Annotated in this window: 50 protein-coding genes (1 of these 50 only partly in view); 33 read left to right on the top strand and 17 right to left on the bottom strand. The window is 67.4% G+C overall.

Features of this window, described 5'->3' with window-relative positions:
• The 4 genes from ACJASC_RS08420 to ACJASC_RS08405 all read right to left on the bottom strand — a co-directional run.
• Positions 1-26, bottom strand: partial view of a GbsR/MarR family transcriptional regulator gene (locus ACJASC_RS08420; protein WP_021694427.1) — the 5' portion only. Its footprint begins 439 nt before the window's first position; 26 of the gene's 465 nt are visible here — the first part of the coding sequence; the start codon lies at positions 24-26; its stop codon lies off the left edge, out of view.
• Positions 27-101: 75 nt separating this feature from the next.
• On the bottom strand, positions 102-434 hold the full coding sequence (locus ACJASC_RS08415; protein ID WP_021694428.1) for a DnaJ family domain-containing protein: 333 nt from the start codon (positions 432-434) through the stop codon (positions 102-104).
• Positions 435-511: 77 nt separating this feature from the next.
• On the bottom strand, positions 512-1189 hold the full coding sequence (locus ACJASC_RS08410) for a TetR/AcrR family transcriptional regulator (protein ID WP_021694429.1): 678 nt from the start codon (positions 1187-1189) through the stop codon (positions 512-514).
• A gap of 174 nt (positions 1190-1363) precedes the next feature.
• Positions 1364-1879, bottom strand: coding sequence for a glyoxalase superfamily protein (locus ACJASC_RS08405; protein WP_415145154.1), 516 nt, complete (start codon positions 1877-1879; stop codon positions 1364-1366).
• Between the two features lie 232 nt (positions 1880-2111).
• Here ACJASC_RS08405 and ACJASC_RS08400 point away from each other — a divergent pair, with 232 nt between their 5' ends.
• From ACJASC_RS08400 to ACJASC_RS08390, 3 genes are all read left to right on the top strand, one after another.
• Positions 2112-2579, top strand: coding sequence for a GbsR/MarR family transcriptional regulator (locus ACJASC_RS08400; protein WP_021694431.1), 468 nt, complete (start codon positions 2112-2114; stop codon positions 2577-2579).
• Between the two features lie 68 nt (positions 2580-2647).
• Entirely contained in the window at positions 2648-3856 is a 1209-nt protein-coding gene (locus ACJASC_RS08395) for an efflux RND transporter periplasmic adaptor subunit (RefSeq protein ID WP_415145151.1), read from the top strand.
• Positions 3853-7008, top strand: a complete 3156-nt coding sequence (locus tag ACJASC_RS08390) for an efflux RND transporter permease subunit (protein ID WP_415145149.1) — start codon at positions 3853-3855, stop codon at positions 7006-7008. The genes ACJASC_RS08395 and ACJASC_RS08390 overlap by 4 nt, the downstream gene beginning before the upstream one ends.
• 86 nt (positions 7009-7094) lie before the next feature.
• On the opposite strand, the gene ACJASC_RS08385 is transcribed toward ACJASC_RS08390, so the two are convergent.
• The 3 genes from ACJASC_RS08385 to ACJASC_RS08375 all read right to left on the bottom strand — a co-directional run bounded on the left by ACJASC_RS08385 (position 7095) and on the right by ACJASC_RS08375 (position 10016).
• Complete coding sequence (locus ACJASC_RS08385) at positions 7095-7874, bottom strand: ATP-binding cassette domain-containing protein (RefSeq protein ID WP_415145147.1); 780 nt, start codon at positions 7872-7874, stop codon at positions 7095-7097.
• Between the two features lies 1 nt (position 7875).
• The gene (locus ACJASC_RS08380; RefSeq protein WP_415145145.1) at positions 7876-8994 is read right to left on the bottom strand and encodes an ABC transporter permease; all 1119 of its coding nucleotides are present in this window, start codon (positions 8992-8994) and stop codon (positions 7876-7878) included.
• 74 nt (positions 8995-9068) lie between these two features.
• Positions 9069-10016 (bottom strand): sugar ABC transporter substrate-binding protein, encoded by a 948-nt coding sequence (locus tag ACJASC_RS08375; RefSeq protein ID WP_415145143.1) that lies wholly within the window; start codon positions 10014-10016, stop codon positions 9069-9071.
• A 186-nt stretch (positions 10017-10202) separates the two neighbouring features.
• Here ACJASC_RS08375 and ACJASC_RS08370 point away from each other — a divergent pair, with 186 nt between their 5' ends.
• Positions 10203-11210: a LacI family DNA-binding transcriptional regulator gene (locus ACJASC_RS08370; protein ID WP_415145141.1), complete on the top strand. Its 1008-nt coding sequence runs from the start codon at positions 10203-10205 to the stop codon at positions 11208-11210.
• Positions 11211-11242: 32 nt separating this feature from the next.
• Here the strand turns inward: ACJASC_RS08370 and ACJASC_RS08365 are convergent, their stop codons facing one another.
• From ACJASC_RS08365 to ACJASC_RS08355, 3 genes are read right to left on the bottom strand one after another with little or no spacing between them, the layout of a single operon-like run.
• On the bottom strand, positions 11243-12400 hold the full coding sequence (locus ACJASC_RS08365; RefSeq protein WP_415145139.1) for a Gfo/Idh/MocA family protein: 1158 nt from the start codon (positions 12398-12400) through the stop codon (positions 11243-11245).
• Positions 12401-12412: 12 nt separating this feature from the next.
• The gene (locus ACJASC_RS08360) at positions 12413-13306 is read right to left on the bottom strand and encodes a sugar phosphate isomerase/epimerase family protein (RefSeq protein WP_415145137.1); all 894 of its coding nucleotides are present in this window, start codon (positions 13304-13306) and stop codon (positions 12413-12415) included.
• A 16-nt stretch (positions 13307-13322) separates the two neighbouring features.
• Positions 13323-14426: a Gfo/Idh/MocA family protein gene (locus tag ACJASC_RS08355; RefSeq protein WP_415145135.1), complete on the bottom strand. Its 1104-nt coding sequence runs from the start codon at positions 14424-14426 to the stop codon at positions 13323-13325.
• A gap of 122 nt (positions 14427-14548) precedes the next feature.
• Here ACJASC_RS08355 and iolD point away from each other — a divergent pair, with 122 nt between their 5' ends.
• From iolD to ACJASC_RS08335, 4 genes are read left to right on the top strand one after another with little or no spacing between them, the layout of a single operon-like run.
• The gene (gene iolD, locus ACJASC_RS08350) at positions 14549-16417 is read left to right on the top strand and encodes a 3D-(3,5/4)-trihydroxycyclohexane-1,2-dione acylhydrolase (decyclizing) (protein ID WP_415145133.1); all 1869 of its coding nucleotides are present in this window, start codon (positions 14549-14551) and stop codon (positions 16415-16417) included.
• Positions 16417-17388, top strand: a complete 972-nt coding sequence (iolC, locus tag ACJASC_RS08345; RefSeq protein WP_415145131.1) for a 5-dehydro-2-deoxygluconokinase — start codon at positions 16417-16419, stop codon at positions 17386-17388. Before iolD ends, iolC begins: the two co-directional genes overlap by 1 nt.
• Before the next feature lie 11 nt (positions 17389-17399).
• On the top strand, positions 17400-18257 hold the full coding sequence (locus ACJASC_RS08340) for a 5-deoxy-glucuronate isomerase (protein WP_021694443.1): 858 nt from the start codon (positions 17400-17402) through the stop codon (positions 18255-18257).
• Positions 18254-19087 (top strand): class II fructose-bisphosphate aldolase, encoded by an 834-nt coding sequence (locus ACJASC_RS08335; RefSeq protein WP_415145128.1) that lies wholly within the window; start codon positions 18254-18256, stop codon positions 19085-19087. Before ACJASC_RS08340 ends, ACJASC_RS08335 begins: the two co-directional genes overlap by 4 nt.
• A 169-nt stretch (positions 19088-19256) precedes the next feature.
• Here ACJASC_RS08335 and ACJASC_RS08330 read toward each other — a convergent pair whose 3' ends face one another.
• Positions 19257-22316 (bottom strand): CheR family methyltransferase, encoded by a 3060-nt coding sequence (locus tag ACJASC_RS08330; protein WP_415145126.1) that lies wholly within the window; start codon positions 22314-22316, stop codon positions 19257-19259.
• A 446-nt stretch (positions 22317-22762) separates the two neighbouring features.
• Between ACJASC_RS08330 and ACJASC_RS08325 the strand changes: the two genes are divergently transcribed.
• The 7 genes from ACJASC_RS08325 (at position 22763) to ACJASC_RS08295 (ending at position 28750) form a co-directional block, all read left to right on the top strand.
• A complete protein-coding gene (locus ACJASC_RS08325) occupies positions 22763-23488 on the top strand; it encodes a Crp/Fnr family transcriptional regulator (RefSeq protein WP_415145124.1) in 726 nt (241 codons plus the stop codon).
• Between the two features lie 469 nt (positions 23489-23957).
• The gene (locus ACJASC_RS08320) at positions 23958-24683 is read left to right on the top strand and encodes a Crp/Fnr family transcriptional regulator (protein WP_415145122.1); all 726 of its coding nucleotides are present in this window, start codon (positions 23958-23960) and stop codon (positions 24681-24683) included.
• Between the two features lie 201 nt (positions 24684-24884).
• The gene (locus tag ACJASC_RS08315) at positions 24885-25043 is read left to right on the top strand and encodes a YqaE/Pmp3 family membrane protein (RefSeq protein ID WP_021694449.1); all 159 of its coding nucleotides are present in this window, start codon (positions 24885-24887) and stop codon (positions 25041-25043) included.
• Positions 25044-25334: 291 nt separating this feature from the next.
• A complete protein-coding gene (locus ACJASC_RS08310; RefSeq protein ID WP_415145119.1) occupies positions 25335-26003 on the top strand; it encodes an SRPBCC family protein in 669 nt (222 codons plus the stop codon).
• A 10-nt stretch (positions 26004-26013) separates the two neighbouring features.
• The gene (locus ACJASC_RS08305) at positions 26014-27198 is read left to right on the top strand and encodes a zinc-dependent alcohol dehydrogenase (RefSeq protein WP_415145117.1); all 1185 of its coding nucleotides are present in this window, start codon (positions 26014-26016) and stop codon (positions 27196-27198) included.
• A complete protein-coding gene (locus tag ACJASC_RS08300; RefSeq protein ID WP_415145115.1) occupies positions 27195-27980 on the top strand; it encodes an SDR family NAD(P)-dependent oxidoreductase in 786 nt (261 codons plus the stop codon). Before ACJASC_RS08305 ends, ACJASC_RS08300 begins: the two co-directional genes overlap by 4 nt.
• A complete protein-coding gene (locus ACJASC_RS08295; RefSeq protein WP_415145113.1) occupies positions 27980-28750 on the top strand; it encodes an SDR family NAD(P)-dependent oxidoreductase in 771 nt (256 codons plus the stop codon). The genes ACJASC_RS08300 and ACJASC_RS08295 overlap by 1 nt, the downstream gene beginning before the upstream one ends.
• 87 nt (positions 28751-28837) lie before the next feature.
• Here the strand turns inward: ACJASC_RS08295 and ACJASC_RS08290 are convergent, their stop codons facing one another.
• The 5 genes from ACJASC_RS08290 to ACJASC_RS08270 all read right to left on the bottom strand — a co-directional run bounded on the left by ACJASC_RS08290 (position 28838) and on the right by ACJASC_RS08270 (position 32905).
• Positions 28838-29227 carry a hypothetical protein gene (locus tag ACJASC_RS08290; RefSeq protein WP_415145111.1) on the bottom strand — a complete coding sequence of 130 codons (390 nt, stop codon included), beginning with the start codon at positions 29225-29227 and terminating at the stop codon, positions 28838-28840.
• A gap of 140 nt (positions 29228-29367) precedes the next feature.
• Entirely contained in the window at positions 29368-30129 is a 762-nt protein-coding gene (locus tag ACJASC_RS08285; protein ID WP_415145109.1) for an ATP-binding cassette domain-containing protein, read from the bottom strand.
• On the bottom strand, positions 30126-31070 hold the full coding sequence (locus ACJASC_RS08280; protein WP_415145107.1) for an iron chelate uptake ABC transporter family permease subunit: 945 nt from the start codon (positions 31068-31070) through the stop codon (positions 30126-30128). Before ACJASC_RS08280 ends, ACJASC_RS08285 begins: the two co-directional genes overlap by 4 nt.
• Positions 31063-32007, bottom strand: coding sequence for an iron chelate uptake ABC transporter family permease subunit (locus ACJASC_RS08275; RefSeq protein ID WP_415145105.1), 945 nt, complete (start codon positions 32005-32007; stop codon positions 31063-31065). The genes ACJASC_RS08280 and ACJASC_RS08275 overlap by 8 nt, the downstream gene beginning before the upstream one ends.
• Positions 32008-32011: 4 nt before the next feature.
• Positions 32012-32905: a siderophore ABC transporter substrate-binding protein gene (locus tag ACJASC_RS08270; RefSeq protein ID WP_415145103.1), complete on the bottom strand. Its 894-nt coding sequence runs from the start codon at positions 32903-32905 to the stop codon at positions 32012-32014.
• Between the two features lie 101 nt (positions 32906-33006).
• Between ACJASC_RS08270 and ACJASC_RS08265 the strand changes: the two genes are divergently transcribed.
• From ACJASC_RS08265 to ACJASC_RS08215, 11 genes are all read left to right on the top strand, one after another.
• Positions 33007-33300: a DUF2218 domain-containing protein gene (locus tag ACJASC_RS08265; protein WP_415145101.1), complete on the top strand. Its 294-nt coding sequence runs from the start codon at positions 33007-33009 to the stop codon at positions 33298-33300.
• Between the two features lie 423 nt (positions 33301-33723).
• Positions 33724-34710 carry an ABC transporter ATP-binding protein gene (locus ACJASC_RS08260; RefSeq protein WP_415145099.1) on the top strand — a complete coding sequence of 329 codons (987 nt, stop codon included), beginning with the start codon at positions 33724-33726 and terminating at the stop codon, positions 34708-34710.
• Positions 34707-35810, top strand: a complete 1104-nt coding sequence (locus ACJASC_RS08255) for an ABC transporter ATP-binding protein (RefSeq protein WP_415145097.1) — start codon at positions 34707-34709, stop codon at positions 35808-35810. The genes ACJASC_RS08260 and ACJASC_RS08255 overlap by 4 nt, the downstream gene beginning before the upstream one ends.
• 28 nt (positions 35811-35838) lie before the next feature.
• Positions 35839-37350 (top strand): ABC transporter substrate-binding protein, encoded by a 1512-nt coding sequence (locus ACJASC_RS08250; RefSeq protein ID WP_415145095.1) that lies wholly within the window; start codon positions 35839-35841, stop codon positions 37348-37350.
• A gap of 60 nt (positions 37351-37410) precedes the next feature.
• The gene (locus ACJASC_RS08245) at positions 37411-38355 is read left to right on the top strand and encodes an ABC transporter permease (protein WP_415145093.1); all 945 of its coding nucleotides are present in this window, start codon (positions 37411-37413) and stop codon (positions 38353-38355) included.
• Positions 38355-39254 (top strand): ABC transporter permease, encoded by a 900-nt coding sequence (locus tag ACJASC_RS08240; RefSeq protein ID WP_415145091.1) that lies wholly within the window; start codon positions 38355-38357, stop codon positions 39252-39254. Before ACJASC_RS08245 ends, ACJASC_RS08240 begins: the two co-directional genes overlap by 1 nt.
• Positions 39255-39277: 23 nt before the next feature.
• Positions 39278-41062 (top strand): gamma-glutamyltransferase family protein, encoded by a 1785-nt coding sequence (locus ACJASC_RS08235; protein ID WP_415145089.1) that lies wholly within the window; start codon positions 39278-39280, stop codon positions 41060-41062.
• 2 nt (positions 41063-41064) lie between these two features.
• Positions 41065-41814 carry a DUF1028 domain-containing protein gene (locus tag ACJASC_RS08230; protein WP_021695739.1) on the top strand — a complete coding sequence of 250 codons (750 nt, stop codon included), beginning with the start codon at positions 41065-41067 and terminating at the stop codon, positions 41812-41814.
• Between the two features lies 1 nt (position 41815).
• Positions 41816-42649, top strand: a complete 834-nt coding sequence (locus ACJASC_RS08225) for a sulfite exporter TauE/SafE family protein (RefSeq protein ID WP_021695738.1) — start codon at positions 41816-41818, stop codon at positions 42647-42649.
• Positions 42646-43341, top strand: a complete 696-nt coding sequence (locus ACJASC_RS08220; RefSeq protein ID WP_415145086.1) for a FadR/GntR family transcriptional regulator — start codon at positions 42646-42648, stop codon at positions 43339-43341. The genes ACJASC_RS08225 and ACJASC_RS08220 overlap by 4 nt, the downstream gene beginning before the upstream one ends.
• An 85-nt stretch (positions 43342-43426) precedes the next feature.
• Complete coding sequence (locus ACJASC_RS08215; RefSeq protein ID WP_415145084.1) at positions 43427-44746, top strand: mechanosensitive ion channel family protein; 1320 nt, start codon at positions 43427-43429, stop codon at positions 44744-44746.
• Between the two features lie 17 nt (positions 44747-44763).
• On the opposite strand, the gene ACJASC_RS08210 is transcribed toward ACJASC_RS08215, so the two are convergent.
• Positions 44764-47076, bottom strand: a complete 2313-nt coding sequence (locus ACJASC_RS08210) for a PAS domain S-box protein (protein WP_415145082.1) — start codon at positions 47074-47076, stop codon at positions 44764-44766.
• Positions 47077-47542: 466 nt separating this feature from the next.
• On the opposite strand from ACJASC_RS08210, the gene acs reads away from it, so the two are divergent.
• The 7 genes from acs to ACJASC_RS08175 all read left to right on the top strand — a co-directional run bounded on the left by acs (position 47543) and on the right by ACJASC_RS08175 (position 56223).
• The gene (gene acs, locus ACJASC_RS08205; protein WP_415145080.1) at positions 47543-49510 is read left to right on the top strand and encodes an acetate--CoA ligase; all 1968 of its coding nucleotides are present in this window, start codon (positions 47543-47545) and stop codon (positions 49508-49510) included.
• A gap of 5 nt (positions 49511-49515) precedes the next feature.
• On the top strand, positions 49516-50205 hold the full coding sequence (locus ACJASC_RS08200; protein ID WP_415145078.1) for an adenylate kinase: 690 nt from the start codon (positions 49516-49518) through the stop codon (positions 50203-50205).
• 71 nt (positions 50206-50276) lie between these two features.
• Positions 50277-50564 carry a DUF4212 domain-containing protein gene (locus ACJASC_RS08195; protein WP_415145330.1) on the top strand — a complete coding sequence of 96 codons (288 nt, stop codon included), beginning with the start codon at positions 50277-50279 and terminating at the stop codon, positions 50562-50564.
• A gap of 5 nt (positions 50565-50569) precedes the next feature.
• Positions 50570-52354, top strand: coding sequence for a sodium:solute symporter family protein (locus ACJASC_RS08190; protein ID WP_415145076.1), 1785 nt, complete (start codon positions 50570-50572; stop codon positions 52352-52354).
• Between the two features lie 89 nt (positions 52355-52443).
• Positions 52444-54267 carry a putative nucleotidyltransferase substrate binding domain-containing protein gene (locus tag ACJASC_RS08185; RefSeq protein WP_415145074.1) on the top strand — a complete coding sequence of 608 codons (1824 nt, stop codon included), beginning with the start codon at positions 52444-52446 and terminating at the stop codon, positions 54265-54267.
• A 38-nt stretch (positions 54268-54305) separates the two neighbouring features.
• Positions 54306-54827 carry a hypothetical protein gene (locus tag ACJASC_RS08180; protein ID WP_415145072.1) on the top strand — a complete coding sequence of 174 codons (522 nt, stop codon included), beginning with the start codon at positions 54306-54308 and terminating at the stop codon, positions 54825-54827.
• A 1-nt stretch (position 54828) separates the two neighbouring features.
• Positions 54829-56223, top strand: coding sequence for a 3'-5' exonuclease (locus ACJASC_RS08175; RefSeq protein WP_415145070.1), 1395 nt, complete (start codon positions 54829-54831; stop codon positions 56221-56223).
• Positions 56224-56592: the final 369 nt, after the last annotated feature.

Here is a 56592-nt window from a genome sequence, read left to right as displayed (position 1 = left end):
AAGCTGCCGGTTGTCGTGTCGGTCATGTAGGCGCTCCTTTGCATGTAACCTATGCGCCAAGGGATTGATCGTCCAGTTTGTTCACTACGATTTGTGACACGTTAACGGTGCAGAAAGCGGCGTCGCGCCTCCTCGGCGATTGCCTGCCGCATCTCGAGATCCGACAGCTGTGCCATCGCCGCCTTGCGTTCCTTCGCATCGGTCAGATCCAGCAGGACGGCCCTTTGCGCCGCGACCTGCTTTTTAAGAACGATTTTTTCGGGCAGCACGCCCGCTTCCGCCATGATCCGAAAGCCCGCCGCTTCTCCGGCATCGACACAGGCCTCGCCGCTGCGGTCGGGCAGGGGCCTGCCTTCGCCTTCGAGCCCTTGCAAACCGCCTTCGGCAAGGGTCTTGAGAATGCGGCGCTCGGTCAGGCGTGACAACCGGGACATGCGACATCTCCTCTGATGGTGCCATGATGATGCTGTCGCCTGCCGGATGCGAGTTGGCCTTCGAGCATGCGGCAAGGTTAGCCGGTCGCGAGATCCCATAGGGTGCGTCGCAGGGCGTGGGCGGTCGGGAGTTCGATCCGCCCCGGCGCGATCGCCAGCAGCCGCTCGATGATCATGGCTTCGGATCGCAGTCGCTCGGACAGAAGCTCGACTCCCAGGTCGGGATCGCCCGCTTCGGTCGCTTCGAGGGCCTGTCGAAAAACGGTGCGCCGGGTCTGGGCCAGCGAGAGGAGAAGCTCCGTGGCGAGTTCGGGCGAGGGGGTCTCGAACACGCCTTCCTGCACGCCGTCGCGGATCAGCATGATCATCGCAGGGGCGATGGCCTCGGCTGTCGTAGCCGCGATCTGGTGAAACAGCTGGTCGTTGCCATGGCGCAGCATGGCGCGCGCGACCGGTCGCAGCTCCGGCACGATATGTGTGGATCCGAGCCCCGAGCGCTCCAGAAGTACATTGAGCCGAGCCATCACACCATCCGGCGTGAGCATGGCGAGCGTTCCGGTTCTGCGCGCGGCGTCTCTGGCAATCGCATCGAGGATGTCTTCCTTCCAAATGAAATGCTGCCGGAACGCCCCGACGGAGATCCCGGCCTCCTGAAGCACGTCCTGAACGGATGCCGCCGCGAAGCCACGCCGCTCGAAGACCTTCAGCGCCGCTTGCATGACGGCAGCGCGCGCATCGAGCGCTGGTAGCGCCATCCGGGAGCGGGACTCCGCAATACTGTTTGTCATCTCAAGAATCCCCGGACTGAACCACTATTCACGGTAATATAATATTCAGTACCTTCTGAACATACAGGCTTTGGGTGACGTTCCGTCGCAGGCAGCCCAAGCCGCTGTCTTGATCGGGATCGAGCACTGCAAGTGCGGTGATCAGGACGCGGCGGGGTTGTCTGGAAAGATCCGCAAATGCGGCGTGCCATCGGAGGTGCGGTCCGCGCTTGTCTCGTCCGGGCCGATGATAGCCGAGACCTGCCTGCGCCAATTGCTCATGCCGGCGAAGGCGATGACATCCACGGCAGCATCGAAGCGCAGCGTGACCCGGCAGCGCCCGCCTGCTTCGAGCATCTCGGCGCCAAGGATCACGCCTTCGAAGGCGTGCCCCAGATAGGCGCCGTGGACCCGTTGCCCGGCGCGGAAGGCTTCGGGCTCCGGTGCATCGGGAAGACCGGCGCGCAGGGTGTTCCAGTCACGGTGACCATGATGGCGGGCGACGGCTTCGAGCGCCTGCCCATGAGATATCTCCCGGCCCTTGGCGGCAATGGCCGCGCGCAGCTCCCGAGCCTGGGCCTTCGCGCTGCGCAGGGAGAGCGGGTTGATCGACATGATGAAATCCTTTCCAGTATCATGTGTCTCTAAATGCCGGGGCTCGCATTGCCGGCGGATCACATGCGGTCAGGAAAAACGGCGACCTCTCTTCATGGCTTCACCTCGGCAGAGCCAGCGAGCGGCGGGGGCCATGATCTCTGTGCCAGATCTAAGCTATGGCGCGACGACCGTCAAAACCTTCCGAACCGAAATGACGCCCTGTCATAGTGTTCAGTATTTTCTGAAATGTCTGGACAATATTCGGGGTTGGGACTACATGTACACCATGCCGAGACCGACGGAGAGACGGAACATGACCAGCCATGCTGCCGAACTGACGGATCTACGCGCCGATTTCGTCGAGCGCCTTGGGGTGCTGGCCCAGGCCGAGGGCGGCTCGCGCAATGCCGGGCGGCTGTTCGGGCTGCTCGCCTTTGAGGGGCGTGCCATGACCGCCGCCGAGATCGCCGAGGCGCTGCGGATCGGTCGCAGCAGCGTGGTAGAAGGTGCGAAGTATCTCGAGACCCATGGCATGAGCCGCCGCCTTGGCCGGAAAGGTCAACGGCAAGACGAATTCGAACTGACGCCTTCCGTGCTTCCGGCCTTGCAGAACTGGATCCGTGCGCGCCGCGCCGCCGTGTGCCGGGAGTTCGACGAGATCATATCGGCCCTGCCGGACGAGGCGGGCGACACGCGTGAGCGGCTCGAGAGCTTTGCGCGATTTCACCGCCGCATCGAGGCGGCGATCGCTTCGGCGCAGGATGAGACATCCCGCCAATGACACGCGGCGACGGGCCGCTATTTCCATTCCGACCGGGCGTTTGGTCGCCCGGCATCAGGAGATCGATCATGACCACCCATGCAGAGACGACGGGCCCCGATACGGGCCGCACGCCCCTGAGCTTCGAGAGCGACAAAGGGTCCTCGAAGTCGAAATTCGTGGCCGGCGGGCTGGTGCTGGCGCTGTTGGGCTGGATGGGCAGTGGTTTCGTGCTGCCGTCGGAGCCCGAAGTGACCGAGGCGTCGGTCGAGCAGGCGCCGCGCCGCGTGGCCGTCGCGGTGCAGAACTCGGTTGCCCAGACCGTGGCGCAGGTCTTTGCCGCCGAGGGGCAGGCGCTGGCCGAGCGCGACACGCAGATCCTTGCCGAGACCGGCGGGCAGATCGCCGAGGTGCCGGTCCGGCGCGGCGCCGAGGTCGAGGCAGGCGACGTGATCGCGCGGTTCGAAACGGCCCAGGGCGACGCCGAACTGACGCAGGCGCAGGAAGAGCGTAACCGTGCCCAGAGGGAATTCGACAACGCGCAGACGCTTCTGGAGCGCGGCACCTCGACCGTCGATCGCGTGGCACAGGCCCGTTCGACGCTGGCCGCCGCCGAAGCCGCCGTGACGGCGGCCGAGGTGGCGCTTGGCGACACCATCGTGCGCGCGCCCTTCGATGGGCGGATCGAGACGCTCGAGGTCGAGGAGGGTGAGTTCGTCAATTCCGGCGCGCAGGTGGCGCGCATCGTCGACAACACGCCCCTCAAGATCGCGATCCAGATCCCGCAGCAGCAGCTCGCCGATATCGAGGCGGGGCAAGCGGCGCAGGTCGCCTTCATCACCGGCGAGACGGCGGAGGGCGAGGTCCGCTTTGTCGGGCGCAGCGCCGACGCGCAGACCCGCACCTTCACCGCCGAGATCGAGGTGCCCAACGCCGATGGCGCGATCCCGGCGGGGATCAGCGCGCAGGTCCGCATCTCCACCGGCGAGCAGGTGGCGCATTTTGTCTCGCCCGCGATCCTGTCGCTCGGCACCGACGGCACGCTCGGCATCAAGACCGTCGACGCCGAGGAGCGGGTCACGTTTCAGGAGGTCGAGATCATCCGGGCGCAGACCGATGGCATCTGGATTAGCGGCCTGCCCGAGACGGCGCGGATCATCAGCGTCGGGCAGGGCTTCGTGAACGACGGCGAGCTGGTCGACGCCCGCGCCGACGAGGCGCAGGAGGAGGCGCCGACTGACCCCGAGCCGGTGATCCTCGGCGCCTCCGGCAACGCGAACGAGGAGACGATCCAATGAACGGCCTGATCGACGCCGCCTTCAGCCGCACCCGTGTCGTCATCCTCGCGCTGATCGCGATCCTGAGCGTCGGCGCGCTGTCCTATGTCTCGATCCCCAAGGAAAGCTCGCCCGAGATCCCGATCCCGGTGGTCTATGTCTTCACCACGCTCGAAGGCATCTCGCCGCAGGATGCCGAGCGGCTGCTGATCGAGCCGATGGAGACCGAGTTCGGCGCGCTCACCGGCCTCAAGAAAATGGAGGCCTCGGCCAGCGAGGGCCACGCTTCGATCATGCTGGAGTTCGAGCCGGGCTTCGATGCCGACGAGGCGCTCGATAGCGTGCGCGAGGCCGCCGATCGCGCCTCTGGCGAGCTGCCCGATGACGCCAGCGACATCACGGTGACCGAGACCAACACCGCGCTGTTCCCGATCCTCACCGCGATCCTGTCGGGCCCGGTGCCCGAGCGCACGCTGAACCAGCTGGCCGAGGATCTTCAGGACCGGATCGAGGGCTTGGGCGGCGTGCTGGAGGTCGATGTCGCGGGCTCGCGCAACGAGCTTCTGGAGGTGCTGATCGATCCCACGATCTTCGAGACCTACAACCTGTCCTTCGAGGAGCTGATCGGCCAGATCAGCCGCAACAACCGCCTGATCGCCGCCGGCGCCATCGAGAACGGCGCCGGGCGCATCGTGCTCAAGGTGCCGGGACTGATCTCGGACATCGAAGATGTGATGGCGCTTCCCGTCAAGGTCCGCGGCGATACGGTCGTAACCTTCGGCGATGTCGCCACCATCCGCCGCACCTTTGCCGACCCGTCGGGCTTTGCCCGCATCGACGGCCAGCCGGCGCTGGCGCTCGAGGTCAAGAAGCGGATCGGCTCGAACGTCATTGAGACGGTGGCCGAAGTGAAGGCGGTCGTGGCCGAGGCGCAGGCCGGTTGGCCCGACAGCGTCGACATCAACTACATGCAGGACGAGAGCAAGCAGGTGAAGACCATGCTCTCGGATCTCGAAGCCAACGTCATCGCCGCCGTAATCCTGGTGATGATCGTCATCGTCTGGGCGCTCGGCATCCGCTCGGCGCTGCTGGTCGGGCTCTCGATCCCGGGCGCCTTCCTCGCCGGCGTGACGCTGCTTCTGGCGATGGGCTTCACGATGAACCTCGTGGTGCTGTTCTCGCTCATCCTCGTGGTCGGCATGCTGGTCGACGGCGCGATCGTCACCACCGAGCTGGCCGACCGTCAGTTGCAGGAGGGGGCCGCGCCGAAAGAGGCCTACGCCTATGCCGCCAAGCGCATGGCCTGGCCGATCATCGCCTCGACCGCGACGACATTGTCGGTGTTCTTCCCGCTGCTGTTCTGGTCGGGCACGGTGGGCGAGTTCATGAAGTTCCTGCCGATCACGGTGATCCTGACCCTCTCGGCCTCGCTCTTCATGGCGCTGATCTTCATCCCCGTGGTGGGCGGGATCATCGGCAATCGGCCGCCGCAGTCGGCCGGAGACAAGGCCAAACTGCATGCCGCCGAAGCGGGCGACCCGCGCGCAATCAAGGGCTTCACCGGCGCCTATGTGCGCCTCTTGGAAAAGGCGATCCTGCGCCCCTGGGCCACGCTGATGTTCGCCTTCGCCTTCCTGCTCGCGGGGTTCGGCGCCTATGGCCAGTTCGGCAACGGCGTCAGCTTCTTTCCCTCGGTCGAGCCGGACTTCATGCAGGTGCAGGTCCGCGCCCGCGACAACTTCTCGATCTTCGAACGTGATCAGCTGGTGCGTCAGGTCGAGGAGCGTCTGGTGGACGAGCCCGAGATCGCCAGCGTCTATGCCCGCTCCACCGCCGGGTCGGGGCAGGGCGACGAAGAGATCATCGGCACCATCCAGCTCGAGCTCACCGAATGGGACACACGCCGCACCGCGGCCGAGATCGGCGAGGAGATCCGCGGTGAGATGGCCGACATCGCAGGCATCGACGTGCAGGTGCAGACCGCGTCGAGCGGGCCGTCAGCAGGAAAGCCCGTCAACATCAAGGTCCGAAGCGCCGACCCCGAGGCCCAAGCCGCGGCGGTCGAGACGATCCGGGGCGCGATGGACCGCATCGGCGGCTTCACCGACGTCACCGACACGCGCCCGCTTCCGGGCGTCGAGTGGAGCATCCGGGTCAACCGCTCGGAGGCCGCACGTTTCGGGGCCGACGTGTCGCTCTTGGGTCAGGCGGTGCAGCTTCTGACGCAAGGCATCACCGTGGCCGACTACCGCCCGTCGGACGCCGACGGCTCGGTCGACATCCGCGTGCGCTTTCCCTCGGATGAGAGGACGCTCGAGGAACTGCAATCGCTACGCGTGCCGACCAATGCCGGTCTGGTGCCGATCTCGAACTTCGTGACCTTCGAGCCGAGCCCGCGCACCGGCACGATCAAGCGCATCGACCAGCGCCGCGTCGTGTCGATCGAGGCCAACGTGGCACCGGGCGTGCTGGTGAACGATCAGATCACCGAGCTGCGCGGTGCGATCGAGGGCGCGGATCTGCCGGAAACGGTGGACTGGTCGTTCGGTGGCGAGGCGCAGGATCAGGCGGATGCGATGATCTTCCTCGTCGGGGCTTTTGCCGCAGCGATCATCCTGATGTTCGCGATCCTGGTGACGCAGTTCAACAGCTTCTACCAAAGCTTCGTGGTGATGTCGGCGATCGTGTTCTCGGTCGCGGGCGTGCTGTTCGGCCTGATCGTCACGGGCCGCCCCTTCGGCGTCGTGATGGGCGGCATCGGGGTGATCGCGTTGGCGGGCATCGTGGTGAACAACAACATCGTGCTGATCGACACCTACAACGATCTCAAGAAGGCGGGCATGTCGCCCTACGAGGCGGCAATCCGCACCGGGGCGCAGCGTCTGCGGCCGGTGGTGCTCACCTCGGTGACGACGGCGCTGGGTCTGATGCCGATGGTGATCGGGCTCAACATCAACTTCTTCACCCGCGAGATCGTCTATGGCGCGCCCTCGACCCAGTGGTGGACCGAGCTGTCCTCGGCCATCGCGGGCGGCCTCGTGGTGGCCACGGTGCTGACGCTGATCGTGACGCCCGCGATGCTGATGTTGGGCGAGAAGAAGGGGCGGCGGCATCTGCCGACGAATGCCGGTAACGACGCCCCCGCCACGCCCGCCGCGATCCCGGCGCAGTAGTAGAAGAGGGCCGGACGCGCCCCGCATTCGAAAGATCGCGGGGCCGTCCTGTTCGTGCGTCGGACGGGGCGGCCTTGGTCCTCGGGTCAGACCGTGCTGCCGAGACTGCTCTCGAGCGTCGCAAGTTCCTGTCCGCCCGCCATCATGTCCTGAAGCTCCTCGGGTGTGATCTCGCCGCGCTTGGCGGTGCCATAGGTGCGGCCCCGGTTCAGCACGGTGAAGCGGTCGCCCACCGCCATGGCGTGGCGCACGTTGTGGGTGATGAAGACCACCGCCACGCCCTGCTTGCGCACCTTGTCGATGGTGGCGAGGACGTTGGCGGTCTGGCGTACGCCCAAGGCCGAGGTCGGCTCGTCGAGGATCAGCACGCGGGCGCCGAAATGCACCGCGCGGGCGATCGCCACGGTCTGGCGTTCGCCGCCCGAGAGCGTGCCGACCGCCTGATCGGGGCCGCGCAGCACGATGCCCATCTTTTCCATCTCCGTCATGGTCGTGCGGTTGGCGAGGTCGTGGTCGAAGAAGGAAAAGGGGCCGATCTTGCGCACCGGCTCGTTGCCCATGAAGAAGTTGCGGCTTACCGACATCAGCGGGATCATCGCGAGATGCTGGTGCACGGTGGCGATCCCGGCGGCGATGGCGTCGCGCGGATCGGCGAAGTGCATGTCGCGCCCTTCGAACAGGATCTCCCCGCGGGTCGGCTTGTGCACGCCCGAAAGCGTCTTGATGAAGGTCGATTTGCCCGCGCCGTTGTCGCCCAGAAGACAGTGACATTCGCCGGCGTGGATGTCGACCGAGACGCCCGCAAGCGCGATGACGGAGCCGAAATGCTTCTCGATGTTCTTCATCTGGATCAGGGGCTGGGTCATGTCAGCGTTCTCCGGTGATGATGCGGCGGATATAGGTGTTGAGGATCACGGCGAAGAGCAGGATCACCCCGAGGAATACCCGGAAAAGCGAGCTTTCGACGCCCGCGAAGAACAGCCCCTGCTGGACCACGCCGAAGATCAGCGCGCCCAAGGCTGCCCCGATCACCGATCCGTAGCCCCCCGTCAGAAGCGCGCCGCCGATGACTACGGCGATGATCGCCTCGAACTCCTTCAGGAGGCCGCGATCGGCACCAGCGGAGCCGAACTCCATCACCTGACAGGCGGCGAAGACGGTGGCGCAGAAGGCGGTGAACATGAACATGGAGATCTTGACCCGGTTCACCGGCACGCCCGAATTGCGCGCGGCCTCAGCGTCGCCGCCGGCGGCGAAGATCCAGTTGCCGAAGCGGGTCCGGGTCAGCAGCACGTGGCCCACCACGGCGAGACCGAGCGCCCAGACGATCAGCATCGGGATGCCGTTGACCACCGGCTCGCCTTCACGCGTGCCGCGCTCGAACGTGGCGATGATCCCGGACTCGCCCATCCATGTGAAGAACCCCTGCCCGATGGTACCGCCAAAGAGATTGGCGAGCCAGTCGCCTTCGGCCGCCTCGCGGATGCCCCCGATGATGGTCTTGCGCTCGATGGTCTGCGGCAGAAAGATCGTGAAGCCGCGCAGGATGAACAGGAAGGCCAGCGTCACGATGAAGCTGGGCAGGCCCGTGCGCACGACGATGAAGCCGTTGAGCGCACCGATCGACACGCACAGCGCGAAGGTCACGAGGATCGCGATCCACATCGGCCAGCCCAGCGTCACGCCGAAGATGGCGATCATCATGCCGGCAAAACCGATCATCGAGCCGACCGAAAGGTCGAATTCGCCCGCGATCATCAGGAGGCAGGCGCCGACGGCGATGATCATGAACTGCGCCGAGACGACGGACCAGTTCATGATGCCCTGGCTGTTGAACATGCCGCTGTCGAACGCGAACAATCCGAAGAAGACGAACACCGCCACGGTGCCGACGATGCCGCCCAGCTCGGGGCGGATCATCGCGCGGCGCATCGGCGAGATCTGCTTGACCCGTTCGTCCATCACGATTTGCGGTGTATCTGCCATGCCGGCTCACTCCAGGGATCGGTTGAAATCAGGTTGGGGGCGGCGCGAGGGGAGGGGCCGCCCCCGTCGTACGCTCAGCGGTATTCGCCGGCGAACTTCTCGACCATCTCCAGCGCCTCGGCTGTGACGAAGCCGGGGCCGGAGTTGATGTTGTTGCCGGGCAGCACGCCGTAGCGGTGGTAATTGGTCATCACCACGACGGGCAAGTAGGCCTGCAGGAAGGGCTGCTGGTCGATGCCCCACTCGATCACGCCGTCCTTGATGCCCTGCACGATTTCGGCGCCCAGATCGAAGGTGCCGAAATAGATGTCGCCCGCCATGCCGGTCTCATCGAGCGCGAGCAGCGTCGGATCGGCCGAGGTCGGCCCGAGGGTGAGCACCGCGTCGGTTTCGGGGTTGGCCGAGAGGTAGGCCTGCACCCGGTTCTTGATCTCGGCTGGATCCTGACCGCTGTCGATCATCTGCTCGCCCAGCTCGATGCCGAGCCCGTCGGCAAAGCCCTGGCAGCGCTCGGTCGAGGCGGGCGAGCTGATGTAGTGGTTCACGCAGAGAAAGCTTTCGACGCCGTCCCCCTTGGCGCGTTCGCCCGCCGCAAGGCCCGCGTCGTATTCCGGCTGGCCCACATACATCAGCGCGCCGACCTCGCGCGCCTGCTCGGGCGTGCCCGAATTCATGATGATCACGTCGACGCCGCTGTCGACCGCCGAGCGGACCGGGCCCGAGAGCACGTCGAAATCCGACAGGGTGGTGATTATGCCGTCCGGGCCGCTGGCGGCGGCCTGTTCGATGATCCGCGCCATGTCGGCGAGATCGCCGGTCGGCGGGTTGCGGTACTCGACCTCCACGTCCATCTGCTCGGCGGCGAGCGCGATCGCGTTCTTGATGGTGTTCCACCAGCTGTCGCTGTCGGGGGCGTGGCTGACGAGGATGTATTTCTCGCCCTCGGCCTGCGCTGTGGTGGCGGCGATCAACGGCGTGGCGGCGACGGTCGCGGCCAGCAGCAGCTTGTATGTCGGTGTCATCGGACATCCCTCCCTGGTGTCGTCGGTTGTGTCGAAGAGCGGTCCTCCACCGGCCCTTCGACTCCGACTACAGCACAAGGCCACACGTTTTGCAACCGGTTGCAATAAGCCGTGACGCAACTCATGCTGGACGCGGGCGTTCGGTGAGGTAGAGCTATGCGGTCGCGGGAAGGAAGGCGGGGGGTCATGGTGGTCACGCTCAAGGAGGTCGCCGAACGGGCGGGCGTGTCGCGCTCGGCGGTGTCGCGCACCTTCACCGACGGGGCCTCGGTCTCGCCCAAGATGCGGCGCAAGGTCGAGAAGGCAGCCCGCGAGCTGGGCTATAGCCCGAACGCGCTCGCCTCATCGCTCACCACCGGACGCACCAAGCTGATCGGGCTGGTATCGAGCAACTTTCACAACCCGTTCTTCCTTGAAATCTTCGATCTGTTCACCCGTGGCCTGCAAGAGCGCGGGCTGCGGCCCCTGCTGGTCAATCTCTCAGGCGAGACCGAGCCCGAAAACTCGGTGCGGATGTTGCGGCAATATTCGGTCGACGGCGTGATCGTCGCCTCATCGACCCTGCCGCCGGGATTTGCCATCGCCTTTCGCGAAGCGGGCGTGCCGGTGATCAACGCCTTCGGGCGCTATGCCTCGGACCCGCAGGTGCACACGGTCGGGATCGACAACGTCGAATGCGGTCGCATCGCCGCGCGGACGCTGATCGCGCGCGGCTATGATCGGCTGGCGTTTCTCGGCGGACCCGAGAGCGCCACTTCGACGCAGGATCGCCTGACGGGGTTCCGCGCCGAGATCGCGCTGCAGCGTGGTGTCGAGCCGAGCGTGTCCTTCGCCGGGGCCTACACCTTCGAGGCGGGTCGGAGCGAAATGCAGCGCCTGTTGCAGGCACCGCCGGCGGAGGCCTATTTCTGCGGTGACGACGTGTTGTCGATCGGCGCGCTGTCGGCGCTGCGCGATCACGGGCTGTCGGTGCCGGGCGATGTCGGCGTGCTCGGGCTCAACGACATGGAGATGGCAGGCTGGGCCGGGACCGACCTGACTACGATCCGCCAGCCGATACGGCAGATCGTCGCCTCCTCGATCGAACTGATGGGGGCAATGCTCGACGAGCCGGACCGCTATCCGGAGGCACGAGTGTTTCCCTGCCGGATCGTCGAGCGTGCCACGCTCAGACCGCTGCCCGAGGCGGGGTGAGCCGGGGCCTTGGCGGCCCCGGCCCTATGGATCTAGCGGAACATCGGTGGCCGGGCCTCGGTCCAGATGCCGTCGCTCCTGCCGCTTTCGGCCACGGCGAAGACGGCGGCCATGGAGCGCAGGCCGTCCTCGGCACGCGGATAGAGATCGGCAGCGCGGTCCATCTCGCGACCCGTCTTTCGCGCAGCGATCGCCTCGGCGAGGTCGGCATAGATGTTGGCGAAGGCCAAAGGCATCCCCTCGGCATGGCCGATCGTGACCCTGCTGCTGCGATCGGCCTCGGGGGAGAGCCCGGCCTCGCCGCGCTCGATCACTTGACGGCGACCGCCAAGCGGCATCCAGTAGAGCTGGTTCGGCTGCTCCTGCGCCCATGACAGCCCGCCCTTTTCGCCAAAGACCTGAAGCGTCAGACCGTGCTGGCGACCGATCGCCACGGAGGAGGTCCAGAGCCGCCCCACCGCGCCGCCGTCGAAGCGCAGGTTGACCATCGCGTCGTCTTCGAGCGAACGGCTTTCGATGCAGCTCACCGTGTCGGCGGAGAGGCGCTCCAACTCCTGCCCGATCACGAAGCTTGCCATGTGCAGCGCGTGAATGCCGCAATCGGCGAATTGCGCCGAAACGCCCGCCTGCGCCGGGTCGTAGCGCCAGCGCACCCGCGGGTTGTCGGCATCGGCCGCGTCGGCATGGTGGCCATGCGCGAACTCGGCCTTTACGAGCCGGATCTTTCCAAGGTCGCCGCGCGCCACCATGGCCCGCATGTGCCGCACCAGCGCATAGCCCGAATAGCCGTAGTTCACGGCACAAATTCGGCCTGTTTCCCGGGCGATAGATACAATCTCCTCACCCTCTTCGACGGTCATGGTCATCGGCTTTTCGCACAGCACGTGGAAGCCCGCGCGCAGGAAGTCGCGGGTGATCTCGAAATGCGTGGCATTGGGTGTGGCCACGGTGACGAGATCGATCCGGTCGGGCCGGTCGCGCTCGCCCTCCAGCATTTCGCGCCAGTCGCCATAGGCACGCTCCGCGTCGAGGCCCAGACGGCGACCATAGTCCCGCCCGGCGTCGGCGCGGTGGTCAAGCGCGCCCGCGCGGAACTCGAACAGCCCGTCGAGGCCCGCGCCCAAGCGATGCGCCGGGCCGATCTGGCTGCCTTCGCCGCCGCCGATCATGCCCCATCCCAGTTTCGTCATGGCCGGACCTCCCTATTTGAAGCCGATGGATTCGAGATATTCGCGGTTCTTGCGGGCATCATTCAACGGGTCGGGGTCGAGCGTCGGGTCGCAATCCTGCTCGACAGTGCACCAGCCTTCGAAGCCTGCGTCGAGAAGCGCCTGCCGTACGGCGGGAAAATCGACGTCGCCATCGCCCAGATTGCAAAAGATGCCCTGCCCGCAGGCGTCGTAGAAACCCGTGCGGGTTTCGATCGCGCGTGCCTTAACTTTGGGGTCGATATCCTTGAAGTGCATATATGAAATGCGGTTCTTATAGCGATGGATGAAGTTCACCGGATCGAAGCCCGCATATGAGTGATGTCCGGTGTCAAAACAGATCTTTAGGATGCTTTCATCCACTTCGTCGAGAAGCCGTTCCAGTTCCGGTTCGAAATCCATGAAGCCCGCGGCATGGGCGTGGATGCCGGTGGTCAGCCCGTACTCCTCGGTGCCGATCCGGGCGATCGTGGCGATGCGCTCGCGAAAGGCGGCCCATTCGACGGCGTCCATCTGCTCGGCCTCGGTCGCGCGCCCGGCGGTCGGCGCGCGGCGCGACGAGATCGAGTCGATCAGCACGAGGTGGTCGGCCCCATGCGCCTTGAGGGCGCGACAGGTGCGATGCGCGGCATCGAGCACGTCCTCCCACGCATCGGGGTCGTGGAACGGGCGGAACACCACGCCGCCGATGAGCTGCAGCCCGTGCTCGTGGAGCGCCCCGCCCAACTCGGCCGGGTCCTCGGGCATGTAGCCCACCGGGCCGAGCTCGATGCCCTTGTAACCCGCCTGCGCGCAGTCGCGCAGCACGTTGCGCCAATCGGGGTTGCGCGGGTCGTTCGCGAATTCGACCCCCCATGAGCAGGGGGCGTTGCCAATCCTGATCGTCATCTCGTGTCCTCTGCTCTCATTCTGTTTCGACATCGAGCCAGCGGCCCTCATGGGCCGAGGCGCGGGCGGTCTCGATCACGCGCGCCACCTCGAGCCCGTCGCGGAAGCTGGGCCAGACCGTCTCGCCGGTTTCGATCGCGCGCAGGAAATCGCGCGCCTCGATGATGATCTGATCCTGGTAGCCGGTGCCGTGCCCCGGCCCCTGGCAAAAGGGGAGGTAGTCGGGATGCGCCGGGCCAGTGAGGATGCGGGTGAAACCGCGCGCGGCCTCGGGGCCTTCGGCGCGGTAGAGGTGGATCGCGTTCTGATCCTCCTGATCGAAGCGGATCGCACCCTTTGTGCCGGTGATCTCATAGGCGTAGCCCATCTTGCGGCCCGTCGCGATCCGGCTGAAATGCATCTGCCCCATGGTGCCGCGCGCGAAGCGACACATCAATTGGGCCTGATCGTCATTGTCGACGCGGCCGCCGGGGCGGTCGCGATGCACCGTCTCCATGTTGGCCGAAAGCGAAGCGATCGGGCCGAGAAGCGCAAGGGCCGCGTTGACCATGTGCGGGGCGAGATCGCCCAGCGTCCCGTTGGCCGCGCCCTCGCAGCGCCAGTTGAACGGCGTCTCGGGATCGGCAAGGAAATCCTCGGTGTGCTCGCCGCGAAACCACGTCACCTCGCCGATCGCGCCCTCGGCGATGAGCTGGCGGGCGAACTGGCTCGCGGGTGTGCGGATGTAGTTGAAGCCGACCATGTTGGCCACGCCCGAGGCTTCGGCCGCCGCGACCATGGCGCGGGCATCCTCGACCGAGGCGCCGAGTGGCTTTTCACACATCACCGGCTTGCCGCGTGCGAAGGCGGCATCGGCGATCTCGCAATGCGTCTCCTGCGGCGCGGCGATCACCACCGCCTCGACGCGGGGGTCCTCGACCAGCGCGCGCCAGTCACCTGTGCCGCGCGCAAAGCCGTAAGCGGCGCGGTAGCGCTCGGCGCTCTCGGGCGAGCTGGCGGCGACCATCTCGAGCCGTGGCCTGAGCGCGGTGTCGAACACCGTGCCCACGGCCGACATGGCGACGGCGTGGGCCTTGCCCATATAGCCGCCACCGATGATGCCGATGCCGATCTCCCGCATGTCGAACTCCCCCCTCGTCGATTTCGATTTGCAACCGGTTGCAAAATACGTATCGTGAGAGTCGAAACGCCGCAAGCGGCATTCGCGACTGACCATGAAAAACCTGGAAGGGCCGCCCCGCCATGACCGCATCACAGGGTACCGTTCGCCTCACCACCGCGCAGGCCATCATAAGGTGGCTTGCCAACCAGTATATCGAGATCGACGGAGAGGAGCTGCGCGTCTGCGGCGGCGGCTTCGGCATCTTCGGTCATGGCAACGTCACTTGCCTTGGCGAAGCACTGCACGGTGTGCAGGAGGCACTGCCGCTCTATCGCGGTCAGAACGAGCAGGGGATGGGGTTTGCCGCCGCGGGCTATGCCAAGCAGTGGCTGCGCCAACGCTTCATGTTCTGCACCGCCAGTGCCGGGCCCGGCACGATGAACCTGCTCACCGCCGCGGGCCTCGCCCATGCCAACCGGCTGCCGATGCTGCTTTTGTGCGGTGACGGCTTTCTCACCCGGCTGCCCGACCCGGTGCTGCAGCAGATGGAGAATTACGGCGACCCGACCTTTGGCGTGAACGATGCGTTCAAGCCGGTGGTGCGCTATTGGGACCGGATCACCCACCCGGCGCAGGTGATCCAATCGCTGCCCGCCGCGCTCGCGACGCTGCTCGACCCGGCCGATTGCGGTCCGGCCTTCATCGGGCTGCCGCAGGACGTGCAGGGCTGGGCCTGGGATTTCCCCGAAGCGATGTTCGAGAAGAAGGTTCATCGCATCCGTCGCATCGCCCCCGACGAGGCCGAGATCGCGGATGCGCGCGCGGCACTGCTTGCCGCGAAGCGGCCGATGATCATCGCCGGTGGCGGTGTGCAGTATGCGCGCGCGGCCCAAGACCTCGCCGCCTTTGCCGAGGCGCATCGCATCCCGGTGGTCGAGACCATCGCGGGCCGCGCGAACCTCCTGGCCGAGCACCCGCTCAACATCGGCCCGATCGGCGTCACCGGGTCGGACAGCGCCAATGCCATTGCAGCCGAGGCGGACCTGATCCTCGCCGTCGGCACGCGGCTGCAGGATTTCACAACCGGCTCGTGGACCGCCTTCGACGCCGAGGCGCGGATCGTGGCGATCAACGCGGCGCGGCATGACGCGGGCAAGCACCGGGCCCTGCCGGTAGTGGGCGACGCGAAGCGGGCGCTGGACGCGCTGGGGCAGGGGCTCGACTACGCCGCCCCCGCCGCATGGGTGGACAAGGCGCAAAAGGAGCGGCGCGACTGGGACGCATATGTCGCCGGGAACGTGAAGCCCGGCAATCGACCCAACTCCTACGCGCAGGCGATCGGCGTGGTGAACGAATTGTGCCACCCGCGCGACCGCATCGTCGCCGCGGCGGGCGGGCTTCCGGCCGAGGTCACGGCGAATTGGCGCACGCTGGGCATCGGCACGGTCGATGTCGAGTTCGGCTTCTCCTGCATGGGCTACGAGATCTCGGGCGCATGGGGCGCGCGGATCGCCCAAGAGCAGCGCGAGCCCGAGCGCGACACCATCGTCTTCATCGGCGACGGCTCCTACATGATGATGAACAGCGATCTCTACTCGGCGGCGCTCAGCCGCAAGAAGCTGATCGTGCTGGTGCTCAACAATGGCGGCTTCGCGGTCATCAACAAGCTGCAGAACAACACCGGCAACGAGGGCTTCAACAACCTGCTCGCCGATTGTCCGACTATCCCCGAACCCTTCGCCGTCGACTTTGAGGCGCATGCGAGATCGCAGGGCGCAGAGGCGGTGACGGTCGAAAACCCGGTCGAACTGGCCGAAGCGTTTGAACGCGCAAAGGCCGCCACCCGCAGCCAGGTCATCGTCATGAAGGTCGATCCCTATGAGGGCTGGACCACCCAGGGCCACGCCTGGTGGGAGGTCGGCACGCCCGAGGTAACGACCAGCGATCGGGTGCGCGCCGCGCATGAGGATCAGGAACAGGGCCGCGCCCGGCAGCGGCGGGGGGTGTGATGTTGGATCGGTTGAAGGGACGCCGCTTTCTGGTGATCGGCCGCGTCGGCATGGACCTGACGGCGATGCCACCCGGCACCCGCACCCGCGAGGCGCGCGAGATGATGGTATCGATGGGCGGCAGCTCGGCCAACATCGCCGCCGGTCTGGTGAAGCTCGGCTGTTCCGCATCGCTGGTGACCTGCGTGTCCGACGACGCGGTGGGCTGGTATTGCGAGGACCAGCTCGAAGCCTATGGCATCGAGCGCCGCCACGTGCGCCGCGTGAAGGGTGAGGAGCGCACCTCTCTCGCCCTCGTCGAAGCGCGCGTCGAGGACCACCAGAGCGTCATCTACCGCAACAACGCCGCCGATTTCTGCATGAGCGTCGCGGATGTCGAAGCGGTGGACTTCACGGGTTTCGACGCGGTGATCACCACCGGCACGGTGTTCGCCGCCGAGCCGTCGCGCGCGGCTGCCTTCCGCGCTTTCGAGCTGGCGCGCGCAGCCGGGCTGCCGGTGATCTTTGACGTCGACTATCGCCCCTATAGCTGGCCCTCGCCGCAAATCGCCTCGGAGGTGCTGAGCCGCGCCGGGGACATGGCCGATGTCATCGTCGGCAATGATGAGGAGTTCGGCTTCATGGCGGGCGGCATCGAGCGCGGCTTTGCCCATGCAAGCGCGTTGGCCCAGACCTCCGAACTGGTGGTCTATAAGATGGGCCCGGAGGGCGCGGTCACCTTCGCGAATGGCGAGGAGTTGCGCACCGGCATCTATCCCGTCGACGCATTGAAGCCCACCGGCGCGGGCGACAGCTTCATGGCCGGGCTGATCGCCGGTCTCGCCGAGGGGCGCGGCCTGCGCGAGGCGGTGCTGCGCGGCTCGGCCTGCGCCTCCATCGTCGTGGCCAAACCCGGCTGCGCCCCTGCCATGCCCGATCCGGCCGAACTCAAAGCCTTTCTCGACACCCATTCCGGCCCGACGCAGGGCTGAAAGGACATCCCATGCACATCGCCCCCCATGACAACCGCAACCAGCCCATCGTCGACGCCGAGCACGATCTGGTGCCGCTCAACTACTTCAACATCGTCAAGCTGAAGCGCGGCGAGAGCTTCGATTATGCCGTACCGGGCTACGAGACTTGCGTGGTGCCTGCGACCGGCACGGTCGATGTCGATGTCGATGGCATGGGCTTCGAGAGCCTCGGCCGACGCGGCGTCGATGTCTGGGACGGCGAGCCCGAGGGCGTCTATGTCCCCACAGGCGCGACGGCCCGCCTGACCTGCCGCAGCGAGGCCGCCGAGGTCTTCATAGCGGGCGCGAAATACGACCGGGTGCTGGAGCCCTTCGACGTGCGCGAGCCCGAGCTCGACATCGTGCAATACGGCTCCGACGACACAAAAACGCATCGCAAGATCAAGCACATCCTCGGCGCCAAGCAGCACGACCGAGTGGGCCGCCTGCTGGTGAGCGAGCTTTACACCGTGGGGCAGGGCGGCTGGTCGGGTTTCCCTAGCCACAAGCACGACACCGACCGGCGCGGCGACGATGGCGAGCTGATCGAGACCCGCCACGACGAGACCTACAATTTCCGCTTCCGGCCCGATTACGGCTCCGGGCTGCAGATGCTCCAGCGAGAGGACAACGAGCCGGGCGACGCCTATCACATCGTCAACGGCTCGACCGTCATGATCGACAAGGGCTACCACCCCTGCGCGGTGCTGCCGGGCTACGAGATGTATTACTTCACCATCCTCGGGGGGCTGAGCCAGCGCAGCCTCAAGCAGTATTTCCAGCCGACCCATGCCGCCCAGCTGCACACGATCCCGGGGATCATGGACATGGTGGCCAAGTTCAAATGACGCTCGCGACGCTTTCCGAGGTGCTGCAACCCGCGCTCAGGGGCGGCTACGCGGTGGCCGGTCTGGTGACGCTGGGCTGGGAGGACATGCGCGCCTATGTCGCCGCCGCCGAAGCCGAGGGCGTGCCGGTGATCCTGCAGGCCGGGCCGTCCTGCCGCAAGCACACGCCGCTCCCCGTGCTGGGCGCGATGTTCCGGCACCTGGCCGAGAGCGCCTCGGTCCCGGTGGTGGCACATCTCGACCATGGCTACACCGAAGCCGAATGCCGCGAGGCGATCGCTTCGGGCTTCACCTCGGTGATGTTCGACGGCTCGCGGCTGCCGCTTTCAGAAAACATCGCCCGCACCGCCGAGATCGCCGCCATGGCGCATGCGGCGGGGGTGTCCTGCGAGGGCGAGATCGGCTTCGTCGGCTATGCGGGCGGCGAGGGATCGGCCGGGACCGACCCCGAGGAGGCCGCGCACTTTGCGCGCGAGACGGGCATCGACGCCATGGCGATCTCGGTCGGCAACACGCATCTGCAGGCGGGCGGCTCGGGCGGCGGGCTCGACGAGGCGCGGATCCGCGCCATCGAGGCGTTGACCGAAGCGCCGCTGGTGATCCATGGCGGCTCGGGCGTGCCGCATGCTCAAAGACGGGCGCTGGCGCGCGGATCGCGGATCGCCAAGTTCAATATCGGCACCGAGCTGCGGATGGAGTTCGGCCGGGCGCTGCGCGCGGCCGTGGCGCGCGATCCCGACCGCTTTGACCGGGTGGCGATCCTGTCGGAGATCCACGACCCGCTGGTCATGGCGACGCGCGGTGTGCTGCGCGGCTTCAAGGGGGAATGAGATGCTTCGATGACCTGCCACAGGATTTTTCCTCGATCGTCGATTGGTGTCCGGCCCGATTTGGGAACGGGCAATGAATCAAACGAGACTTGCGGACGCGCGGATCATCAGCATCTTGGCTGAGCATGAGACGGGGGCAAAGTGCGCGGGCCCCGTGTCGCCGCGCGCCTCAGGTCTCCAGCGGCAGGCGCAGCGCGAACAGGGGGCCCTCTGCCGTGTCGCGGATTTCCCCAAGACCGCCAAGGGCGGTGATCCGCGTGGCAAGCGCCTCGATACGGCGCGCCATCCCGGTGCTTGATCCGCCGCGCTCCTGCCACTCGAGGGTCATCCACCCTTCCTCCAGCCGCCATGCGATCACCGGAGCTTCGCCCTCGCGCACCCCGCCACGCCCGGCCCCAAGAGCCAGCTCGTTCAGGATCAAGCCGAGTTGCAGCGCCTGTCTCGGTCGCAGCCGGATCTCCTCGCTGATCCTCGCGACGCGGGCGGGATCGATCTCGACGAGGCCGGTCTTGACGAGCGCGTCGATCGGCACCGTCGTCCAGCCGGTCTCGATGAGCAGCTCGCAGGTCCGCGCCATGCCGTGCAGCCGTTTGGTCAGGTCGTCGGCAAAAGCATCGAGCGAGGCCGCGCCGTGCCGGGCGCCGCTGGTCATGTCGATCGCGGCGGCGAGCAGGTCGCGGACCCGGTCGTTCAACTCGGTAAAGAGCTTTCTCTGAAGCCGCTCGGCCATTGCCAGCGTCGACACGTCGACGATGGTGACCACAACGCCGCCGATCCCCTCCCCATGGTCGCGGTAGGGCATCAGGCGCACCAGATAGCTTTGATCGTTGCGCTGCGCCGCCAGCCGCTGCTCGAAGCCCTCGCCGGTCTGGAACACCTCGCGCACCCGCGCCTCGAGCCCCGGGAAATCGAGATGGCTCGCCAGATCGGTGAGCGGCCGGCCCACATCGCTGTCACGCAGGTTGAAGAAGGCCGAGGCCGCCGGGGTGAAGTTGCGGATCACCAGCTTGCCATCCATGAAGATCGTCGCGACCTGCGTGGCCGCATAGAGGTTCTGCAGGTCGGAATTGGCGCGGTCCAGCTCCTCGACCGAAGAACTCAGCTCGCCGTTGATCGTCGTCAGCTCTTCGTTGAGCGATTGCATCTCCTCCTTGGAGGCCTCCAGCTCCTCGTTGGTCGACTGCGCTTCCTCGTTGACCGAGACCAGCTCCTCGTTCGAGGATTTCAGCTCCTCAAGCGCGGTCTCGTATTCCTCGATGATCGATTGCAGCCGCTCGCGCAGCTCGCGCAACTCGCGCTCCACCGCCTCCTGCGCCTCGTCGGGGGCCGCCTCCTCGATCTGCTCCAGCAGCGGCTGCGCCTCGGAGAGATACTTGAACAGCACCAGAAACAGCGGCTCGCTGCTCAGCGAGGTCTCGAGCGGCTCGACCACGATCTCGACCAGAAAGCCGTCATGCCCTTCGTTTTCGAGCATCAAGACCTGCCGCATGGCCGGGCGCAGGGTCTTTTGCGACTGCCGCAGGGCAGCGCGCAGGTCGATGCGCAGCTCGCGCCGCGCCATGTCGATCAGGTCGCGGTTGGGCGCCCCGCGCGGCGCTTCGAGATAGCGGCCGGTGTTGCTCGAATAGAAGGTGATCTCGCCTTCGGTGGTGACGACCACATGCGCCGGGGCGTGGCGGTCGAGCACCTGCGCCTCGACCAGCTTGCGCAGCGGTCGGTCGGCGGTGGCGATGATGCGGCGGCTGTGGGGCGAGGCAGTGTGATTGAGCGCCATCCCCTCGACCGACATCGGCAGGCGGCGCGGCGCGCCGTCATGACCGCGGCTCTGGAAGATGCGGCTTCTCTTGTCGATGGGTCCGAACAGGTGCGCGTGGCGGCTCACGCCCTCGGCGCTGCCGAGAAACAGGTAGCCGCCGGGTTTGAGCGCGTAGTGGAAGGTCGGGATCACCTGATCCTGCAAACCCGCATCCATGTAGATGAGCAGGTTGCGACAGGAGACGAGATCCATGCGCGAGAAGGGCGGATCGCCGATGACGCTGTGCGGCGAGAAGATGCACATGTCGCGCACCTCCTTGCAGATCACGAAAGCCGCGCCGTCCTTGCGGAAAAAGCGCTGTCGCCTCTCGGGGCTGACGCCCGTCAGCAATTGCGCGGGGAAGCGCCCGGCCCGCGCCACGGTGAGCGCGTCCTCGTCGATGTCGGTGGCAAAGAGCTGAACCCGCGGCGGATGGGCGATGTCGTTCAAGGCCTCGTGCAGCAGGATCCCCAGCGAATAGACCTCCTCGCCGGTGGCGCAGCCCGGCACCCAGATGCGGATCGCCTCGTCGGCGCCGCGCCCGTCGAGAAGCCGCGCGATCACCTGCGTGCGCAGCGCCTCGAAGGCCTCGGCATCGCGAAAGAAGCCGGTCACGTTGATGAGCAGGTCCCGAAACAGCTCTGCGGTCTCGCCAGGTTCGTCGTGCAGCCGCTGCAGATAGGTCTCGGGCGTGGCGCATCCCACCACCTTCATGCGCCGCGCCACACGCCGCAGGAATGTCTTGGCCTTGTAGCCGGAAAAATCGCGTCCCGTCCGACTGCGCAGGATCTTCGCGATCTCCTGCTGGACCTGTGCCGAAGCCTCTTGCTCGTGGTCGAGGGGCGCCGGCGTCACGGCGTCGTGCCGGATCTGCATGAGCCGCGCGGGCATCTGCTCGACCGGCTCGAAGAAGTCGATGCCGCCGGAGGCGCGCGCGTTTTCGGGCATCTCGGGGTTGGCCGGGGCCGACCCGTCGCGGCCCTGCGCCAGCGTGACGCCGCCGTGTTCCTTGATGAACCTGACGCCGAGCGTGCCGTCGGAATCGCCGCCCGACAGCACGATGCCCACCGCGTGGTCGCCCTGATCCTCGGCCAGCGCGGCAAAGAAGACGTCGACCGGCTTGCGCTCGCGCCGCACCGGATCGTCCTCGTGCAGCCACAGCGCGCCGTCGCGGATCGTCATGAAACGCCCCTCGGGCATGACATAGACATGCTCGGGCTCCACGCGCAGGCCGTCGGTGGCGGTCAGCACCGGCATCCGGGTGTAGCGCGCGACGATGCGGTCGAGCATGCTTTTGCGGTCGGGGCTCAGATGCGTGACGATCACGAAGGCCATGCCGCACTCGTCGTCGAGCGAGCGGAAGAAACCCTCGAGCGCGGGTATGCCGCCGGCGGAAGCGCCGATGCCCACGACGAGGGGCTGAAGTGCAGTCATCGAACAACCTTTTCGGACAAGGGACCGGAACCGGCCCCCTCGGGACGCATCGAAAACCCGGCGACGCCCGGCGTGGCGATGGCGGAACCGGTCGGTGCCCCGGTCGAAGTCATGGCCCGCGGTCGGGCGCACGTGGCGACGCTAGCACAGCGGTGACGAGGGGCCGAGGCCGAATGTCCACCGCCGCGCTGGCCGCAGCGACCGGGTTCTGGTCGGGCTTTCGAACGATGCTGTCAAGTAATTGATTTCATGTCTATCTGGCGGGCTGGGCCATAGGGGAATGGACCGATGGTGGCGAAACTGTGCGCCATTCCGTACGCTTTGCTTCAAAATGGCTTGGAAATGGGTGGGTGGCCCCGATAGGCTTCCATGATCGGCCGCCGAACTGTTCGGGCATGGTCGCCGGGAGCCTCGGATTTCTCTCGCCCCAATGGAGAGGACGTTGCATGGCCCCCGAAGCCTTCGAAACGAACCTGTTGCTCGTCGGGATGCCCGCTGGCATTCGGGCCGAGTTTCGCGAGGCCCTGAGCTTTGTCGATCTGCCGGCGCGCCTGATGCTTGAGCGGCGCGACCGTCCCATCGAACACGCCTATTTTCCGACCGCCGGCATCGCCTCGATCGTGTCGAGCGAGAAGGGCGGGCTGAACATCGAGGCGGCGCTGGTCGGGCCCGAGGGCATGACCGGCCTGCCGCTGATCCTCGGCGATGATCGCGGCTCGGCCGATGTGATGATGCAGGTGTCCGGCATGGGATGGCGGATCGAGGCCGCGGCGCTGTCGCGGTTGCTCGAGAACCGGGCCTGCCGCGACCGGCTTTTGCGCTATGTCCACACGGTGATGATCCAGATCCACGGCACCGCGCTGGCCTATGGGCGGGGCAAGCTGGAGATCCGCCTCGCCCGCTGGCTGCTGATGTGCCACGACCGGATATCGGGCGACGAGCTGGAGCTGACCCATGAGTTCATGGCGCTGATGCTCGGGGTGCGGCGCGCCGGCGTGACGGTGGCGCTGCACGAGCTGGAGGGCCGGGCGCTGATCCGCTCGACCCGCGGGCGGGTGCTGATCCGCGACCGCGAGGGGCTCGAGGCGATCACCGACGGCTTTTATGGCGGGCCGGAGGCGCATTACCGGCGCCTTTTGCCGGAATGCATGACCGAGCGGACGCCCGTCTGACCCGCGAAAGGTTTTGGCTGCCGGGCTTTCGGGGATCAGGGCATTTTTCGGTGGGCTGATGGTTGAGGGCCCGGGAGAGCCGCTGCGACGCGTCACGTCGCACGAGCCCGTCTTTTGAGAAGACGGGGGCAGGGAGCGGCATCCTTTGACAATTTCCCATGTGGCGGCTTTTTCCCATGCGGCGGCTTTTGGTTGCCGAACCGGGTTCGAAGGCCCTCCCTATTGATCATCCGCATGTCAGGTCCGGCAAACCGGAATTGATCCATCAAAATGACGGATGCCGTATTCGCAGGTGCATTTCACGGCCCGCGGGGCATCGGCAAAACAACGTGCGAATGCGTACTGCACCCCTCCGGCGGCCTTGGTTTCCGACCCGCGGGCCTGCTAGCTGCGATGGCCATTCTTCACATCATGTTCGAAACAGGCGGAAAATGCCGGTTCCGAGGCTGCCGCCACAGGATAGATCAACTTGGTCGAAGCGATCATTCCGAACCTCCTGCTCGACGGTTTGCCGCTCGACATGCTCAAGGAACTGCGCGGCGACATGCGTTTCGTCGAGCTGCCTCGCCAGCAGGTGCTCGAACGTGTCGGTCGGCCCGCACCGCACGCCTATTTCCTCGTCGATGGGGTGGCCTCCCTGATCGCGCGCGAGCGCAACGGGCTGAACATCGAGGCCGCGCTTGTGGGCATCGAGGGCATGCTGGGGCTGTCGCATGTCTTTGGCACCGGCATCAGCCTTTCGGACACGGTGATGCAGTCGCACGGATCGGGGTGGCGGATCGGGGCCGAGGAGTTCCGCCGTGCCATGGAAAAGCCGGTCTTTCGGAAACGGATGCTTCTCTTTGCCGACACGGTGATGGCACAGAGCTTCGCCACCACCATGGCGGCCAGCCGGGGCAAGCTCATGGTGCGGCTGGCACGGTGGCTGCTGCTCTTTCACGATCGGACGCGGGGGGACGAGCTCGAGCTGACCCATGACACCATGGCGCTGATGCTCGGCGTGCGCCGGGCCGGGGTGACGGTGACCATCCACGAGATCGAGGGGCAGGGCCTGATCCGTGCCCACAGGGGGCGGGTGTTGATCCGCGACAGGGCCGGTCTGCGCCTGCTTGCGGGCGAATTCTACGGGCAGGCCGAGGAGCGGTACGAGCAGCTGATCGGGCCGTTCCGGCAAGGGGACCGGGCCGCCGATTGATCCGGGGCGGGGTATCGACCCCGTTGCGAGGGGCGTGATACGCTGAGGGTCTTCGGCCATTCGGATCGGGCGATGGCCATAGGCTGGCCGTATGCCGGCACGGTTCGGCTGGAACCCGATGTCCGCGCGGCGCTTGTCCTGCGACGGCCCGCGACCGGCGGTCTGACCATCTCCAAGCTCTCGTGCACCTGAAAGGCACCCATGGACATCCTTCGCATCATCATCGCGATCTTCATCCCGCCGCTCGGCGTCTTCCTGCAGGAGGGCCTCGGCAAGCATTTCTGGATCAACGTGATCCTGACGCTTCTGGGCTATGTGCCCGGCATCATCCACGCGCTGTGGATCATCATCAAACGATGAGGCCCATGGGTCGCGCCCGTCCCCGCATGGGGCGGGCGCGACCCTGATCCATGACCGCCGCGTCCGCGATCCTCGTTCCGGTCCCGATGGCCTTGCGAGACGAGAACGCAGCCCCAACCCGTCATGACCTCAGACCCTCTGTTTGGTTCGTACCATTCCGTCCCGACCCCGGCCTGATGGCGCCAAGTTACAACTGAAAGGGGAACCTCGGTTCCATCTCACGGTTCGTGTGGCATGGGCCCCGTGGACAAGGACCGCGCCACGCGACGACGCGAAGGAGGACAACCTGTCATGACCTATAGGACATTCGAAAGCGACAACGCGATGCGCCGCACGCGCCGCGCCGGCCCGCCGGGCGGCGCGGGGCTGGCCATCGGGCTGGGGCTGGTGCTGCTCGGCGGTCTCGCCGCGCAACAATACGCCAACCGCCAGCAGGAACGCCGCCCCGCCGACAGCGCGCCTGGGCGTACCGCGCGCCAAAGCCGCTTTGGCGACTATGCCGTCACGGGCCGCTCGGTGACGATCAACCGGCCCCGTCAGGAGATCTACGAGTTCTGGCGCGATTTCGGCAATCTCGCGCGCTTCATGGAGAGCGTCGAAAGCGTGCACGGGGTGGACGACGTCTCGGTCTGGACGATCGCGGCGCCGATGGGCCGTTCGGTCGAGGTCAGGACTCGCATCGTGCAGGACCGCCCCGGCGAGGAAATCGCATGGCGCGCGACCGATGACAGCCAGATCGATACCGAGGGCAAGGTGATGTTCCGCGACGCCCCCGGCGATCGCGGCACCGTGGTCGAGGCGGTGGTCGCCTATCGCCCGCCGATGGGAGAGCTGGGCCGCATCGTCGCCAAGCTGTTCCAGGCCGAGCCTGCCATACAGGCCCGCCGCGACCTCAAGCGGCTCAAGATGCTGCTGGAGACCGGCGAGATCGCCACCAACCGCAACCGCAACGACGCCTGAGGAGCACGCCATGCGCGCACTGACCTATCACGGCAAGCACGACGTCCGCGTCGACACCGTTCCCGATCCCGAGATCGTCAATCCCCGCGACGCGATCATCGAAGTGACCTCGACCGCGATCTGCGGCTCGGATCTGCATCTCTACGACGGGGTGATCCCCGGCGTGATGTCCGGCGACATCCTCGGCCACGAATTCATGGGCCGGGTGGTGGATGTCGGCCCCGGCTCGACCTTGAAGAAGGGCCAGCGCGTCGTCGTGCCCTTCACCATCTCCTGCGGCCAGTGCTTTCACTGCAAGGTCCAGCAGTTCTCGGCCTGCGACAACTCCAACCCCGCCGAGAAGCAGGACCTGACCGAGCCGCTCTATGGCCACCCGCTATCGGGCCTGTTCGGCTACAGCCACCTCACCGGCGGCTATCCGGGCGGTCAGGCGGAGTATGTCCGCGTGCCCTATTCCGATGTCGGTCCGATCGTCATTCCCGACGGGATGGAAGATGACGAGGTGCTGTTTCTTTCGGACATCCTGCCCACCGGCTGGATGGCGGCCGAAAACGCCGACATCACCGCGGGCGACACGGTGGCGGTCTGGGGCTGCGGGCCGGTCGGGCTCTTTGCGGTGCAGAGCGCCAAGGTGATGGGCGCGCACAAGGTGATCGCGATCGACCACTACCCCAACCGGCTGGACCTCGCGCGGAAGATGGGCGCCGAGGTGATCGACTATTCCCAGACAAACGTGCTCGAGGCACTGATGGAGATGACCGGCGGCATCGGTCCCGACGCGGTGATCGACGCCGTCGGCATGGAGAGCCATGGCTTTTCGCCCGACAACGTGTTCGACACGATCAAGCAAAAGGTCGGCGTGGGCGCCGACGCGCCGCATGCCCTCCGGATGGCGATCATGGCTTGCCGCAAGGGCGGTCGCGTTTCGATGCCCGGCGTCTATGGCGGCTTTGCCGACAAGTTTCCACTTGGCGCGCTGATGGAAAAGGGACTGCAGCTTCGGACCGGCCAGACCCATGTGCAGCGCTATACCAATGACCTGCTGCGCCGGATTCAGGAGGGTGAGCTCGACACCACCTTCATGATCTCGCACCGCCTGCCGCTCGAGGAGGCGCCGCGCGGCTACGACAACTTCGCCAACAACCAGAACGACTGGACCAAGGTGGTGCTGAAGCCCGGCACGGCGACGGTATGAGCCGGTCGGGACACTTCGCGGTCGTCACCGGTGCCTCGACCGGCATCGGTTTCGAGCTGGCCCGGCTGGCGGTCGAGGATGGGCATGACGTTCTCATCGTGGCCGACGAGGCTGCGATCGAGGCGGCGGGGGCGAAGCTTTCGGCCGCCTCCACCCCGGTCGAGGCGCTGCGCGCCGATCTTGCCACCGAGCACGGAGTGGCCGAGCTGTTCGAGCGGATCGGGCCGCGGCGAGTCGATTACTTCATGGCCAATGCCGGTGTCGGTCTAGGCCACGCCTTCCTCGATCAGGAATGGGACGAGATCGAGCGCGTGATCGACCTCAACGTCAAGGGCACCACCGCGACCTTGCAGCGGGTACTGCGCGACATGGTGGCGCGCGGCCAAGGGCGGGTGCTCGTCACCGGCTCCATCGCCGGGATGATCCCGGGCAGCTATCAGGCGGTCTACAACGCGTCCAAGGCCTATCTCGACAACCTGTCGCTGGCGCTTGGATCGGAGCTCGATGACACGGGCGTCACCGTCACCTGCCTGCGCCCCGGCCCGGTCGATACGCCGTTTTTCGAGCGCGCCCACATGGAGGACACGCCGGTCGGGCAGGACGACGGCAAGGCCGATCCGGCCAAGGTCGCCCGCGACGGCTACGACGCCATGATGAAAGGAGAGTCCGGCATCACTTCGGGCTTCATGAACAAGGTGCAGGCGGCGCTGACCGGCGTGCTGCCCGAGCCCGTGCTGGCGCAGATGCATCGCCGCATGGCCAAGCCCGAAGGAGAGGAATGATGGCAGGCAAGGGATTGGCAGTCGTCACCGGCGGCTCCTCGGGCATCGGCTACCAGCTCGCCCGGATTGCGGTGGAGGAGGGCTATTCCCTCGTCCTCTGCGCCCATGGAGATAACCTCGACAAGGCCGCCGAGCAGCTGCGCCGCTTGGGCGGCGAGGTCGATGCGGTGCGCGCGGACCTCTCGACGCGCCACGGGGTCGAGGCGCTTTGGTCGCACCTGCAGGGGCGCGAGATCGAGCTGTTCTTCGCCAATGCCGGTCTGGCGCTCGGTGATCCCTTCATCGAGCAAAAGTGGGAGGATGTCGCCGACCGGATCGACCTCAATGTCAAGCAGACCACCTCAATGATCCACAAGGTCGGACGGGTGATGCGGGCGCAGGGACGCGGGCGCATCCTCGTCACCGGTTCGATCGCGGGGCAGGTGCCGGGGCCTTACAACGCCGTCTACAACGCCACCAAAGCCTATGTGAACGGTCTCGCCTGGGCGCTATCGGACGAGTTCAAGGAAACCGGGGTGACGATCACCTGCCTGATGCCGGGGCCGACCGACACGCCGATCTACGACAAGGGGCTTGAGGACACGGCGCTGCACGACATGCCCAAGATCGACCCGGACAAGGTCGCGCGCGAAGGTTGGGACGCGATGATGGCGGGCAAGGTCGATATAGTGCCGGACCCGGCGAGCCGGCTGGTCAGCCTGTTCTCGGGCGTGACGCCCAAGGCGATCGGCAACCGCCTGAACGAGATGATGGCAAAGCGCCGGGACTGAAATCCCGTCGCGCGAAGGCAACTTCGCGCGACGAACACGGTATTTCCCGATCCGCCAAGCGCGACAGGCGACCCATGGCGGCGTGCGTCAGACGGCGTGCGAATAGTCCAGCTGCATCATGGCGACCTGCCGCGCGGCGGCGATGACGGCGCCCGGATCGTCGCGCAGCCGCTCGCAGGGCCTGTGGCCGCCGAGCGCCTCGCTGGGGGCGTGCAGCCATGCCAGCATGTCTTCGGCATCGCAGGCCGGTCGCAGCGCCATGATGATGTCGCGCATCGCGGCGACGGGAAGCCCGGTCTGGTCGAACTGCCACGCGGGATAGGTGGTCGTGCCCTTTCGGACGACCCCGATGATCCGTCGCTCCGTGGCCCAGCTTCGCGCGATGGTCGCACCGAGCGGCACCCATCGGCGCAACGCTCCGGCGACGCCCGCCGCGTCCAGCATCACGCTCTCATCCGCACTCGAAAAATCACTCACGGCACATCCTCCCTGCGATTCTCACTACAGGCGAGTTGACCTAGGGGCAATGAATCGTGCGGATACGGACGGTGCCGCACCGATCGTGCCACCCTGACGAAGGAACGGCCTTGCGAATCCCGCGAGCCGCGCCCGGATCGTCAGGCCGGAAGCACCACGTCCGCGCCTTCGACCTCGCGCAGCTTCAGCCCGGTGTCGAACAGATCGCTCAGCACCCTGTCGCGCATCACCTCCCGGCGCGGGCCGGAGGCCACCAAGCGCCCTTGCTTTAACGCTACGACGCGGTCGGCATACCGCGCCGCCATGCCGAGATCGTGCAGCACCACCACGACGCTGCGTGGCGCCACCGCGTCGTGCGACATGGCGACGAGCGCCTCCATGACCTCTCGCGCATAGCGCGGATCGAGCGCGCTCAGCGGCTCGTCGAGCAGCACCAGCGGCGTGGCCTGCGCGTGGGCCATGGCGATCTGGCTGCGCTGGCGCTGGCCACCCGAAAGCGAAGACACGGGTCGTTCGGCCAGTTCGTTCAGGCCGAACAGCGAAAGCGCCCCGGCCACCGCCGCCCGGTCGGCCGGTCCGGGGCGGCCCCGGTGATGCGGCCAGCGGCCAAAGCCGACCAGATCGCGCACCGTGAGCCGCGACGCCTGCGCCTGATCCTGACCGAGAAACGCCAGCCGCAGCGCCCGCGCCTGCGGCCGCATCGCGTGCAGGTCGCAACCGTCGAGCCGCACCCGGCCCGCCATCGGCGAAACGAGTCCGGCCATCGCCAGCAGCAGGGTCGACTTGCCCGCGCCGTTCGGCCCGATCAAAGCGGTGATCCCGCCAGAGGGCAGCGACAACGAAAGATCGTGCAGCACCGGCGTGCCATCGCGCTCGACCCGGAGGTTCTCGATCTCGATCATCTCGCGGCCTTTCTCAGCACGAGGGCGAGGAACACCAGCCCGCCCAGGAATTCGACGATCACGGCCAAAGTGGACTCGAAGCCCAGGAGCCGTTCGAACAGGAACTGCCCCGCCACGAGGATCAGCGCGCCGAGCCCGGCAGCGGCAGGCAAAAGGGCGGCGTGGCGGGGATGGCCAAGCAGCGCGTGTGCCAGCGCGGCAGCGAGCAGCCCGAGAAAGGCGACCGGCCCGACAAGCGCGGTCGAGACCGCCACCATCACCGCGATCAGCGCCAGCACGCCGAGCAGCAGCCGGTCGAAGTCGAGGCCCAGCGTGATCGCCTTGTCACGCCCCAGTAGCGCGAGGTCGAGCCGGGAAGAGAGCCGCCAGGCGATCAACAGCGCGAGGGCGAGGAGCGGCCCCGCGAGTGCCAGTTGCGCGCGATCCACGGCGCCGATGCTGGCGAAGCTGGCCTGCTGGACCACGGCGAATTCGGATGGCTCCAGCAGCCGTTGCGCAAAGCCCGACAGCCCGCGCAGCATCACCCCGAGGATCAGCCCGCTCAGCACGAGGCGGATCAGGTCCCCCGCGCCGCGCCGCAACAAAAGCCCGAACAGCGCCACGCCCGCCCCGGCAAGGCAGGCGGTCTCGATCAGGAAGGCCGGAAGCGCCGGCAAGGTGGCGTAGCCCGTGCTGCCGAGGGCAAGCACCAGCATGGTCTGGAGAAACACGAATAGCGCGTCGAAGCCGACGATGCCGGGCGTGATCAGCCGGTTGCCCGCCACGGTCTGGAACAGCACCGTCGCCGCGCCGCTCGCGGCACCGACCACGACCAAGGCGGCCAGCTTCGTGGCGCGCAACGACAGGATGAAACCCATCGGCGCGCGCAGGTTCCACAGCAGAAAGGCGGCGCAGCCAAGGGCCAGCAGCAGCGCCAGCGGGATCAGGCGACGTTCAGCCATGCGCGACGCGACCCGCGCGCGGCGCATGCAGCAGCCACATGAAGATTCCGGCCCCCGCCACGGCGAAGATCGTCCCCGCCGGAATCTCGTAGGGAAAGCGCACCAGCCGTCCGATCACGTCGGCGGCAAGCACCGCTCCACCGCCCGAAAGGGCGATCAGCCCCAGATTGGCGCGAAGGTTGTCGCCGCGCCAGCGCGACACGATGTTGGGCACCACGAGGCCGACGAAGGGCAGCGCCCCGACGGTGACCACGACCACCGCCACGGTGACCGAAACGATCCCGAGACCGAGCGCGAGGGTCTGGCGGTAATCGAGGCCCAGCGAGCGCGCCTGCGCCTCGCCCAGCCCGAGGATCGTGATCCGGTCGGCGACGCACCAAAGCAGCAGGCCCAGCCCCGCCACGATCCACAAGAGTTCGTATCGGCCGCGCAGCACGCCCGAGAACTCGCCCGCCGTCCATGCGCCGAGATATTGCAGAAGGTCCGTCACCCAGGCCCCCCAGAGCGCCGCGGCCCCCAGGATGCCGCCATAGACCAGCCCCACCAGCGGCAGCAGCACCGGGTCGCGGCGCGGCACGTGGCGCGCCAGCGCCAGAAATCCCAGCGTGCCCGCCAGCGCGGCCATGGCGGCGGCCCCCATCTTGAGGAGGATCGACGCACCCGGCGCGACGATCGTGATGCCCAGAAGCCCGATCATCGCCGCCTCCGGCGTACCGGTGAGGCCGGGCTCGACCAGCCGGTTCTGCACGGTGAGCTGCACCACGACCCCCGCAAGCGCGAGCCCGGCCCCCGCGAGCAGCGCCGCCGCCGTACGCGGCCAGCGGCTGATCGCCAGAAGCAGCCCGGCATCGGTGCCGCCGCCCGACAGGTCGGCGACACCGATGCCGAGGCTCGCCCCGATCAGCAGGGTCAGGAACAGAACCAGCCAGATGCGCATGGGACTACCGCGAGAAGCCCGCTTCGATCTGGTCCAGCGTGCCCATCAGCGACCGGATGCCGCCGCCCGCGAGGTAGAGCGGCGCGCTGTCGAGATAGAGGATCTGGGCGTTCTGCGCGGCCTTGGTGCCCGCGACCAACGGGTTGTCGAGCGTGGCCTGCGCGGCCTCTCCCTCCTGCCCGATGGCGGCGCCGCGGTCGATGACGAGGATCCAGTCGGGGTCGACCTCGGCGATGAACTCGAAGGAGACCGCTTCGCCATGGGTGTCGGCGTCGAGCTCGGGAAAGGCCTCGGGCAGGTCCAGCGCCGCATGCAGCCAGCCAAAGCGCGACTCCGCCCCATAGGCCGAGAGCTTGCCGCCGTTGGTGAGCAGGATCAGCGCGTCGCCCTTGTCGGCCACCGCCTCCTGGACTTCGGCGATCCTGTCGTCGAGCGCCCCGGTCAGTTCGGCCGCCGCATCCGCGCGATCGAAGATCTCGCCATAGGTGGCGACGCGGGCGCGGGCCTCGTCGATGAGCGCTTCGCCCGTGATCGTCATGTCTATGGTCGGCGCCACGGCCGAAAGTGGTGTCACCACGGTTTGCGAGCGGCCCCCGGCGACGATCAGGTCGGGGGACATGACCGCCAGCGCCTCGTAATCGGGCTCGAACAACGTGCCGACCCGCGCGACGCCCTCCATCGCGCCCTGAAGATAGGCCGGCGGGGTGATGTCGGGCACGCCAGCCAGTTCGACGCCGAGGGCGTCCAGCGCGTCGATTGCGGCGAGGTCGAGCGCCACGACTGTTCCGGGGTTCGACGGCACGGTCGCGTCGCCGGTGGCAGTCGAGACGGTCAGGTCGGCAGCGAGAGCAAGGCCTGGTACCCCAAGGGCGGCAAGGCTGGTGACAAGGATCTTCATGAAGCGTCTCCGGGGTCGAGGAAGCCTTGTCAGCGACGGGCTGGACAATGACTACTGTTTCAATCAGGTTTATCCCGACAAATGAACTCGGGAATAAACGGATGCAAGACCGAATTTTCGACGAGGGGCGTTTCGAGACCCCGAATGCCAGCCGCTATCTCCAGCAGCTCTGCAAGCATTTTGCGCACAAGGTCGCTGCAGACTGGGACACGGAACGCGGTCGGGTGGCCCTGCCGATCGGGCCGGTCGAAATGATGGCCACGCCGGAGGAGCTGATCGTGACGGTGGCAGCCGAGGACGAGGAGGGGCTCGCCCGCGCCCGGCAGATCATCGACGACCACCTCGTCCGGTTCGCCCATCGAGAGCATTTCTCGGAATTGTCCTGGCGGGGCTGAGACGGTCCCTTTGGCGACGCGCACCGCCCTCGGTATACGCCGCCGCGTCCCGGCGGTGTCTCGTCACGAGGCCCTCGGTCCCCGGTTCCAAGGCGACGCGCCCGATTCAGTGATCCGGCCCTCCCCATCGCGTTGACTGGTCCCGTAAGGGGCGGTTCTCAGGGTGACCTCGATCATCGCCCTTTCATGCTGCCGCATGTCTGCGGACCGTCGCGAGCGGCGACCTGTCATTCGCGCCATGCCGAACCAATTGGCGACCATTGACCGGAACGGCGGATTCCGATGCAGCGCGGACCCTGCCGCAAGATTGCATAAAAACAGGGTTGCCAGATCGATCCCGGCCTGCCACCAATTCGGCATTGGTTTCTGAATGGGTTTGTGTCGCCAAGGCGCCAGACCTATCCGCAGAGGGAAACGTGCAAGATGGCCGAGCCGCTTCTGGACGTGAAGAACCTGCAGTTCCGCTTTCGGGGACAGGATCAGGACGTGGTGCAGGACGTCTCGTTCCGGGTCGGCCGCAACGAGACGCTGTGCATCGTCGGCGAGAGCGGCTGCGGCAAGAGCGTCACGGCGCTGGCGCTGATGGGCCTCCTGCCCAAGGACGACGTGCGCTTCGGTGGCGGCGAGGTCCGCTTCGACGGCGAAAGCTTCGCGTCGTCCGATCAGGGCCGCATCGCGCAAATGCGCGGCGACCGGATGGCGATGATCTTCCAGGAGCCGATGACCTCGCTCAACCCTGCCTTTCGGATCGGCGACCAGATCGCCGAAGCCGTGGAGCGGCACCGCCAATGCGGGCGCGCGGCGGCGCGGGCACGGGCGCTCGAGATGCTCGCGAAGGTGGGCATTCCCGCGCCGGAGCAACGGCTCGACGAATATCCGCATCAGCTTTCGGGGGGCATGCGGCAGCGGGTGATGATCGCAATGGCGCTGGCCAACGACCCCGAGCTTCTGATCGCCGACGAGCCGACCACCGCGCTCGACGTGACGGTGCAGGCGCAGATCCTCGATCTCATTGCCGAGCTTCAGGCCGAGACCGGCATGGGCACCATCATGATCACCCATGATCTCGGCGTGGTGGCAGAGATCGCGACCGATGTCGCGGTGATGTATGCGGGTCAGGTGGTCGAATACGGGCCTGCCGAAGCGATCTTTAACGACCCGCAGCATCCCTACACCATCGGGCTGATGGCCTCGGTGCCGACACTCACCGGGCCGCGCCGCCGCCTCTCGACGGTACCGGGATCGGTGCCGAGCATCGGGCAGATGCCGGAAGGCTGCCGGTTCTCTTCGCGTTGCCCCTTCGCGGCCCCGGTCTGCGGCACCCGGCCCCCGCTGCGCGACATTACCCCCGGCCACCGCGCCGCCTGCCATTTCGCACCGCTGGAACTGCACCTGGAGCGCAGCGCATGAGCGACGTCCTCCTCAAGGCCGAAGGGCTCAAGAAGCATTTCAACGTCGGCGGCGGCTTCCTGGCCGAAACCAAGGTGGTGCGCGCGGTCGACGGCGTGTCGATCGAGGTGCGGCGCGGCGAGACCTTCGCCATCGTCGGCGAAAGTGGCTGCGGCAAGTCCACGCTGGCGCGGCTCCTGATGCGGCTTCTGGAACCGACCGAGGGCGCGATCGCCTTCGAGGGGCGCGACATCGCGGGCATCCGGGGCCGCGATCTGCGCGAGTTGCGCCGCGACATGCAGTTCGTGTTCCAGGACCCGTTCTCCTCGCTCAACCCACGCATGAGCGTGGGCAAGCTGGTGGGCGAGCCGATCGAGACGCACCGCCCCGAATTGTCGCGCATGCAGCGCCGGGCCGAGGTGGCACGGCTGCTGCGCACGGTCGGCCTGCGCCCCGAGCACGCAGACCGCTACCCGCACGAGTTCTCGGGCGGGCAGCGCCAGCGCATCGGCATCGCCCGCGCGCTCGCCTCGAACCCGCGCCTCGTGATCGGCGACGAACCGGTTTCGGCGCTCGATGTCTCGGTGCAGGCGCAGGTGGTGAACCTGCTGCACGATTTGAAATCCCGGTTCGACATGACGCTGGTGATCATCGCCCACGACCTCGCGGTGATCCGGCACATGAGCGACCGCGTCGCGGTGATGTATCTCGGCCAGGTGGTCGAAAGCGGCCCCACCGACGAGATCTTCGCGCGGCCGCGTCACCCCTACACCATGGCGCTTCTTTCGGCGATCCCCGAGGCCGCGCATGGCCGCGCCAAGACGCGGCTCGCGCTGTCGGGAGAGACCCCGAGTCCGGCGAACCCGCCCTCGGGTTGCCGCTTTCACACCCGCTGCCCCTTCGCACGAGAGGACTGCGCGGCGCGCATCCCCGAACTGCGCCCGGCGGCGGACGAAACCCGCGTCGCCTGCCATTACTGGCAGGAGATCGCGGCCACGCGCCCGTCGGCGGGCCTCACCCCCGCCGACGGGCGCAGCGAAGGCGCGCAAAGACGCTTCGCCCTTTACGAGGCAGCCACGCAGGCACCCGAGAGTAAAACGGCGACCAACGCCGAAGCCTGAACATCGACCGACAGACAGAGGTAAACGCATGACTTTTCGCAAGACCACGCTGCTCGCGGCCCTGCTGAGCGCCACCGCGCTCTCGGCGCAGGCGGCCGATTTCCGTTTCGCGCTTGAAAGCGATCCGGACGTTCTCGATCCAGACCAGTCGCGCACCTTCGTGGGCCGCATCGTCTATACCGCGCTGTGCGACAAGCTGGTGGACATCACGCCCGAGCTCGAGATCGTGCCGCAACTCGCCACCGAGTGGAGCTGGAACGAGGACGGCACCCAGCTCACCATGATGCTACGCGAGGGCGTGACCTTCCATGACGGCACCCCCTTCGACGCCGAGGCCGTGGCCGCCAATATCGAGCGGTCGCAGACCATGGAGGAGAGCCGCCGCAAATCCGAGGTCGCCTCGATCTCCGGCACCGAGGTGCTGGGCTCCCACGAGATCCGCATCGATCTGAGCCAGCCCGACGCCACGCTGCTCGCGCAGTTCGCCGACCGCGCGGGCATGATGGTCTCGCCCACCGCCGCCGAAGAGGCAGGCGCCGATTTCGGTCTGAACCCGGTCTGCTCGGGCCCCTTCAAGTTCGAGGAGCGGGTGGCGCAGGACAAGATCGTGCTGTCGAAATTCGCCGAGTACTGGAACGCGGACGAGATCCACTTCGACACCGTCACCTACCTGCCGATCCCCGACAGCACCGTGCGTCTCGCCAACCTGCAATCGGGCGATGTGGACGCGATCAACCGCCTCGCCGCCACGGATGTGGCGCAGGTGCGCAACGATCCGTCCCTGCAGGTCGAGGAGGCCGTGTCGCTGGGCTATCAGGGCATCACCTTCAATATCGACAACGGCGATCGCGGCGACAACCCGTGGGGCAACGATGCGCGGCTGCGCAAGGCGCTGGAGCTGGCAATCGACCGCAATGCCATCAACCAGGTCGTGTTCGAGGGCACCGCGCCCGCCGGCAACCAGGCCTTCCCGCCGAACTCGCCCTGGTACGACACGAGCATTCCCGTGCCCGAGCGCGACGTAGAGGCGGCCCGCGCGCTTCTGGCCGAGGCGGGCTTCGCCGACGGCATCGATCTCGAGGTGCAGGCGCCCAACTCGCCGGTCAACCTGCAGCTCATGCAGGTGATCCAGTCGATGGCCGCCGAGGCGGGGATCAACATCTCGATCACCTCCAAGGAATTCGCCACCATGCTGTCCGACCAGACGGCGGGCGACTTCACCGCGAGCCAGGTCGGCTGGTCCGGCCGGGTCGATCCGGACGGCAACATCCACCAGTTCATGACCACCGATGCGGGCCTCAACGACGCCAAGTATTCCAATGAGGAGGTCGACCGCCTGCTCGACGAGGCGCGGGTGACCACCGACGAGGCGGCCCGCAAGGAAAGCTACGACGCCGCGGCCAAGATCCTCAACGAGGAGAAGCCCATCGTCTATCTCTACCACGAGACCTGGATCTGGGCGCTGGACGACGACATCGAGGGCTTCGTTCCCTATCCCGACGGCATGTTCCGCCTTTCCGGCGTGACCAAGTCCGAGTGACCTGACCGGCCGCGCCGCCCCTGACGGGCGGCGCGGCCCCGAACCCACCGGGTGCCCCTGATGCTCAGCTTCGTCGCGCGCCGGATCGTCATCGCGATCCCGACCGTCATCCTGATCTCGATCTTCGTCTTCGGCCTGCAGAAGCTGCTGCCGGGCGATCCGATCCTCGCCATGGCGGGAGAGGAACGCGACCCCGAGACCATCGCCTTCCTGCGCGAGAAATACCGCATGAACGACCCGGTCTGGGTTCAGTACCTGACCTGGATCAAGGGGGTGCTGACCGGCGATCTGGGCATCTCGCTGCGCACCAACCAACCGGTGACCGAGCTCATCGCCCAAAAACTCCCCGTCACGATCCAGCTGGCGCTGATGGCGCTGGTGTTCGCGCTGGTCATCGGCATTCCGGCGGGCATCCTGTCGGCTGTCAAGAAAGGCACGATCACCGATTACATCGCCAACGTCGTGGCGCTCTCGGGGCTGTCGATCCCGAACTTCTGGCTCGGCATCATGCTGATCCTTCTGGTCGCGGTGAACTGGCAGGTGCTGCCCGCCTCGGGCTACGTGCCGCCTTCCGAGGATCTGTGGCTGTCGCTCAAGACCATGCTGATGCCGGCCTTCGTGCTGGGCACGGCGCTGGCGGCGACGCTGATGCGCCACACCCGGTCGGCGATGCTCGGCGTGCTGAAATCCGACTATGTGCGCACCGCGCGGGCCAAGGGCCTTGCCGAACGCCGGGTGATCCTCAAGCACGCCTTCCGCAACGCGCTCACCCCGATCGTCACGCTCACGGCGCTTTTGTTCGGCGAGCTGATCGCGGGGGCCGTGCTGACCGAGCAGATCTTCACCATTCCGGGCTTCGGCAAGCTCGTGGTCGATGCTGTGTTCAACCGCGACTACGCGGTGGTTCAGGGCATCGTGCTGGTCACGGCGATGGGCTTCATCGTCATGAACATCCTCGCCGACGCCGCCTATTTCGTCCTGAACCCGCGCCTGAGGAAGCAATGATGGCCCAACCCGCCAGCCCCGCCACGCTCAAGCCACAGGTGATGGCCGACCCGGTGCTGCAAAAGCGCCCCGAGAACCGCGTCTGGAAGAAATTCCGCAGCCACCGATCCGCCGTTCTGGGCGGGCTGCTGGTAGGGTTCTTCGTGCTGATGGCCGTCTTCGCGCCGATCCTGCCGATCCCCGACCCGACCGCCACCGACTGGGGCGCGGTGCGGCAGGCCCCTTCGGCGGCGCATTTGCTCGGCACCGACGAGATCGGCCGCGACGTGCTCTCGCGCCTTGTCTGGGGCGCGCAGGCGTCGCTGATGGCCGGAGTGGTCTCGGTCGGCATCGCGGTCGCCTTCGGCGTGCCTCTGGGCATCCTCGCGGGGTATTTCGGCGGCTGGACGGATGGCATCATCTCGCGCTGTACCGAAGCGCTGCTCGCGGTGCCGTTCCTGATCCTCGCCATCGCGCTTGCCGCCTTTCTCGGGCCGTCGCTCACCAACGCGATGATCGCCATCGGTCTCTCGGCCACGCCGGTCTTCGTGCGGCTGACGCGGGGACAGGTGATCTCGGTCAAGGCCGAGGATTACGTCGAGGGCGCGCATGCGATCGGCTTGTCGACGCCCAGGATCCTGAGCCGCTACATCTTTCCCAACATCCTGCCACCCGTTCTCGTGCAGGCGACGCTGACCATCGCCACCGCGATCATCGCCGAGGCGTCGCTGTCGTTCCTCGGGCTGGGCCAGCAGCCGCCCGCGCCGAGCTGGGGCTCGATGCTCAACACCGCCAAGAATTTCCTGAGCCAGGCGCCCTGGATGGCGATGTGGCCGGGCATCGCGATCTTCCTCGTGGTGCTGGGCTTCAACCTTCTGGGCGACGGGCTGCGCGACGCGCTCGACCCGCGCGAACACTGAATATCAAGAAAAGAGTTGTCCAAATGACCGGTTTCACCACTCGCCCCGAGATCCGCGGCACCTTCGGCGCCGTCACCTCGACCCACTGGATCGCCTCCGCCACCGGCATGGGCATCCTCGAGCGCGGCGGCAACGCTTTCGATGCCGCCGTCGCCACCGGCCTCGTGCTGCAGGTGGTGGAGCCGCATCTCAACGGCCCGGCGGGCGATCTGCCGGTGATCTTCCGGCCCGCCGAGACCGGCAAGGTGGAAGTGATCTGCGGTCAGGGTCCGGCCCCGGCGGGCGCCACGATCGAGCATTACAAGGGGCTGGGCATCGACCTCATTCCCGGCACCGGGCTCTTGGCCACGGTGATCCCCGGCGCCTTCGACGGCTGGATGCTGCTGTTGCGCGACCACGGCACGATGGAGATCGCCGATGTGATGCGCCCGGCCATCGACTATGCGCGCGACGGCCACCCGGTCCTGCCGCGCGTCGCCGCGACGATGCAGGGGCTGGTCGAGTATTTCGAGACCGAATGGCCGACCTCCGCCGCCGTCTGGGCACCGGGCGGCCGCGCGCCGCAGGCGCATGAGCTGTTCCGCAACCCCGACCTTGCCGACACCTATGAGCGGCTGTCGGAGGCCGAGGGCGCGACCCGCGAGGCGCGCATCGACGCCGCCCGCGCGATGTGGGCCGAGGGCTTCGTCGCCGAGGCGGTCGAAGACTATCTCAAGGACGCCGAGGTGCACGACGTCTCGGAGCGCCGCAATCGCGGCGTACTGACCCGCGCCGACATGGCCGGCTGGCGCGCCAGCTACGAGGCGCCGGTCTCGATCGACTACCATGGCTGGACGGTGCACAAGACCGGGCCATGGGGGCAGGGGCCGGTGCTGCTTCAGGCGCTGTCGATCCTCAAGAACTTCGATCTCGCGGCGATGGACCCGAACGGTCCGGACTTCGTGCATACCGTCATCGAGGCGATGAAGCTCGCCTATGCCGACCGCGAGGCCTATTACGGAGACCCCGCGCAGTCCGACATCCCGATGCAAGTGCTGCTCTCGGACGCCTACGGCGCCGAGCGCGCCCGACTGATTTCGGAAACCGCTTCGACCGAGCAGCGCCCGGGCCGGATCGAAGGGTTCGAGCATCAGGCGGATGCCGCGATCGAACGCGCAGCCCGCGATTTCGACCGCAACCCCGACGCCGCGCCGCAGGAGCCGACCATGGCGCACCTGTCGGAAAAGCGCGGCGACACCGTGCATCTCGACGTGATCGACAAATGGGGCAACATGGTCGCCGCGACCCCCTCGGGCGGCTGGCTGCAAAGCTCGCCGGTCATCCCGGGCTTGGGCTTTCCGCTCAATTCCCGCGCCCAGATGTTCTGGCTCGACGAGGGGCTGCCCACCTCGCTCGCGCCGGGCCGCCGACCGCGCACCACGCTGACCCCGACGCTGGCGGAAAAGGACGGGCGCGGTCTCGTCTTCGGCACGCCCGGCGGCGATCAGCAGGACCAGTGGCAGCTCGTGTGGTTTTTGCGTTTCGTGCATCACGGTTTCGACCTGCAGGAGGGGATGGACGCGCCGCTGTTCCATTCGATGCATTTCCAGGGCTCGTTCTACCCGCGCGAGACCAAGCCCGGCGAGATGATGATCGAACCCTCGGTGGGCGAAGAGGTGATCGAGGCGCTGCGCGGGCGCGGTCACAAGGTCACCGTGGCCGAGCCGTGGAGCGTCGGGCGGCTGACGGCGGCGCTGCGCGAGCCCGACGGGCTGCTGCGCGCCGCCGCCACGCCGCGGCTGATGCAGGCCTATGCGGTGGGGCGCTGAGCATGACCTATTCGATCATCGCCCATGACCCCGCCACCGGTGAGATCGGCCTCGCCGTCGCCTCGCGCTTCTTTGCGGCGGGTGCCGCCGTCCCTTACGTCGGCGCGCGCTGCGCCGTCGCCACGCAGGCCTTCGTCAACCCGATCTGGGGCGTCGAAGGGCGCACCCGGCTGGCGGCGGGGGAAAGCGCCGAGGCGGTGCTCGCCGATTTCAAGTCCCGTGATGAGGGCCAAGCGATCCGGCAGTGTCACATGATGGACGCGAAGGGCAATTTCGCAGCGCATACCGGCGCGGATTGCATCGACTGGGCCGGGCATCTGGTGGGTCGGCACCATTCGGTCGCGGGCAACATGCTGGCCGGACCGGGGGTCATCGAGGCGACCTATGCCGCCTATATCAAGGCGCAGGGCTCGATGGCCGAGAGGCTGCTTACGGCAATGGAGGCGGGCGAGGCCGCGGGCGGCGACAAGCGCGGCCGTCAGGCCGCCTGTCTCACCGTGCATCGCGGGCAGGACTACGCCTACCTGTCGCTCAGGGTGGATGACGAAGCCGATCCGCTGGCCGAACTGCGCCGCCTGCTCGACGTGGCGGATGAACGCTACCTGCACGTGGCCGAGGCGATGCCTACCGCCGAGAACTTTTCGGGCCTCACCGATCGCGCGCCGATCGACCACGCCATCGCCGAGGCCGAGGACCGTCGCCGCCTCGAGGGCCGAAGCTCGCGTTCGCGCGCAACCGAAACGGGGTCGTGAGATGGACCTCGGAACGATCCTGACGCTTCTGGCCGTCGCCGTTTCGGCGGGTGTCATGGGCGGCATCCTCGCGGGGCTCTTGGGCGTCGGCGGCGGCATCGTCATCGTGCCTGCGCTCTATTTCGCGCTCTCACTCACCGGCATGGAGCCGGGGCTGACCATGCAGGTGGCGGTCGGCACATCGCTCGCCACCATCGTCTTCACCTCGCTGTCCTCGGCTTGGGGCCATCACAAGAAGGGCGCGATCGACAAGGACCTGCTCAAGCTCTGGGCGCCCTCGATCCTCGTCGGCGTGGTGATCGGCAGCTTCACCGGCGGGCTCATTGATGGGCGCATCCTGATCGGCGTCTTCGCGGTGGTCGCCGCCGTCGTCGCCGCCGACATGATGCTGCGCGGCCGCAAGGGCGAGGTGGTGCCCAAGGGCTTTTCCAAGCCGGCCTGGGCGGGCTTCGGCATCTTCGCCGGGACCGTGTCGTCGATGATGGGGATCGGCGGCGGCACGGTCTGCGTGCCGCTTCTAAACTTCCTCGGCTACGACATCCGCCGCGCCGTCGGCACCTCGGCGGCGATCGGCTTCGTGATCGGGCTGCCGGGTGCCTTGATCTACATGTGGACCGGCCTCGGAGCCGAGGGGCTGCCGCCCTTCTCGGTGGGATACGTCAATCTCGTCGCCGTGGCCGTCATCATCCCCCTCACCACCAGCTTCGCCGGTGTCGGCGTGAAGCTCGCCCATTCGATCCCGCAACGGGCGCTGCGCCTGTCTTTCGGGCTGTTCCTGGCCTTGACCTCGGCGCGGATGATCTGGGATCTTGCCGGGGCGATGGAGCTGGCATGACTCCGGGCGAAGATCAAAAGCTGCTGGACCGGCTGCGCGCCGGGCTGGGCGACGAGAGCCTTCTCGTCAACGGCAAGGTGCTGCCCGAGCGACAGCTCGCCGAGCGGTTCGGCCTCGGTCGGGCGCGGCTCAGGTCGTTGCTCGACGTGCTGGAATCCGAAGGCGCGATCTTCCGGCGGCAGGGTCAGGGCACCTTCGCCGCGCCGCCCCCCGCAGGCGGCGGCATCGAGACCCTCGCGCGGCAGGTCACGCCGCACAATCTCATGGAAGTCCGCATGGAGATCGAGCCGGCGCTGGCGGCGCTCGCCGCGCAGCGCGCCACCTCCGAGGAGCTTTCGGTTCTGGAGCGGTTGATGCAGGCGACGCTGTCGCCCGGCGAGGTGCGCGCCTATGAGACGGCAGACGACATATTCCACTTCAAGATCGCCGAGCTGGCGCACAACCCGCTGTTCCTGACGATCCACCAGTCAATCCGCTCGGTGCGGCGGCATGCGCAATGGACCGTGCGGCGGCGCGAGACCTTTTCGCCCGAGCGGATCGCCGCGCTCGGGCGCCAGCATCAGGACCTCTTTGCCCATATCGCGGGCCGCCGCCCCTCTGAAGCCGCCGCCGAGATGGAGCGGCATCTTCTGGCGGTGTCGAGCACGATGCTGCGGGTCCGGCGTCACGAGGCGGGCGCGGAGGCCGATTAGGCGCAGCGCCGCGCATGTCCGGCCGCGAAGAGGTGGCCGCCACGTCGGGGATGGGCAGCGGGCCGGGCGGCCCTAGCTCTGCGGCATGTCCAGATCCCTCCTCCTCGCCCTCACCCTCCTGCTAACACCGCTGGCGCCGATCCGCGCGCAGGAGACGCCCACCCCGGCACCCCCGCCGCCCATCGCCGTGGAGGATGTCCGCCCCGATGACGAGATCGCCGGACGCCTCGGCGCGATCCTCGAGGCATTGGACCAGGAGGGCATCGGCGTCGGCGTGAGTGCCGGGGTCGTCCGGCTCACCGGCGAGGTGGCCGAGGAGACCGACAGCACAGAGATCGCCGCCATCGCGGAGCGGCTCGACGGCGTGGTCGCGGTGCGCAACGAGATCGAGGCCACCGGCGAGATCGCCGAGCAGCTCAACCCCGCTTTCGAGCGATTTCGCACCCGGATCGCGCAGGCCGTGGCACGGCTGCCGCTCATGCTGCTGGCGCTGGCCGTCTTCGCATCCGTGGTGGGCCTTGGCCTCCTGCTGGCGCGGGCGCGGTTCTGGGACCGGCTCGCGCCCAACACCTTCATCGCCAGTCTCTACCGGCAGGCGGTGCGGGTCGCGATGGGCATTGCCGGGGTGGTCGTGGCGCTCGACATCGCGGGGGCGGCGGCGCTCTTGGGCACGATCCTCGGTGCGGCGGGCCTCGTCGGCCTCGCCATCGGCTTCGCTGTGCGCGACACGGTCGAGAACTTCGTGGCCTCGATCATGCTTAGCCTGCGCCAGCCGTTCCAACCCAACGACCTCGTCGAGATCGAAGGCGACACGGGCCGGGTGATCCGGCTGACCTCGCGCGCGACGATCCTGCTGTCGCTTGACGGCAACCACATCCGCATCCCGAACTCCGTGGTCTTCAAGAGCCGGATCATCAACTACACCCGCAACCCCGAGCGGCGTTTCAGCTTCGACATCGGCATCGACCCCGATGCCGATCTGGAGGCGACGCGGCTTCTGGCACAGCGCAGGCTGACGCAGCTGCCCTTCGTCCTGGCCGAACCGGCGCCCCTGGTCTGGATCGAGGATGTGACCGAATCCGGCGCGATCCTGCGATCCAGTGCTTGGATCGACCAGAACGCCACAGGTTTCGCCACCGCGCGCGGCGACGCGATCCGTTTGGTCAAGGGCGCGATCGAGGCCGCGGGCGTGTCGATCCCCGACACCACCTACCGCATCCGGCTCGAAGGAATGGGGGCCCCGGCGCCGACGCAAGGGCCGAAACCGCAGGCGCCGCGCGAGGCCCGGCCCGAACCCGAAGCCGCCGCCTTCCACCAATCCGAGGAAAAGGCCCTCATCTCGATGGTGCAGGCCGAGCGTGCCCAAGAGGACGACCTTTTGCGCAAGGACGCGCCGCGCGAATAGCCGCGCGTAGCGGGTGCTTAGTCCTTTGGCGGCCGCGCGCGGTCGATCGCCTCGCTGAGCTGGCGCTCGGAAAACGGCTTGCCAAGACGACCCGAGACGAAGGCTTCGCTCCTTTCGGGCAGCTCGCCATAGCCGGTGCACAGAATGATCGGCAGATCCGGCCGCCGGGCCCGCATGGCCTCGGCGAGCCGGGCCCCGGTCATGCCCGGCATGGCCTGATCGGTCAGAACGAGGTCGATGTCGCCCTGCGCTTCGAAGATATCGAGCGCCTCGTCGCCACGTGCAGCCTGCAGCACCTCGTGCCCCAGCTCCTCGAGCATTCCGACCGTCCCCATCAGCACGAGGAAATCATCGTCCACCGCGAGGATCTTCAGCGGTTTCCCGGTCTCGTCCGAACGGTCGGAGGGTGCGGACGCCGATGGGATCTCGGCAGGCGCGGCCGCCGCCACCGGCAACAGGATCTCGGCCGTCGTGCCGCGGCCCGGCGCGCTGCAAAGCCGGAACGCGCCCCCCGACTGTCGCGCCAGCCCGTGCACCATGCTGAGCCCGAGACCGGTGCCCCGGCCGACGCCCTTGGTGGTGAAGAAGGGTTCGGTCGCCTGCGCCAGCGTGGCGGCGTCCATGCCGGGGCCGTCATCGGTCACAGCAAAGCGAACATAGCGGCCCGGCGGGAGTTCGGGGTCGGCATCGCCGTCGCGCGTCTCGCAAGACAGGGTCAGCACGCCCTCTCCCTCCATCGCGTCGCGCGCGTTGACCACTAGGTTGAGCACGGCCATCTCGAACTGGTTGGCGTCGACGAGCGCGGGCGGCACCTCGTCCTCAACGCGGCGGCGCACCTCGATCTCGGGGCCGAGCGAGCTTTCGAGCAGCTGATCCATGCCCGACACGAGGCCGCAGATATCGACCGATGTCGGGGCCAGATCCTGTTTGCGCGCGAAGGCGAGCATGTGCTGCACCAGCTTGGCGCCGCGTTCCGCCCCCGAAAGAGCGTTGTCCAGAAGCGTCGCGGCGCGGGCGTCGGCGGGGTCGAGACGCGTCTGCAACAGGCTCAGGCTCGACTGGATCACCGCCAGCAGGTTGTTGAAGTCATGCGCGACGCCACCCGTGAGCTGGCCCAGCGTCTCGAGCTTGCGCGACTGGGTCAGCGCCGCCTCGGCCAGCCGCAGCTGTTCGTCCCGCCGCCGCCTCTCGTCGAGGTTCCGGCCGGTGGCGAAGATGACGTCGCCGCTGATCACGGCGCTCCAGCCGAACCAGCGCGCCGCGCCGCTGCTGTCGCGCATGCGCATTTCGGCGTCATCGACCGATCCGGTCCGGGACAGCTGCGCGAAGAGGTCATGGGCGACAGCCATGTCCTCCTCGAAGATCAGCGCGTCGAACCTCGCCCCCGTCAGCTCCTCGACCGAGTAGCCGAGCTGGGCCGGCCAGGCATCGCTCAGTTCGAGATAATGTCCGTCGAGCGACACGATGACATGCAGGTCGCGCGAAGCGGACCACAGGTTGCTCCGCTCGGCGCGGCGCAGCTCCAGCTCGGCGGCGCGCTGCTTATCCTCGGTGACGTCTCGCGCGGTGGCATAGACCTTGTTCTCATGCGGCACCGACACCCATGACAGCCAGCGATAGGTGCCATCGGCGCAGCGATAGCGGTTCTCGAAGCGCAGGACCGGCTGATCCCGCTTGACGTTCTCGAAGGCGGCGATGGTGCTCGTCCGGTCATCGGGATGCACCAGCTCCATGAAGGGAATGCGGCACAGTTCGTCCGGCGCGTAGCCCAGCGTCGCGGTGGCGGCCGGGTTCACCTGTTCGAAATGGCCCTCGTGATTTGCCACGACCTGAATGTCGGGCGACACCTCCCAGATGCGGGCGCGAGAGCCGAACTCGGCCCGGATCCGCGCTTCGAGGTCCTTGGCATGCCGCGTGAGCCGGGCTTCGTTCGCCTCGCGCTCGGTGACATCGAGAAACAGCACGCCAAAGCGGTCGGCGGCGATCGGGAAAGCACGGATGTCGTAGGTGCGGCCCAGCTGCGAGACCGGGCCTACGAAGGTGCGCGCGCGCTGGTCGACGGCAACGCGGGCGAAATCCTCGAGCCAGTGCGGCTCGACGTCGGGAATCACTTCCGTGACCTTCTTGCCGACGATGCCCGCCGAGCTCAGTCCCGTCAGCTTGGACCAGGCCTTGTTGACGTGAAGATAGCGCCAGTTGAGGCTGCCGTTTTCGTCCCGAAGCACTTCGGCGATCACGAGACCCTCGTGCAGCTCGTTAAACACTTCGGGCCAGTCGATGCGGGCGGTGGACCCAAGCCCCAAGCCGTTCAGGAAATCATCCGTTTTCATGACCGTTTCATGATCCTTCGCGGCAGGGAGGGTGGCGTTCGGGCGATCCGCGCACGAGGCCGGACCGACGACCGGCAATAGTCCCGAAGCACGCGCACGGCAATCACCCCGCCCATCACGAATGCAACTGGTATGAAAGCGGCGGGGGATCAAGCCGGTCATGCGAGCCGTCGCATGGTGTTTCGCGCGAAAGTTGCATCGGCGCAATGCTCTGCCGCGCTTGTGCCGTGCCCTTGCCAGACCGGTGCAAGCTCTGTGCATTTGCAGAAACTTTACAGTATTTCATAACAGGCGAAAACAAATTTACAAAAAAGAGGCATGGGCTGAGTAGCTTGCCTACATCTTTGCAAAATTCGCTTATGACCCTTCCGAGGAGATTTTGTGCCGCAAGTGCATCGTGCCGTCGGGTAACGGATGGTTCGAAGAGGAGGCCGCGGCGCATCGGAACCGGAGGAGGAGGTTCGGCATGAACACCCAAACAAGGCTCTCGAGCTCTGTCTATCCGCCTGCGCAGGAGGTGGTCGCGCGCGCCCACGTCGATGCGCAGGCCTATGAGCGGATGTATCGCGACAGCGTCGCCGATCCCGACGCCTTCTGGGGCAGGGAGGGCAAGCGGCTCGACTGGATCAAACCCTATTCCACGGTCAGGAATACCGATTTCGCCTTGGGCGGCGTCTCGATCAAGTGGTTCGAGGACGGCACGCTCAACGTCGCGCAGAACTGCATCGACCGGCATCTCGAGACCCGCAGCGAGCAGACCGCGATCATCTGGGAGCCGGACGACCCGGCCGACCCGGCGCAGCACATCACCTATCGCGAGCTGCACCGCGAGGTCAGCCGCCTCGCCAATGTCTTCGAGACCTTGGGCGTGCGCAGGGGCGACCGGGTCGTCATCTACCTGCCGATGATTCCCGAAGCCGCCTATGCGATGCTCGCCTGCGCCCGGATCGGCGCGATCCATTCGGTCGTCTTCGCCGGGTTTTCGCCCGATGCGCTGGGGGCGCGGATCAAAGGCTGCGATGCCAAGCTCGTCATCACCGCCGACGAGGCGCCGCGCGGCGGCCGCAAGACCGCGCTCAAGACCAACACCGATCAGGCGCTTTTGCATTGCAACGACGACGTCAAATGTCTCGTCGTCCGACGCACCGGGGGCCAGACCACCTGGGTCGAGGGCCGCGACTTCGACTATGGCGAGCTGATGGCCGAGGCCGACGACCATTCCGAGGCCGCCGAGATGAACGCGGAAGACCCGCTCTTCATCCTCTACACCTCGGGCTCCACCGGTCAGCCCAAGGGCGTGGTTCACAGCTCCGGCGGCTATCTGCTCTATGCGGCGATGACGCACCAGATCACCTTCGATTATCATGAGGGCGACGTCTACTGGTGCACCGCCGATGTCGGCTGGGTGACAGGGCACAGCTACATCGTCTATGGCCCGCTCGCCAACGGCGCGACCACCGTGATGTTCGAAGGTGTGCCGACATGGCCCGATGCGGGCCGCTTCTGGGAGGTCTGCGCCAAGCACAAGGTCAACCAATTCTACACCGCGCCCACCGCGATCCGGGCGCTGATGGGCCACGGCGCCGCACCGGTCGAGAAGCATGACCTGAGCGCGCTGCGCCTGCTGGGCACGGTGGGGGAGCCGATCAACCCCGAGGCCTGGAACTGGTACAACGAGGTGGTGGGCAAGGGCCGCTGCCCGATCGTCGACACGTGGTGGCAGACCGAGACGGGCGGGCATCTCATCACGCCGCTGCCCGGCGCCACCGCCACCAAGCCCGGCTCGGCCACCAAGCCGTTCTTCGGCGTGCAGCCTGTCGTGCTCGACCCCCAGTCGGGCAAGGTGCTGGAAGCGACCGAGGCCGAGGGCGTGCTTGCCATCGCCGAGAGCTGGCCGGGGCAGATGCGCACCGTCTGGGGCGATCACGAGCGGTTCGAGCAGACCTATTTCTCGCAATATCCGGGCTATTACTTCTCGGGCGATGGCTGCCGACGTGACGCGGATGGCGACTACTGGATCACCGGCCGCGTCGACGACGTGATCAACGTGTCAGGCCACCGCATGGGCACGGCCGAGGTCGAGAGCGCGCTGGTCGCCCATGCCAAGGTCGCCGAGGCCGCCGTGGTCGGCTATCCGCACGAGGTGAAGGGGCAGGGGATCTACTGCTACGTCACGCTGATGAACGGCATCGAGCCCTCCGAGGAACTGCGCAAAGAACTTCGCCAGTGGGTGCGTCAGGAGATCGGACCGATCGCCAGCCCCGACCTGATCCAGTGGGCCCCCGGCCTGCCCAAGACCCGCTCGGGCAAGATCATGCGCCGCATCCTGCGCAAGATCGCCGAGAATGATCACGGCAGCCTCGGCGACACCTCGACGCTCGCGGACCCCTCGGTGGTGGACGAGCTGATCGACAATCGCATGAACCGGGGCTGAGGCCGATGGCGGACAGGGATATCCCCGCGCAGGCGCCCGCTTTCATCCTTCTCGGGCCTCCGGGCGCGGGAAAGGGCACGCAGGCGCGCAAGCTCGAGGAGCGCTTCGGCCTCGTCCAGCTCTCCACCGGCGACCTGCTGCGCGCCGCCGTGGCCCAAGGGACCGAGGCCGGCGCGCGGGCGAAAGAGGTGATGGAGGCGGGCGGGCTCGTCTCGGACGAGATCGTCATCGCCATCCTCGACGATCGTCTCGACCGGCCCGACGTGGCGCGCGGCGTGATCCTCGACGGTTTTCCGCGCACCCCGGCGCAGGCCGAGGCGCTCGACGACCTCTTGGCCCGGCGGGGGCAGTCGGTCTCGGCGGTGATCAGCCTCGAGGTGGACGACGCGGCGATGGTCGAGCGCATCTCGGGCCGCTACACCTGCGCCACCTGCGGCGAGGGCTGGCACGACAGCTTCAAGCGCCCGGAGACACCCGGCATCTGCGACGTCTGCGGCGGCACAGAGTTCAAGCGGCGCGCCGACGACACCGCCGAGACGGTGGCCTCGCGGCTCGCGGCCTACCACGCCGAGACCGCGCCGCTGATCGACCATTACCGCGCCCGGGGCACGCTTGAGCGCGTGCCGGCGATGGGTGCGATCGAAGATATCGCGCAGGCCCTGTCGGAGATCGTCCGGCGGTACGAAACGGCCTGAGCGAAGACCAAGACCGGCGGCCGGAGGAACGCGTGAGGGCCGCCATCCACGCAACGACGGGAGGAGCCCGCATGTCGGATCACACGACACATCCACCAACCACGATGACCAAGGATGACAAGGCCTATTGGTCCGCCAACGTGCGGATCATCACCATCTGCCTCATCATCTGGGCCATCGTTTCCTTTGGCTTCGGCATCATCCTGCGGCCGCTGATCAGCTGGATCGGGATCGGCGGCACCGATCTGGGCTTCTGGTTCGCGCAGCAAGGGTCGATTCTCGTCTTTCTGGCGCTGATCTTTTTCTACGCCTGGCGAATGAACCGGCTCGACCGGCAACACGGCGTCGAGGAGGAATAAGCGCCATGGACCAGTTCACCCTCAACCTGATCTTCGTGGGCGCCTCCTTCGCGCTCTATATCGGCATCGCGATCTGGGCCCGCGCGGGCTCCACGGCGGAGTTCTACGCCGCCGGTCGCGGCGTCCATCCGGTGACCAACGGCATGGCCACCGCGGCCGACTGGATGTCGGCGGCCTCCTTCATCTCGATGGCGGGCCTCATCGCCTTCACCGGCTACGACAACTCCACCTATCTGATGGGCTGGACCGGCGGCTACGTGCTGCTGGCGCTGCTGCTGGCACCCTATCTGCGCAAGTTCGGCAAGTTCACCGTGCCCGAGTTCATCGGCGACCGGTTCTACAGCCCGACCGCGCGGCTCGTGGCCGTGATCAGCCTTCTGGTGGCCTCGCTCACCTATGTGATCGGCCAGATGACCGGCGTCGGCGTGGCCTTCGGCCGCTTTCTCGAAGTGGACAACACCACCGGTCTGCTGATCGGCGCCGTGGTCGTCTTCGCCTATGCGGTGTTCGGCGGCATGAAGGGCGTGACCTACACACAGGTCGCGCAGTACTGCGTGCTGATCGCCGCCTACACGATCCCGGCAGTCTTCATCTCGCTGCAGCTCACCGGCAACCCGATCCCGGCCCTCGGCCTCTTCGCCGATACCGACAGCGGCAGGCCGCTTCTCGAAACGCTCGACCTGATCGTCACCGATCTGGGCTTCAACGCCTATACCGCGCATCACGGCGACACTTTCAACATGCTGCTCTTCACGCTCAGCCTGATGATCGGCACCGCCGGTTTGCCGCATGTGATCATGCGCTTCTTCACCGTGCCCAAGGTCTCGGATGCGCGCTGGTCTGCGGGCTGGACCCTCGTCTTCATCGCGCTGCTCTACCTCACCGCTCCCGCCGTGGGCGCAATGGCGCGGCTCAACATCACGCAGCAGTTCTGGCCCGAGGGCACGAACGCCGAAGCCGTGTCGGTCGAGACGATCGAGAACGATCCGGCATATGACTGGATGGCGACGTGGCAGCAGACCGGCCTTCTGGGCTGGGAAGACAAGAACGGCGATGGCCGGATCCAGTACTACAACGACGCGGCACCCGCGATGCAGGACCGCGCCGCCGAAGCGGGCTGGCAGGGCAACGAGCTTGTCAACTTCAACAACGACATCCTCGTTCTCGCCAACCCCGAGATCGCCAACCTGCCGGGCTGGGTGATCGGCCTCGTCGCCGCCGGTGGCCTCGCCGCTGCGCTGTCGACCGCGGCCGGCCTCCTGCTCGCCATCTCCTCGGCGGTGAGCCATGATCTGGTGAAGGGCCGCTTTGCGCCGAACATCTCGGAAAAGGGCGAGCTTCTGTCGGCGCGCATCGCCATGGCCGCCGCCATCGCCATGGCGACCTATCTGGGCATCAACCCGCCGGGTTTCGCCGCGCAGACCGTGGCGCTCGCCTTCGGCCTCGCCGCCGCGTCGATCTTCCCGGCGCTGATGATGGGCATCTTCTCCAAGCGGGTGAACAACACCGGCGCCGTGGCGGGGATGCTCGTGGGCCTCGGCGTGACGGTGGTCTACATCTTCCTGCACAAGGGCTGGTTCTTCGTTCCGGGCACCAACTCCTTCGACGATGCGGACCCGCTCTTCCTCACGGTGAAGTCGACTTCCTTCGGCGCGGTGGGCGCGGTGCTGAACTTCGCCACGGCGATCTTGATCAGCCGGGCCACGCAAGAGCCGCCGCAGGAGATTCAGGAGCTGGTCGAGAGCGTCCGCATCCCGCGCGGCGCAGGGGCGGCGACCGCCGGCCATTGACTCCGAACGAGGGGCGGCGCCGTTCGCCCCTTGCGAGCCTTGCGTCCCGCGCCCAGCATGGCGCGGGACGATCCTTGTCGGAGGCCGCGATGCCGCAGCCCATTGATGCCTTTCTCGCGCGGCAGCCCCCCTGGGACCGGCTGCCCGATCCGGTGCGCGCCCGGATCGCCGGGCAGGCCCGCCCGATCGAGGTCGCCCGGGGCGAGACGCTCTCGGAGGTCGGCGCGCCGCAGCCCGGCCTGTTCGTCATCCGCTCCGGCGCCGTGACCACCACGGACGCGCGCGGCGCCACCGTGTCGCGTCTCGGCCCCGGCAACAGCTTCGGCGAGCGCGCGCTGCAGCGCGGCGGCACCGCGCTGGTCACCGCCCGCGCCGACGAGGCGAGCGCGCTGCTGCTGATCGGCCCCGATCTTTTCGCCGAGTTGATGCGCGAGCATCGGCTCGTGCGCCGCTTCTTCGACCGCTCCAACCCGCTCGGCGACCGGCCCCGCACCCGCGCCGAGGAGCTGACCTCGACCCGCGTCGCCGATCTCATGGCGACCGACCCGGTGACCTGCGCCCCCGGGACCAGCCTGCGCGCGGCCGCCCGGACGATGCGCGACCGGCGCATCTCGTCGCTCTGCGTGACCGAAGATGGCGAGCTGCGCGGCATCGTCACGCTGCGCGACATGGTGAACAAGGCGCTGGCCGAGGCGCTGCCGCATGACACGCCGGTCGCCCGGGTGATGACCAAAGGCCCCGTCACGCTGCCCTCCACCGCCATCGGATCGGATGTGCTGCACCGGATGATGGAACGCCATCTGGGCCACCTGCCCATCGTCGATGGCGGACGGCTGGTGGGGATGGTCACCCAGACCGACCTCACCCGGTTTCTCGCCTCGACCTCCGCCGGGCTTCTGGGCGACATGGCGCGCGCGGGCGCGCCCGAGGAGCTCGCGTGTGTCACCGCCCGCATCCCCGACCTGCTGGTCCAGCTCACCGCAGCGGGCAACCGCCACGAGGTCGTCACCCGTCTCGTCACCGACATGGCCGACGGCGCGACGCGCCGGCTGATCCGCCTCTTTGAGAAGGCGCATGGCGCGGCGCCCGTCCCCTTCGCCTGGGTCGCCTGCGGCAGCCAAGGCCGGCAGGAGCAGACCGGGATCTCGGATCAGGACAACGCGCTCATTGTCTCGGACGCCGCCACCGATGACGACATGCGCTGGTTCGACGGGCTGGCCCGCTTCGTCTCTGACGGGATGAACGCCGCAGGCTACGTCTACTGCCCCGGCAACATGATGGCCACGAACCCGCGTTGGCGGCAACGCACCGAGGTTTGGGCGGGCTATTTCCGCGATTGGATCGCCCGGCCTTCGAAGGAGGCGCAGATGCTCGCCTCCGTCATGTTCGACCTGCGGGTCATCGCGGGCGAGGAGGGGCTTTTCGCGCCCTTGCACGAGGACACCCTGCGCGCGGCGAGCAGCAATTCGATCTTCACAGCGCACATGGCCTCGAACGCGACCGGCCACGTGCCTCCGCTGAGCCTGCTGCGTGGCTTTGCGACGCTGCGCTCGGGCGAGCATCGCAACCATATCGACCTCAAGCTGAACGGCGTCGTCCCGGTCGTCGATCTCGCCCGGATCTACGCGCTGCAGGGTCGGCTCGCGCCGGTGAACACCCGCGCCCGGCTCGAGGCGGCGGGCGAGGCGGGGGTGATCAGCCTGCATGGCGCGCGCGACCTGATCAACGCCTATGACGTGATCGCCCAGACCCGGATCGAGCATCAGGCCCGCCAGATCAGGCGCGGCGAAGCGCCGGACAACTTCATGCAGCCGAACGAATTGTCGGATTTCGAGCGCGCCCATCTGCGCGATGCCTTCGTGGTCGTCAAAACCATGCAGGCCGCGCTGATGCAGGGGCGGCGCCTGTTGTAACAAGGCCGCGCCACAGTGCGCGGCAGGGAGGAAGTGGGATGTTTCTGGAACTCCTCGGCGTGGTCCTCGCGGGCGTGACCGGCGCTCTCGTCGTCTATGCCGCGAACCGCGCGACCGGCGGACGGCTGCCACGCTGGCTGATGCCCGCCGTTGCGGGGCTGGCGATGATCGCCGCGACGATCAGCCTCGAATACAGCTGGTACGGCCGCACCGTCGCCGCACTGCCCGAGGGGATCGTCGTCGCCGACAAGGTCGAGGAGCGCGCGGCCTTCCGCCCGTGGACCTATCTCGTGCCCTATGTCGACCGCTTCGTCGCCGTGGACAGGACCAGCCTGCGCACCAATCCCGACCGCCCGGACGAACGCATCGCCACCATGTATTTCTTCGGCCGCTGGGCGCCGCTGCGGCGGGTGCCCGTCGCTTTCGACTGCGCCGGAAACCGGCGCGCCGCGCTGGTCGAGGGCGCGGATATCGGCACCAACGGGGCGATCGAGGGCGCGGACTGGACGCAGGCGCCGCCCGACGATCCGCTGCTCCTTGTCGCCTGCGCGGGGGCCTGAGATGCGGCGGCCGGGCCTGCGGGGGCGCATCGCGCTGTTCTTCGCGCTGGCGGGGCTGGGTGGGCTGGCCGCGATCACCGTCGGCCTCACCTTGGGTTACCGGCAATCGGGCGCGGCCCAGGCCTCGCCCTTCGTCACCGCCGGGGTGGTGGCGGCTTTCGGCCTTCTTGGGGTCATCGCCGGGATCTGGCTCCTCTTCGATGAAAACGTGGCGAAGCCGGTCATCGCCCTTGCCGCGCGGCTACGCGCTCATGCGCATGGCGGCACGCAGACGCCGCTCGACCTCGCGAGCGCGCGCTGGCTCGACGATCTGGTGCCTGCCGCCGCCGCCGTCACCCATAGGCTCGGCCGTTCCACACTCGACGCCGCCGAGGCGTTGGCCGAGCGCACCGCCGAGCTTGCCGCCGAGAAGGATCGCCTCGCCGCCGTGCTCACCGGGATGCCGGTCGCGGTCAGCATCATGGGGCCGGGCCACAAGCTTGTCCTCTATGACGGGCAGTCCGCCGACCTGCTGGGGCAGGAGGGGCCGGTGCGGCTCAACGCCTCGATTTTCGAATACCTGCGTCCGGGGCCGATCGAGGCCGCGCTCGACGAGTTGCACCGCCGGGGCGCGCGCCGCGCGCCGCTGGTGGCCGAGACGGTCTCGGGCCGGGTCTGTACCGGCCATATCCGGCTGATGGGCGAGGCCTCGGGCTACATGCTCATGCTCGAGCCGCTCGACCCCGAGGCCGAGCGCCCGCTCACCTACGACTTCGCGCTGCTTGCGGGCCGGGCCGGTGCCGCCGCCCGCGACACGCCGCTGCGCGATCTGAGCTTCGTGGTCTTCGACACCGAGACGACGGGCCTCGATCCGGTCTCGGACGCGATCGTGCAGATCGGCGCGGTGCGCGTGCTCGGCGGCCGGATCGTGCCGGGCGAGGCGTTCGAGACGCTGGTCGATCCCGGCCGCCCGATCCCCGCCGCCGCCGCGCGCGTCCATGGCATCACCACCGACGCGGTCGCCGATGCGCCCGACCCGAGACGCGCGGCCGAGGCCTTCCGCCGCTTTGCCGAAGGCTCGGTCCCCGTGGCACACAATGCCCCTTTCGACATGGCGATGCTGCGCCGCGCCGGGGCCGCGCCGGAGCAGCCGATCCTGGACACGGTGCTGATCTCGGCCGTGGTCTTCGGCGGGCACGAAACACATACGCTCGACGCGCTGACCGAGAGGCTCGGGGTTTCGCTTCTCGAGGCCGATCGCCACACGGCGCTCGGCGACGCGCGCGCGACGGCCGAAGTGCTGGTCCGCCTGCTCGCCATCTGCGAAGGGCGCGGGGCGACCACGCTCGGCCAGTTGATCGACGAGATGACGCGCCACGAGCGCATCGTCAAAGCCCTCGTCGGCGAGGCGGGCTGAGCCCGTCGCAGGCTATGCGCGGCCTTTCTCAAGCGTATTCCGCCCATGTTCCTTGTTCTCTGCCGCTCGGGCGACGATCTGTCATGGCCCGTCGATGGCAGAAGTTGAGGGTCGCGATCCGCAAGGCAGGGCCACACGAATGCAGCCCGTGCGGAGGCTGGCAGGCCCGGTTCACAGGTGGGGATCGATAGGTCCGGAACTCGGCGGGCCCGGCTTACCGATTGAGAAAGTTCGCAAGCCTGTCCCACAGCCTTTCACCCAGGGCCATTCGCACTCGGACATAGGCTCCGTCGTCATGGAGCGCCTCGGCGCCTTTCGGGGTTCGGCGGGTTGCGTTGTATCCGACGGAGATCATCGCGCCGTCGCCGA

The organism is Limimaricola cinnabarinus, from assembly GCF_047631075.1.
Taxonomy (GTDB): domain Bacteria; phylum Pseudomonadota; class Alphaproteobacteria; order Rhodobacterales; family Rhodobacteraceae; genus Limimaricola; species Limimaricola cinnabarinus.
This window is presented reverse-complemented; position numbering and strand designations above follow the sequence as displayed.

Coding starts and splice junctions, on each gene's coding strand:
- ACJASC_RS08415 (WP_021694428.1), bottom strand. CDS start 434: ATGTCCCGGTTGTCACGCCTGACCGAGCGCCGCATTCTCAAGACCCTT.
- ACJASC_RS08410 (WP_021694429.1), bottom strand. CDS start 1,189: ATGGCGCTACCAGCGCTCGATGCGCGCGCTGCCGTCATGCAAGCGGCG.
- ACJASC_RS08400 (WP_021694431.1), top strand. CDS start 2,112: ATGACCAGCCATGCTGCCGAACTGACGGATCTACGCGCCGATTTCGTC.
- ACJASC_RS08395 (WP_415145151.1), top strand. CDS start 2,648: ATGACCACCCATGCAGAGACGACGGGCCCCGATACGGGCCGCACGCCC.
- ACJASC_RS08390 (WP_415145149.1), top strand. CDS start 3,853: ATGAACGGCCTGATCGACGCCGCCTTCAGCCGCACCCGTGTCGTCATC.
- ACJASC_RS08385 (WP_415145147.1), bottom strand. CDS start 7,874: ATGACCCAGCCCCTGATCCAGATGAAGAACATCGAGAAGCATTTCGGC.
- ACJASC_RS08380 (WP_415145145.1), bottom strand. CDS start 8,994: ATGGCAGATACACCGCAAATCGTGATGGACGAACGGGTCAAGCAGATC.
- ACJASC_RS08375 (WP_415145143.1), bottom strand. CDS start 10,016: ATGACACCGACATACAAGCTGCTGCTGGCCGCGACCGTCGCCGCCACG.
- ACJASC_RS08370 (WP_415145141.1), top strand. CDS start 10,203: ATGGTGGTCACGCTCAAGGAGGTCGCCGAACGGGCGGGCGTGTCGCGC.
- ACJASC_RS08365 (WP_415145139.1), bottom strand. CDS start 12,400: ATGACGAAACTGGGATGGGGCATGATCGGCGGCGGCGAAGGCAGCCAG.
- ACJASC_RS08360 (WP_415145137.1), bottom strand. CDS start 13,306: ATGACGATCAGGATTGGCAACGCCCCCTGCTCATGGGGGGTCGAATTC.
- ACJASC_RS08355 (WP_415145135.1), bottom strand. CDS start 14,426: ATGCGGGAGATCGGCATCGGCATCATCGGTGGCGGCTATATGGGCAAG.
- iolD (WP_415145133.1), top strand. CDS start 14,549: ATGACCGCATCACAGGGTACCGTTCGCCTCACCACCGCGCAGGCCATC.
- iolC (WP_415145131.1), top strand. CDS start 16,417: ATGTTGGATCGGTTGAAGGGACGCCGCTTTCTGGTGATCGGCCGCGTC.
- ACJASC_RS08340 (WP_021694443.1), top strand. CDS start 17,400: ATGCACATCGCCCCCCATGACAACCGCAACCAGCCCATCGTCGACGCC.
- ACJASC_RS08335 (WP_415145128.1), top strand. CDS start 18,254: ATGACGCTCGCGACGCTTTCCGAGGTGCTGCAACCCGCGCTCAGGGGC.
- ACJASC_RS08330 (WP_415145126.1), bottom strand. CDS start 22,316: ATGACTGCACTTCAGCCCCTCGTCGTGGGCATCGGCGCTTCCGCCGGC.
- ACJASC_RS08325 (WP_415145124.1), top strand. CDS start 22,763: ATGGCCCCCGAAGCCTTCGAAACGAACCTGTTGCTCGTCGGGATGCCC.
- ACJASC_RS08315 (WP_021694449.1), top strand. CDS start 24,885: ATGGACATCCTTCGCATCATCATCGCGATCTTCATCCCGCCGCTCGGC.
- ACJASC_RS08310 (WP_415145119.1), top strand. CDS start 25,335: ATGACCTATAGGACATTCGAAAGCGACAACGCGATGCGCCGCACGCGC.
- ACJASC_RS08305 (WP_415145117.1), top strand. CDS start 26,014: ATGCGCGCACTGACCTATCACGGCAAGCACGACGTCCGCGTCGACACC.
- ACJASC_RS08300 (WP_415145115.1), top strand. CDS start 27,195: ATGAGCCGGTCGGGACACTTCGCGGTCGTCACCGGTGCCTCGACCGGC.
- ACJASC_RS08295 (WP_415145113.1), top strand. CDS start 27,980: ATGGCAGGCAAGGGATTGGCAGTCGTCACCGGCGGCTCCTCGGGCATC.
- ACJASC_RS08285 (WP_415145109.1), bottom strand. CDS start 30,129: ATGATCGAGATCGAGAACCTCCGGGTCGAGCGCGATGGCACGCCGGTG.
- ACJASC_RS08280 (WP_415145107.1), bottom strand. CDS start 31,070: ATGGCTGAACGTCGCCTGATCCCGCTGGCGCTGCTGCTGGCCCTTGGC.
- ACJASC_RS08275 (WP_415145105.1), bottom strand. CDS start 32,007: ATGCGCATCTGGCTGGTTCTGTTCCTGACCCTGCTGATCGGGGCGAGC.
- ACJASC_RS08270 (WP_415145103.1), bottom strand. CDS start 32,905: ATGAAGATCCTTGTCACCAGCCTTGCCGCCCTTGGGGTACCAGGCCTT.
- ACJASC_RS08265 (WP_415145101.1), top strand. CDS start 33,007: ATGCAAGACCGAATTTTCGACGAGGGGCGTTTCGAGACCCCGAATGCC.
- ACJASC_RS08260 (WP_415145099.1), top strand. CDS start 33,724: ATGGCCGAGCCGCTTCTGGACGTGAAGAACCTGCAGTTCCGCTTTCGG.
- ACJASC_RS08255 (WP_415145097.1), top strand. CDS start 34,707: ATGAGCGACGTCCTCCTCAAGGCCGAAGGGCTCAAGAAGCATTTCAAC.
- ACJASC_RS08250 (WP_415145095.1), top strand. CDS start 35,839: ATGACTTTTCGCAAGACCACGCTGCTCGCGGCCCTGCTGAGCGCCACC.
- ACJASC_RS08245 (WP_415145093.1), top strand. CDS start 37,411: ATGCTCAGCTTCGTCGCGCGCCGGATCGTCATCGCGATCCCGACCGTC.
- ACJASC_RS08240 (WP_415145091.1), top strand. CDS start 38,355: ATGGCCCAACCCGCCAGCCCCGCCACGCTCAAGCCACAGGTGATGGCC.
- ACJASC_RS08235 (WP_415145089.1), top strand. CDS start 39,278: ATGACCGGTTTCACCACTCGCCCCGAGATCCGCGGCACCTTCGGCGCC.
- ACJASC_RS08230 (WP_021695739.1), top strand. CDS start 41,065: ATGACCTATTCGATCATCGCCCATGACCCCGCCACCGGTGAGATCGGC.
- ACJASC_RS08225 (WP_021695738.1), top strand. CDS start 41,816: ATGGACCTCGGAACGATCCTGACGCTTCTGGCCGTCGCCGTTTCGGCG.
- ACJASC_RS08220 (WP_415145086.1), top strand. CDS start 42,646: ATGACTCCGGGCGAAGATCAAAAGCTGCTGGACCGGCTGCGCGCCGGG.
- ACJASC_RS08215 (WP_415145084.1), top strand. CDS start 43,427: ATGTCCAGATCCCTCCTCCTCGCCCTCACCCTCCTGCTAACACCGCTG.
- ACJASC_RS08210 (WP_415145082.1), bottom strand. CDS start 47,076: ATGAAAACGGATGATTTCCTGAACGGCTTGGGGCTTGGGTCCACCGCC.
- acs (WP_415145080.1), top strand. CDS start 47,543: ATGAACACCCAAACAAGGCTCTCGAGCTCTGTCTATCCGCCTGCGCAG.
- ACJASC_RS08200 (WP_415145078.1), top strand. CDS start 49,516: ATGGCGGACAGGGATATCCCCGCGCAGGCGCCCGCTTTCATCCTTCTC.
- ACJASC_RS08195 (WP_415145330.1), top strand. CDS start 50,277: ATGTCGGATCACACGACACATCCACCAACCACGATGACCAAGGATGAC.
- ACJASC_RS08190 (WP_415145076.1), top strand. CDS start 50,570: ATGGACCAGTTCACCCTCAACCTGATCTTCGTGGGCGCCTCCTTCGCG.
- ACJASC_RS08185 (WP_415145074.1), top strand. CDS start 52,444: ATGCCGCAGCCCATTGATGCCTTTCTCGCGCGGCAGCCCCCCTGGGAC.
- ACJASC_RS08180 (WP_415145072.1), top strand. CDS start 54,306: ATGTTTCTGGAACTCCTCGGCGTGGTCCTCGCGGGCGTGACCGGCGCT.
- ACJASC_RS08175 (WP_415145070.1), top strand. CDS start 54,829: ATGCGGCGGCCGGGCCTGCGGGGGCGCATCGCGCTGTTCTTCGCGCTG.